Below are 53,234 nucleotides of genomic sequence, written 5' to 3' on the forward strand. Positions count from 1 at the left end.
CAACTTAGCCCGAGCACGGTTCACTTCATGTGCATCCACACCTCCAACGTGCCCCCAAACAGGACCGACAGACAGACGTAACGGAGCCCTACTAGCAGCTGTCGCAACACCCCGGTTCAAGGGGTGCGATGTTCGAGATCCGCAAGACCCGGACGGTGGCTCAGGGCCGCAGGAAGCTGACCCGTGAGCGGGAGGAATACTTCCGGCTCGTGCAGCAGCGCAGGACGGTGGAGTCGCGGGGCAGGGGATGGGAGAGAACTTGGCATCCCATCAGCGACGAGAAGCTCGTCGCTGACATGCTCGTCGGCGACCGTCAACGGGTGATGGAGTGCCCGAAGCTCGGCTTCGCGGTCGAACGGAGCGCACCGGGTGACGTGTATGACGCCTGTGAACGTCTTGTACACGACGGGTTCGACAGCCGCCTCAGCGCTCCTTGACGACCAGAGGCGTGAGGCAAGGTAGCCGGACCCGCGACCGTCGTGCCCAGCGTCTGTGCAGACTGCACGAGTGCTTGATGCATTTGGTGCCGGCCGGCAGGATCAGGTGGCGGCGATTATCCCGAACCTTTCGCAGTTGGGGCGTATGGGCGCCAAACTCCGTAGCTCGCAGGAGCCTTGGCGCAGGCCGGGGAGCCGACTCACGTTCGAAGGTCCTTGAGCATGACCGCGTACAAAGGGGAGTCGGCGAACGGCTGCTGCTCGCCGGCCTTGGTGTATCCCCACGACTCGTACAGGGCTTGGAACTTGGGGTGGGTCACGTCGACCAGGAGCACGGCGAGGTCCTCCGTGCGTTCCTTCAGCAGCGCCTCGTGGAGTCGTTCGGAGATGCCTTGCTTGCGCCAGCCAGGGCGCACCATGACCTCCGAGACGGCGTAGGTGGAGCTGTAGCCGTCGCTCGGCTCGTAGTCGGTGGAACGCCACCATTCGCGGCCGGGGGCGAGCGGGGCGCCGTAGGCGAAGCCGACCGCCTCGTCCGCCACGACGCAGGAGAAGCCGTCCATGCCGGTCCAGTGGTCGACGAACCAGGCGAAGCGTTGGTGGAAGGGGTCGTCCATCTGGTCGGCGTAGGCGTCGGCGTGTACGTCGATGAGCATCTGCCGGAAGCCCTCCGGGAGGCTTCCGTACTGGAAGTGACGCAGGTCGATCACGCTCGACTCCATTCGGTTCGCATGCGGTCTGCCCAGTCTCGTGCGTAGGAGGCGGATGGGGCCAGGACGAACAGGCCCCGGTGGAAGTCGCCGATGAGGGTGCGCATGCGGCCGGGGAGCGTGCCGCCGTCCATGATCGTGAAAACGTCGGCAGCGGTGGCCGTTGCCTGCTCCGGTTCTCCCTGGTGGAGCTGGGCGAGGGCGAGTTGCGCGGTTGCGAGCGCCCTGTTGCGACGGAAGGCGGTCGGGATCCGGGCCAGGGCGCGGTGGGCCATGGCTTCGGCGAGGGTGTGGCTTCCGCTGTTGTAGTGGACGACGGCGGCGAGGTGATCGAGTTCGGACTGGCCGTAGAAGGCCGTCCAGCGAGGGCGCTCCCGCTCCGGTGCCTTGACGAAGGTGTCCTGGGCCCCTCCGAGGGACCGCACGGCAATGCGGCCGTCGCCGAGGGCAGCGTAGGCGAGGGCCGCGCGGGCCCGGCCCAGCGAGTCGAAGAAGGGGTCTCGACGGGCCGCCGAGGAGGCTTGTGCGGCCTGGGCCGCTGCGAGGGCTTCGGGCTAGTTCCGGCGTTGGTAGGCGAGCATCGAGAGGTTGACCCACACGCGCATTTCGGTGGGGCCGTCCTGGGAGAGGCCGGCGTAGGTGGAGGATGCGTTCAGGTACTTCTGCGCCTGGTCGAGGTTGCGGGCGTCGATGCAGGACCAGGCCGCGATGGTCGTGTACTCGGCAGCCAGTGCGTACAGGGCGCGGCGGACGCGTTCGCCGGCGTTGCGCTGCTGCAGCTCCAGCACGCCGGTGCGGCCCTTGAGAGCGGCCTTCTCCAGCTCCGCGTGTCCGCCCTGGCGGTCGTCGGCCTCGACGAGGGCATTCATCCCGGCGGCGGCCCGAGCGACATCCGACATACCGACTGCGCGGCGCTGATTCACCAACGGAACGGCGGCGGCTGCGGTCCCTGTGGCCGAGGCGATGAACGTACGACGCCGCACGGGGTCCTCCTGCGGGTGTTGCATGGTGCGTGGTGCGCTGAACCCTAAGTCCTCGACAGGGCAGCCGAACACCCGCTCCAGAGCCGCGCACGTACGCCCGATGCGGGAGGTCCCGTTCAGCAGGTTGCGGACCGTGCGGGCGGAGACATCGCCGGGCCGACCGGTGATCCCTGCGAGCGCGGTGTTCATCCGACCAGCCAATTCCTCCTGGGTGAGCCCGAGTTCCTTCATCTGGCTCTTGAGGACGGCGTTCGCTCCCATGGCACTGACGGTAGACCTGCGGTCACCGACCGAACCAGGCCCGAGGTCACGGGAACGCAAAGTCTTCCGGTTCGGGACGGCCGGCGGAAGCGCGACCCTTCCTGTTCCTCCCGGGGCTCAAGTCGTTGACTCGGTACCACCCCGTCGAGAGCACTCTGGTTCCCCCTTCCTCTCGGCGGCATGAGGAGAGCCCGCCCCGTCGTCACCCGTCGCGCGGGGCGGGCGTCCCACCCCCGGAGGGATGTTCTCGTGACCATGACCGAAGCCAGACCTACCGCGACCGGCGCCCCCGGCTACACCGAGACGATGCCGTGCGAGCCGGAATCCGCTCGCCGAGCGCGCCTGCTCGTCTCCGCCGCTCTGAGCGCCTGGGGCATAGGCGAGTTGGCCGGGGTCGGGGTGCAGATCGTCGCCGAGCTCGTCAACAACGCCATCGACCACACCCGGTGCCGTGTGGTCCGTGTCCTGGTCACGCGGCCGGCTGCGGGCGTGGTGGAGGCACTCCTCTTCACTGCCCCGCAGGGCGGACCGCTAAGGGCCCGCAACTTCCGTCAGCGGTTCTTCGCGCCGGCGGTCGTGAAGGCCGAACTGGGACACCTCAAGGTCACCCCGCACAAGCTGCGTCACACGGCCGCCTCGCTCGCCATCGCCAGCGGCGCGGACGTCAACGTCGTACAGACGATGCTGGGCCACAAGTCCGCGACGCTGACTCTGGACACGTACGGGCACCTCTTCCCGGACCGCCTCGACGAGGTCTCGAAGAAGATGCACAAGCGGCGCGCCAAGCAGCTGGCCAAAGCGAAGGCCAAGCTGGAGAAGGCTGAGCGCATGGCCCGCGAGGCCGCCGAGGCAGTGGCCGCCCTGGAGGAGGGTGTCGCGTGATGTGTGCCTAATCCGTGCCGGGAAGCCGTGCGCGAAGGGGCCGCCCCACCGCACTGTTGCGGTGGGGCGGCCCATTGCGTCTCCCTCGGATCAGGTCAGCCGCGCGGCCGGCCTTCCTCCCGAGCTCGGTCAATCGCAGCAGCGGCCACATCCCCGGCCAGCTGCTCGATCTCCTCGGGTGCCTCCCGCTCGTCGAGCACGAAAAGCCGGACACCGACGAGACGGGTGGTTGTCTTCCAGCCGAGACGGCGACCCGCCTCCCGAGCGGCACGCCGGACGTCCTTGAGTTCGCCCATGTTCGCAAGGTCATCGCTGCTCAGGACCAGTTGCCCGTAGTAGCCCTGATACTCGGGCCTCAGGACGGTCCGCATCAGCGACTCAAGCTGGTCGACCAGCTTCTCGTACCGGCGTCGGGCCAGCTCATCCTTGACGGGCATTCTGCACAGCTCCCCACCATCCGCGCGCACGGCATGTGTGCCATATGTGTGCTGCGAGGACGAAGGCCCTCCCGCCCGCCGGACGGAAGGGCCTCTGACCAGGTGTTTCTCTGTGCCCCCGGCAGGATTCGAACCTGCGACACCCGCTTTAGGAGTTCGATCTACCCCCAGAAAGCTTGCGGTCTGCGTCGCATGCTGGCGCCGTACGTGGGTGCCGATAGCCGCCGTAGTCCGCCCTCGTTGATGTCGACGTTGGATGTCAGCGGAACAGCTTCGGCACCGGGCAGACTTGCAACGGCTCGCCCGGCTGGTCGGCCCACCGCCACCGGACATGCCGACCAGCACACACCACAGCGATCGACAGGTCGGCGAAAGTACGCTTGCGGCAGTCTGCTTGGATGCCGGAGATGACGACGAGTTCTCCTGTTCCCCGTGCAGACGACGCCGATTCCGACCGCCTGAGGACCCTACTGGAACGTGCCGCCACGGGCCGGGACAGTCAGGCCTGGAGCGACCTCTGGACGGAGCTGCATCACAACGGCTCTCTGGATGTCGCCCATCCGATGGTGCTGCGCACGCTGGCCGACATCGCAGAGGTCGGCAAAGCCGACACGGCGCCCTCGGCCCTCCACCTGGCCGGCGCCCTTCTCGTCCAGGCCGACCAGCGGTACGAGACCCGGAACCTGCGGCACGATTACGTGCCGGAAGTCGCACGCCTGTTGGGCGCCGCGAATCGGTGGCGGCAGGTCACCGCCGACCGGAACGACTACTGCTATCTGGTTGAGGCCGTCCTGAACCTGGAGGGCGACATCCACTGGGCGGAGGACTTGATCTGGGGCGTCGTCAGCGAGGAATACGAGCTCGAGTGCCCCGATCCCGACGGGTGCGCGTCGCTGTGGGTGATTTTCGGAGAGCGGGGCTTCTTCAGTACGGCGGAGGACTACGCCCTCTCCGACGACGTCGAGACCTTCCCTCTCCATCCGGCCGATCCCCGAGCCCTGAAAGGTCTCGGCCGGCGCCTCTACGACCTTGCCTTGGCCGACGGTCATGAGGAAGTCGCGCGCGTCCTGACTTATGCCTTCGGTGAGGCAACCTGCCCGGAGTGTGAGCAGCGCTTCTCCGTCGTCGGTCAGGTCGTCGCCTGTTCGAGCTGAGAGCCGCGTCAGGGTGGTGGGGTGTGAACCCACGACCTCTTCGTCCCGAAGCAACTGCGGCGAGTGCCTGACCTCCAGCCGATGTACCTCTCACCTGCTGCGATGGTCCGCAGACGTCCGCGGTTGTCCGCCGCTGTTCGTCGGCGTTGTCACGCAGTTAGACACTCACCGCTGATGCGTCCTGTGGGGCTTGCGGAGGAGCAGCATCTGATCCGTAGCTCTAGCCCGATCGGTCAGCGGGGGTCATACCGGCCGCTGGGCGGGCCCGGAGGGACACTACCTGCGGGGGCGGTTACTAGGGTTGCGGTACCTGGCTGCTGTACCGCACGATCCAAACGGGGTGACCATGGAACGGCATGTGCTGGAATCGCTGTTGACCGGTGATGACGAGGCGTCCGTGATAGCTCTGGCCGCCCTCCGCAGCGGCGCCCCCTACTCGGTGGAGGAGCGGGTACAACCCACTGGTGCGCATGCCGGAGTCTTCAGTCGCCGACTTCAGCGCATGCGGATGCGCGGATTCGAACCTCCTGGCCTGGAGCGAGCAGTGCAGCTCATCAGGGAATATGGCCGGCCTGTGCGCACAGCGCTGATCGATCCTGACAATCGGACACGGTTCACCCTGCTCTTCCTCACCGAGGACGGCAGCGCACTCGTGGCCTGCGCTAGTTGGCCACTGCCGCTGGTTGCCAGGAAGCCACCGCTTTAGGAGCGAGGTTGGGCGATTGCAGGCGTGACCTGCGGATTCCCTTGCCTTGGGAACAGGCCGGCGGTACGCCCTGGCGAACCCCAATTCCCCGTGGGTCCCCGTGCGTTCTGGCACGAGAGTGGCACGGCCCGAGGACCGTGCCACGACCCCTCGATGCGAACTACGGGTGGGAAGGTTTCTGAGGTCTCCCGGCCTGGTCACGGGGATGCTAGCGGCCCGTGACGACTTCCTGTGGTTGCCACGGTTGCGGTACTTCGCTCCTGTACTGCACTCCGGCTGCGTCCAGTGACGCTTCACGAACCAGTCCGAAACAGAGCGATCATCACTCCCACGAACAGCACAGCCGACACCACCGCAAGAACGAGATACACGAGCCTGGACCACTGCTCAGCGCGCAACGAACTCCCCCTCCTTGGCAAGCCACCTGCCTGGTGACGTGAGCCGCAGCATCTCATCCTGATCCCGGTGACAGGAGCGCCAGTTTGGAAGATCGCGTATGCGGGTCCGGGCTGAGCTGGCGAGACGGCGACCTGGGCGTTCCCGGGGTGCTCGCCGATGTTCCCGTTATTCCCCTCCGGTCGCTGCCCGATCGGGCACGTAGCGGGCACGGACGACCCTCTCCCGCTCGTCCAGGCCCGTCGGCACCCATATGGCCTTGTGGGGCCTGGTCGGCGCTCATGCGGCCTACCAGACTCTCGCCCTCCCTGTTTGGGCTCGAACGTATGTGGCAGGCTGTGCGATCAACTGCCTGGGGGCACCCGTGAACGAGGATGACATTGCGAGAGCGGTCGCTCAAGGACTGCGTCAGTACGACGCGGAGCGACGGGCAGCGGAGCGGCGTCGGGCACGACAAATGGTCCTTGTGCTGCTCGCGACTGCGTTCGTCTTCGGCCTGCAGGTGCTGGCTTCCTTCCTGAAGCTCTGAGGCGTGCGCCTGCCCACGAGGTCGGCGTAGCGACTTTGGCCGGGAGCTGCTTTGGGGCGAGTGATCATGGCCCCGTAAGCTTCCGGCGCGTCGGGCAGTCTGTGGACCTGCCCGTTAAGGCACGACGTTGGGGCCATGATCTTCGAGGCTCGCCCCAAAGTGGCTGGCTAAAGTCGCGGAGCCGACCGCCCCAGCCACAGACGGTTTTCCTACCTTCGCCCGCATGCACGCAGCGCGCCGCCGGGCGCGGCCAGCCGGGGCGCAGACAGGAGGCAGGCCGCGCCGCAGAGGCGGCGCGCGCCCGCGCCGTGCGCGGGCCTTGATGAAGTAGGGAAAGTTCTATCCCGCTGGGATGAGGCGCTTGCCGTCGTGGCTCCGCACGTGAGGGCCGTTGCCGTCCAAGGCATCCAAGAGCCTGATCGCGAAGACCTCGGCCATGCGCTCCGCGACCTCCTCGGGCGTGAGCCAGGAGACTGCCGTCGACTCATTCGACGTGCGCTCGGTGCCGCCGGAAGGCTTGCAGCGGAAGACCAGGGCCACGATGCCGCGGGTCGTGTTCTTGTAGACGCCGGTGAGTTCGTCCACCTCGACGTGGATGCCCGTCTCCTCCAGGACTTCGCGGGCTACGCCCGTCTCGGGGGCCTCGTCGAGTTCGAGTACGCCGCCGGGGAGCTCCCAAGTGCCGTTGTCCGCCCGGCGGATCGCCAGGAGGCGGCCGTCTTCGCGCACCACTACTCCGGCCACAGATACGGAGTGCAGCGGCGGCGACGTTGCTTCCTGTGATTGACTCATGTACAGGAGCATAGGAGGAAGAGAAGGACTATGGGAACTGCGGTAGGAGGAGAGAGGTCCGTACCCCGGTACGTACAGATCGCCGACGAGATCGTTCAACAGATCCGGGTGGGGATCCTCAAGCCTGGTGACATGGTGCCGAGCGAGTCGGATCTCGTCGAGCGCTACGGCGTCTCGGGCGGCACGATCCGCAAGGCCATGGTGGAGGTGCGCGCGAGCGGGCTCGTCGAGACTCGTCACGGCAAGGGCTCGATCGTGAAGGATCGGCCGCCGGTACGGCACCGCTCCTCCGATCGCTTCCGGCGCTCGCTCCGGCAGGGCGGCAAGGCCGCATACCTCGCCGAATCAGAACAGTCCGGCGCCACGGCCAAGGTGAGCGTCCTCTACATCGGCCCGATGGAGGCCCCCGAGGATGCGGCCCAACGGTTGGGCGTCTCCGCCGGCACTCAGGTCCTCGCCCGGCGACGGCTCTACTTCCGCAACGGCACCCCGGTCGAGACGGCAACGTCGTACCTCCCGTGGGACGTCGTCAAGGAGATCCCCGAGTTGTTCGCCGAGAACCCCGGCGGCGGTGGCATCTACGCTCGACTCGAAGACCATGGGCACGAGTTCGCCGAGTTCGTCGAGACGCTGCAAGCGCGCCCTGCCTCCAAGGCGGAGGCGTCCGAGCTGGCGCTCAGCCCCGGTGCGCCGGTAGTTCATTTGATCCGTGAGGCCCGTACGACCGACGGTCTTGTAGTTGAGGTCTGCGACACGCTCATGGCCGCTGACCAGTTCGTTTTCGAGTACAGGATCCCCGCCGCCGACTGACGCGCACTCAACTCCCCGCAGCCCGTCGCGAGTTCTTCTCCGCGGCGGGTTGACTCATGTATAGGAGTCAGGCACTCTTCTTCATGTCACTCATATACATGAGTGACGGAGTCCCGCCCTCTATAGAGGAGTGATCTGCTGTGCGTCAGATTCCCGTCGACACCTCCAACGCGACCGTGATGGTTGCCAAGGCCCCGCAGCCCAAGGTCAAGGACCGCCGGACGGGCGAGATCGCCACCGACAAGGACGGCGTCACCCTGATGACCGTGGAGGTCATGTTCTCCACGCCCGACGAGGTGGAGATCCTCAAGCTCACCGTCCCGGAGCCCGGCGTCTCCGAGGACCTGACCATGGGGACCCCGGTCGCCCTGACCGGCCTGGTCGCCTCGGCGTGGGAGAACGAGTTCAACGGCCAGAAGCGGCACGGCATCGCCTTCCGCGCGGTCGCCGTCACTTCGCTCGCCGCCGCTGCCTCGAAGCCCAAGGCGGCCTGACCATGACCTGGTTCACGGTCGCTCTGGTGCTGGTCGTCGCTGCCGCAGTGATCCTGCGGTGGCGGCGCCCCGCCTGGTACTGGATGACCTTCGGCGTCACCTTCGCTGCTCTTCGGGTCCTGGTCCGATACGCCTCCGTCATGGACGCCTGCGGCCTGACCGTCCCGCCCTCCCGCTGGCGCCTCACTCTCGCCCGGATGGCCAACCGCCCGGTCCCTGAGTCCCGTCCGCCGCGCATCCTGCGTATCCGCCCGACCCGGACCGGCCTGGTCCTGCGGCTCAAGCTCCGCCCCGGACAGGACGCCTTCGACGTCTCGGCCGCCACCGACCGGCTGCGCCACTCCTTCGGGATGTACGGCGTGACCTCCCGCGAACTGCGGTCCGGTGTCGTCGAATTGCGGATGACCGGCTATGACGTGCTCAAGCGGGTGCAGATGCCCGCCAAGACCGACCGGGCACCGATGCGCATCCCGGTCGCGCTGCGGGAGGACGGCGCGATCCACTACCGCGACTACCGCACTGTCCCGCACGGGCTCACCCTCGGCGCCACCGAGTCGGGCAAGTCCGTCTACCAGCGCAACCTGGTCGCCGGGCTCGCGGCGCAGGATGTCGCCCTGGTCGGCATCGACTGCAAGCAGGGCGTTGAACTCTTCCCGCTGGCCCGTCGCTTCTCCGCGCTCGCCGACAACCCCGACACCGCTCTCGACCTGCTGGAAGCACTGGTGACGCACATGGAGGACGTCTACCAGCTCATCCGCGCCCAGCAGCGCATCAGCGTCAACGTCCCGGACACGGAGATCGCCGCCGACATCTGGGACCTGCCCGAGGACCTGCGCCCCGTCCCGGTCGTCGTCCTGGTCGACGAGGTCGCCGAACTCGCCCTGTTCGCCACCAAGGACGAGGAAAAGCGCCGGGACCGCATCATCACCGCCCTGGTCCGCCTGGCCCAGCTCGGCCGCGCCGCCGGGATCTACCTGGAAATCTGCGGGCAGCGCTTCGGCTCCGAACTCGGCAAGGGCATCACCATGCTCCGCGCCCAGCTCACCGGCCGCACCGCCCACCGCGTCAACGACGAATCCTCCGCCAACATGGCCTTCGGCGACATCGCCCCGGACGCCGTCCTCGCCGCCATCCAGATTCCCACCGATACCCCCGGCATCGCCGTCACCGGCGACTCGACCGGTGGCTGGGCCCGCATCCGCGCCCCGCACACCTCGCTGCGCGAGGCCGTGAACATCTGCAACCGGCACGCTGAGCGCACCCCGGATCTGCCCGCACTCGCCGCCTTCCGGCCCGCTCTCAGCCCGGCGTCGTCGGCCCGTGTGCCGCTGTCCAAGGCAGCCCCCGCCACCGCCTGACCTCTTTCCCGCTACCCGGTCGGCGCGACCGCCTCGCGCCAGGTCCCTACCCCGCCCATGCCTAACACCCGGGAGGACACCGATGCCCCGCAAACCCTGGTACGAGTTCGACCCGGCCGAACGGGACGACGCCAACAGGCTCGGCTTCCTGTACGAGAGTCTGCGCAATCACCTGCACTTCCACCCGGCGATGGACGACTTCCTTGTGGTCCTAAGCAGTGCTTTTGAGGCCGAGTTCGCCCACTGCGCGGACGGCGCCTACCCGCCGGTGGGCCACAGCTACCCACGGCAGGAGGACTGATCGCCGTGGACACGCGCAAGTCCGCGCCGCGCTCGATGCGACCGGACGCCGTACTCGTACAGGCCGTCATCGCCGGTGCCCTGTCCTTCGCCCACCTGCACGACCTCGCCGCCGCTGCCGGACAGGACGGCTGGAAGGCCTGGGCCTACCCGATCTCGGTCGACCTGCTCCTGGTCGCCTCCTGGCGGCGGTTGCGCTCAGACGGCCCGTCTCGACTGGCCTGGTCCTGGTTCCTCATCGCCCTGGTGGCCTCACTCGGCGCCAACGTCGCCACCGCCGGACTCCTCGACCTCCACCAGGTCCCGGCCTGGCTGCGCATCCTCGTCGCCGCCTGGCCCGCCCTGGCCTTAATGGGCGGCACCCTCCTCGCCCACTCGCCCACGGCCGAAAACCGGATGCCGGATCCGCCGGCACCCGCAGCCACCGAAACCGCACCGCAGATCCCGGAACCTGTCGCCTCCGGCCCTGCCCAGGAACCGGAGCTCGCCGAGGTCCCCGCGGCTGAAGAAACCCCGGCCCTCCCCGCCGCCGACCCAACTCCATCGGTCCCGGCCGCCCTGGTCGACCACGCCCGCAAAGTCGCCGACGACCACCAGGCCCGCACCGGATCGCCGATCGACACCGACACCCTGCGTGCCCGCCTCGGCGTCCCGGCTCAGCTCGCCGACGCCATCGCCGCCCAGCTCGCCTGACAGGAGGAACCCTCATGCGTCCGCAGATCCGCGCTGCCCTGGAACGGTCGGCCGAACTCACCCGGAACAACCGGCTCGTAGAAGCCATGCAGACAGGCGAGGCAGCCATCAACCAGGCCACCGACGACGAACAAGACGAGATCCGCCGGTGGCTCATCGACCACACCAACGACTTCACCGGAGAGGACCACTGACGACATGCCTGCCCGTGACCACTTCCACACCGTGATGCGGATCGGCCCGGTTCAGATCGGCACCCACCGCGACCGCCACGGCCAGACCAAGCACGCGGCCGTGTGCACCAACGACCGGTGCGGCTGGTCCGCCGACTACTCCAGCCAGAGCGCCGCACAGCTCGCCGCCCGCACCCACCGCTGCAAGGTCCGCTAGGAGGCCACCGCCATGGACGTTCCCCTCTGGTTCGCCCTCGCCGTCGTCGGCTACCTCGGCTGCAAGCTCATCCGCCCGCCGCTGTGGCTGGTCCTGGTGCTGCTCCTCGGCGGCTACCTCATCGCGGACAGTCTGCTCGCCCCGGTCATCGACACCGCCATCAAGTAACCACCTGCGAAGGGAGATCCGTCATGTTCCGCCCCAAGATCCCGGTCATGCCCCAGCCGACCGGCCACATCGCCCCGCCTGCCGTTGTCGAGCCGACCGCCGTCATCCAGCAGCAGCCGACCGCTGCCCCGGTGCCTGCGCCGGTCGCCTCAGCTCCGGTCTCCGCCCGGCCTGCCGTCCAGCTCACCCCCGGCGCTGTCGTCGCCCTCTTCGGTGGTGGAACGGCCGTGGTCCTGGTCGTCGGCGCCGTCCTGGTCTCGATGCTCCTGGCGGTCGCCATCACCGGCGTCTCTGTCGCCATCTGCGCCCTGGTCATTCGCTCGCTCATCACGAGCGAGGCAAAGCGGCGCTGACCGGCCCCCGGGCGGCCTCAACCGCCAAGTCTCCACCGCCCGGGAGCCCTGACCCTGCCGAATCCGAAGATCCGGAAGGAAGTCCCAGCATGACGCACCGCACCCCACCGCCGCCCCGCATCTGCCCCAACTGCGACGGCTTCGCCTCCGCCGCCATCACCCTCGGCGGCCGCGATCAGAACGGCCACCTGCGGACCATCACCGCCCACTGCCCGGTGTGCAACGGCACCGGCACCCGCCCCGCCCGCACCCGGGAGGGCGCCCGTGCCTGACCTGCTGCTCGACCCGGTCACCCTCGGCGATCTGCTGAGGGTGGCCTCGGCCGACGACTTCGACCGCTGGCAAGAGCAGATCCGCCGCACCGGCGGCTGCGCCGACCCCATCCACCTGACCGGCTGGACTCTCGCCAAAGACAGGACGACCGGCGAGACCCTGCACCACTACTCCACCGAGAACGAGCCCGGCGGACGCGTCCGCGTCGCCTGCGGCAACCGCCGCGCCTCCCGCTGCCCCTCCTGCGCCTGGACGTACGCGGGCGACACCTACCACCTCATCCGCGCGGGTCTGGCCGGAGACAACCGCCGCGACATCCCGTCCACGGTCCGCGATCACCCGCGCGTCTTCGTGACCCTCACCGCCCCGTCCTTCGGCCCGGTCCACAACCGGCCCGACCATGGCACCTGCCGCTGCGGCACCCGCCACACACCGGATGATCCAGCGCTCGGCACGGCGCTCAATCCGGCGACGTACGACTACGCCGCCGCCGTCCTCTTCAACAACCATGCGGGCAACCTGTGGCAGCGCTTCACGACTCGGCTTCGCCGCGAGATTGCCGCCCGCGCCGGACTCACCCGCCGCGAACTGGCCGATCATGCACGCATCTCGTACGGCAAGGTCGCCGAGTTCCAAAAGCGCGGTGCGCTGCACTTCCACGCCGTGATCCGGGTCGATGGCCCCGAGGGACCCGAGACGGCTCCTCCGTCATGGGCAACGGTCGACCTGCTCGCCGACTCGATCCGTGCCGCCGCCGCGCACTCGTACACCTCGGTCTCTGCGCCGGCCGTTTCAGACCAGCCCGCCCGCACCTTCCGCTGGGGCACCCAGCTCGACGTCCGCCCGGTCAAGGCCTTCGGCGACGGCTCCGACATCACCGAACAGGCCGTCGCCTCCTACGTCGCCAAGTACGCCACCAAGGCCGCCGAGAACACCGGCACCCTCGACCGCCGCATCGGCGAACTCTCCGAACTCGACCGCCACGGCGTGCCCGACCACACCCGCCGCCTGATCGAAGCGTGCAAGCGGCTCGACCCGCTCTACCCGGACCGCCGCATCTGGGCCTGGGCTCACATGCTCGGCTTCCGCGGCCACTTCTCCTCCAAGTCCCGCCGCTACTCCACGACGCTCGGCGAACTCCGCCAGGCTCGCGCCGACTTCCGCGCCGCCCAGGAACGCGAAGCCCTCGGCCTGGACGACGTCGAGCCGGACACCGTCCTCGTCCTCGCCGACTGGCAGTACGTCGGACACGGACACACCCCCGGCGAATCCGCCCTCGCTGCCACCATCGCCCGCGACCTCCAACACAACCGCGAAACCGCCCGCGAAGCCCTACGCGACCAGCTCGCCCAGGAAGGAGCCGCAGCATGACCACCGCCACCCCTGAACTGCTGACCGTGCCCGACGTCATGGCGCGGCTCAAGCTCGGACGCTCCAAGGTCTATGACCTGATCCGCTCGCACCGCCTCGTCTCGATCAAGATCGATGGTGCTCGACGCATCCCCGCCGACGCCGTCCGGGACTTCATCCTCGGCCAGATCGAAGAGGCTGCCTGATGGCCAGTCAGCGCAAGCGAAACCCCAACGGTGCAGGCACGATCACCAAGCGCAAGGACGGCCGTTATCAGTGCGCCGTCTACGTGCTCCAGCCGGACGGCACCCGCGCCCGCAAGTTCGCCTACGGGAAGACCTGGCAGGAGTGCGACACCAAGCGCCGGGAGCTGCTCGCCAAGGTCGACCAGGGCGTGCCCGTGCCGACTCGTTCGGCCAAGCTCTCCGAATGGCTGCCGTACTGGCTGGACAACGTGATCAAGCCTCGGCGGAAGCTCAGCACGTACGACAAGTACGAGGCACACGTCCGGCTCTACCTGGTGCCCCTGCTCGGTGCCAAGCGGCTCGAAACCCTCGGCGTCGCCGACGTGCGCCGCTTCCTCGTTCGCCTGGAGAAGGAGACCACCGCTGCAACGGCCAAGGAGTCACACCGCGTTCTGCGTTCCGCGTTGTCCTCCGCCTGCCGCGAGGAGCTGATCGCGCGCAACGTGGCCAAGCTCGTTGAGCCTCCCCGCACGGACAACCGGGAGCTGAGTCCCTGGAGCCTGGACGAGACGTTGGACTTCCTTGCGGCGTCCCGCAGGGATCCGCTCTACGCGGCCTTCGTGCTCGCCATTGCCATGGGCCTTCGTCGGGGCGAGATCATCGGCCTCCGGTGGTCGGATCTCGACCTCGAAAACCGCGTCCTCTACGTCCGCCAGCAGACCCAGCGGCGTCGTGGTGTCTTGTACGACGACGACCCCAAGAGCCGCCGCCGACGCGTCGTGCCGCTGCCCGCGCTCTGCATCGCCCCGCTGCGCTGGCACCGCATGCGGCAGTCCGCCGCACGCGCCAAGGCGGGGGAGCAGTGGCACGAGTCGGGGTACGTCTTCACCACCCGCACCGGTCGCCAGGTCGAGCCGCGGAACGTCTACCGGTCCTTCACCCGCGTCGCCGAGTCCGCCGGCCTTCGCGTCATCCGGCTCCACGACGCCCGGCACGGTACGGCGACTCTCCTCACGGCGGCCGGAGTCGCGCCCCGCGTCGTGATGGAGATCCTCGGGCACAGCCAGATCAGCATCACCATGGACGTGTACACGCACGTCGTGCAGGACACCCAGCGCGAAGCCATGAGCCACATGGACCGGCTCCTCAGGAAGAGGTGCCCCGGTCGTCAGTGACCGCACCCGTTGATGTCAGAAGTAGATGTCAAAGGCCCCGGACCATGATCGGTCCGGGGCCTTTTGCCTGGTGCCCCCGGCAGGATTCGAACCTGCGACACCCGCTTTAGGAGAGCGGTGCTCTATCCCCTGAGCTACGAAGGCGGGGGCTTGTAGAAAACCTTGCTGAAAATCCAGGGCGTGGATCTTCGGCGAGGAGCACAAGCCCGCTGGTCAGACGTGGTGCGACGCTCTCCGCAGAGTCACCTGAGCAGACAACGCGACGTACCAACGGCTGACCAGTCATAGCGTAGCGGATGCGCGTCGGCGAGAGTCCTCTGTATAGGGACAGGAGGGCAGGAAGGCGAGCTGGAGTGCCTCTGACCTGCCGTGCCTGTGGCTCGCAGCGCATGACTGGCGGGCGTTGAGGGAGCAGGGGCCGAGGGCGGTTGGACCGTTCTGCTCCCTGTGTCAGCTTGTGGGGCTGCTTGCTGCCGCCTCGGGTCGCCTGGCATGACAGGCCGCCCCTTGTGGGTGGAGGTAGCCGCCTCATGCGCTGCCCGCAGGCCGGGGCTCACATTTCGCTGGTGCGAACCAGGCTGTGTCGCCGTTCGCGTTAGACCTGGTCCGCGAGGCTCAGCAGGACCTTGCGCGTGGAGCCCCATGTCAGCGCGTCGAGCATCCGCCGAGATGCTCGATGTGGGCCAGCGCAGAAGGACGCGCCCGAACCCCGTCGGAGACTCTGCGACGCATTGACGTGACCCGCCAGCCCCGCGTACACGCTCAGCTCGGAAGTGCCTAAAAGCGCGTTGTCTGCTCAGGTGACTCTGCGGAGAGCGTCGCACCACGTCTGACCAGCGGGCTTGTGCTCCTCGCCCAGGAAGGAGCCGCAGCATGACCACCGCCACCCCTGACGACGGCGGAGGCAATCTCGGCCGGTCGGCCGACCCTGCCCATGGGGATCCTGTCACCGTTCTCACGCAAGCCTTCGGCTGCACTCTTGCCGCGGTCGGCGATGCCGGAAAGCAGCATCGGCGTCTCTACATCGCCGGGGGCGACGGCATTCACACGGATCCCCTGGCGCGCATGGTCTATGGCAAGCGCCCGGGTCATCTGCACCACGGCGCCTTTCGAGGTGCAATAGGCGAGCTCGCCGCGTCCGGCGACAAAGGCCCAGTCGGAGGCGATGTTGACGACGGCACCGCCGCGTCCATCGGCATCAAACTGCGCGATCATGTGACGCACGGCGGCGCGAGAGAAGCGGAACACCGCCTCTACATTCACCGCCATGATCTGGGCGAAGTCATCATCGGAAGTCTCGAGCACCGTGCCGCTGTGCACGATGCCGGCATTGTTGACGAGGATGTCGATCCGGCCGAACCGCGTTACGGTCTCCTGCACCAGCGCGTCGGCAATGCCGGGCGCGGTCACGTCGCCAGCTATGAAATCCGCGCCGAGCTTCGGCTCGCGCTTCTCCCGGATGGCGGTGAGTCCCTCCTCCACGTCGCCGGCGCGTCGCCGGAGAAGCTCGAACTGGCGCACCGGCTCGGCGCGACCCGTACGGTGCTTCACTGGGCGATCCTCGCCCGGGCGAGGTGCGGGTCCGGCTGCGGGCCAGCGGTGTCTGCCACTCCGACCTGCACTCCCGTGACGGTGCGCGACGGGCTGCTCGGCTGACCCCCGCGCCGGACACCCGGGACCGCCGGGTACGAGGTCCCGTACGACGCCGGCGCCTCTGTGTGAGCGCCACATCGAGGCCGTCGTCGCCGCACGTCGACAGAGGTTGCTTCCCTTGGGTGGGCGTCGTGGCCCCTCGGGCCGATGGGCACCCAGCCCATCACTCGAGGGGCCACCTGATCTCCGCCCGCACTGGTCGAAACGCAACCGGCCAGGGCGCTTGTCAGGCTAGTGCGGCCGCGTTCTTGCGGCTCTGCACGATTTCGTTCAGGCGCGCGGTCTGCTCGTCGACGGCATGTGGCCCGTTGCCGGTCAGGACGCCGTGGGTGTCGTCCCGGATGACCAGAACCTCGGCCATGTTCTCGGTCACGTCGACCTTGTAGCCGGCGTCCTTGAGCGCCACGTCGACGAAGAAGGCCAGACGGGTCTCCTCGCCGGGGATCTTCGGGTAGCCGCCGTCGAGGATCTGCAGCTCGCCGTGCTCGGGCACGGTGGTGATGTGGGCGCCCTTGAACGCGTGGTCCTCGTTGACGCTCACCTTGCCGTCGGCGTCGACACGGTACTTGGCAGACGTCATCGCGACGGGCGCGTGGCAGATCAGCGAGATCGGGACGTCGTTCTCCCGCAGCTGGTGGAGCAGCTCGCCGACCAACGGGTTGTCGTGGAAGTCGATCATCGGTGCGTGGCCGCCCGGCGCGTGCATGAAGTCGAAGCCAGCGAGCGAGAAGTCGTCCGCTGCGTCGCGGTGCCGGGCGAGCAGTTCCTCGATGGAGTACCACTTGTGCTCCGGCAGGGCCTCCAGGCTGGCGACGAGGTCCTCACGGATGGAGCCGCCCTCCTTGTCGGTGTTCGGCAGGTTCGGGGAGACCGGCATCCGGCCGAGGTGGCGGCGCAGGAGGGCGAGCTCGGCGTCACGGCGGGCGACCAGCTCGGGGTTCTTCTCGCGCACCTCTTCGACGCTGTACTGCTCGTTCTGCATGGCTACGCGCATGCTGTCCGGGCCGAGGCTGGCGCCGCCGTGCATGCCGAGCGCCATGCCGTTGATGTCGAGCGTGGGGACCTTGCCGTCCGGCGTCGCGAGAACGAAGTCGTGAGTGTCCTCGTACTGGGCGAGAACGGCGGCCAGCTCGACGAGGAACCAGCCGATGGTGATGCTGCCCCCTTCCGGCTTGGTCAGCGGCAGCTGTGATCCGGACGAGACGACGATGAGTGCCTTGGGGCGGGTGCTGTCGGTGGTCATGAGGGTTCTTCCTTGCATCCGCTGTGGTTGTGGTCGCGGCGCATCAAAAGCGCGCTTGTGGGGGGCGTCGAAGACCCGGTCGGGTCGACGGCCAGAGGCGTACCGCTGCTTACTTCAGGCCGGGTTGCCCTGGGACAGGGTGGAGACGTCGGCCCAGTCCTGCCAGGTCTTGAGGCGCTCGGCATACACGGGGGGAAGCAACTCCAGGCCCGCGGTGCCGAAGAAGACGCGCAGCGGCGGGGCGTCGGCGTCGACGACCTTCAAAAGCGCCGGCCCGGCCGCGGCGGGATCGCCGATCTTCATGTTCCGCCAGCCCTCGGCCACGGCCGTGCGCACGCCGTCGTAGACGGGCAGCTGCTCGGCGAAGCTGGCGGAGGCACCGGCCCAGTCGGTGGCGAAGCCGCCGGGCTCGACCAGGGTGACCTTGATCCCGAATGTGGCGACTTCCTGGGCGAGGGACTCGGTCAGTCCTTCCAGGGCCCACTTGGAGGCGTGGTAGCCACCGAGGTTGGGGAACGTGGTCACGCCGCCGATGGTGGAGATCTGCACGATGTGGCCGCTGCCCTGCTCGCGCAGCAGCGGCAGGGCGGCCTGGGTCACCCACAGGGCGCCGAAGAAGTTGGTCTCCATCTGGTCGCGGACCTGCTGCTCGGTCAGCTCCTCGACGGCGCCGAACAGGCCGTAGCCGGCGTTGTTGACGACGACGTCCAAGCCGCCGAAGTGCGTGTGCGCCCGCTGCACGGCCTCGGTGGCGGCGGCCTTGTCCGTCACGTCCAGGGTCAGCGGAAGGATCGCCTCGCCGTGCGCGGCGACCAGGTCCTTCAGGGACTCGGTGTTGCGGGCAGTCGCCGCCACCTTGTCGCCGCGCTGAAGGGCCGCCTCGGCGAACTGACGGCCGAAGCCACGCGAGGACCCCGTGACGAACCAGATCTTACTCATGGAAACACTCCTACTCGAAACGAGGGGTTATGAAGAGACCGTACACCTGCATGAGACTCAGTATCAAGTTGAGCTGTCGTGTATTCTTGAGGCATGACTGACTCCGCCGGGACTTCCACCCGCTCCGCCGCCAAGCCCGGGCTGCGTGAGCGCATGCGTGCGACCATCCGGGCGGAAGTCACAGAGGTGGCGCTCAGGCTCTTCATCGAGCAGGGCTTCGACCGGACGACCGTCGACCAGATCGCCGCCGAGGCCGGGCTGTCGCGCGCCAGCCTGTTCCGGCACTTCGGAACGAAGGAGGACATCGTTCTGGTCGACCTGGAGGAGATCGGCCGCCAGATCGCCGACACGCTCGCCGCCCGGCCCGACGAGGAGCGGCCGTGGGAGGCGCTGCGCCGGGCGTTCGACGTGATGACGCGCATGAACGAGGCGGCGCCCGAGCACACGCTCAGCTATCTGCGGATGCTTCAGGAGACACCGTCCTTGCGCGCCCGGCACTACGAGAAGCAGCTGGGCTGGCAGGAAATGATGGTCCCGGAGATCGCACGCCGACTGGGGACCGGCCCCGATCATCCCGAGGATCCCCGGCCGACTGCTCTGGTCGCGGCCGCCCTCGCCTGCGCGGACGCGGCATCGGCGGGCTGGGTGACCTGTGAGGGCACTGTGCCACTGGCCGTGCTGCTCGACCGCGCGATGGGCGCCCTCACGGAGTAGCCCCCGCACATACCGCAACGCGCTCTCACAAACCTCGTCGGTGCGGCCCGTTCCGCGCCCTTGGAGCGCCAGTGTCAGCGAGGCGGTTCAGGAACAGGCACACAAGCCTGGGTCCACTCGGGGTCGTACTTTTTGAGGTGCTGCACCGAGGTGGGGACCGGTTGGTGCCGTCCCCACCATGAAGCCGATGTATGGGCCAGAGACGCGGGCAGCTCATCGGGGGCGGCCCTGATCATGCCTCCCCAGTCGCCGAGGGGCCACTGTGACGTGGCCACTGGCCGGTGGAAGCCTCGCATCATGTGAGAGACACGACTTCGCCGAAGACGCCTCCCAGCTGCGGACTGGCAACGCACCACGGGCGATGGCCAGCTTCCGCCAGCGGGCCGCCGGCGCCCTCTGTCTGACCGGCGTCTTGAACATCGCCGCCCCCCTGCGACGCGACGCGCGTCGCGCCGAACGGCCCCTCACCTACCTCAACCTCACATGATCACGAAACAGGCGGCTGAAGACTTTGCCGAGGCCTGGGCTCTGCCCCGGTCGGTCGCGGCGCCCGAAGTCGGCATGCGCCGCGACGTCGAGGGAGTGCTTGCTGATCAGGGCTCAGGGCTCGGGAACTGCTGCCGGTTTGCTGAGCATGAGTGCCTTCTGGTGAGCGTGAGTGAGTGCCGGGGCTGGAAGCGGCTGTTCCGCTGTGCGTCAGGGGGCTCCTCCGGCCTGGGTGTGCTGTGGTCCTCCGTGATCGAGAGGGGAACGTGAGTTCCTGGGTCGAATGGGTGACCTTTGCGGAGGCTGCTCGTTGACTGCGGTGAGGGGGATCTTCGGCCGGGCGGGGGTGGAGGGGTGGGCGGGCTGCGGGAGGTGGCGGCGTCGTTCGTGGTGCCCGGCCCGGCGGGAGTGGCGGTCCGGGACCGGCTGCGGGTGTCGGATGCGGACGCGGCGGTACTCGCCGAGGTCGGCGTGTACTTGGGGTCGCTGGCCGCCGGGGATCTCGCCGAGCGCTCCCGGCAGGGACTGGCGCACGATGCCGCCTCATGGGCGGTGCGCAAGCGGGCGCTGACCGGGCAGTCGTCGGCGCGGTGGGCGGGCAGCATCACCAAGGCCACCCACGACCAGTGGGCGCTGGCGAGGCGCGGTCAGGCCGCCCATCTGGCCTGGCTGCGCGGGCGGATCGCCTCGATCGAGGCGCGGCTGGCCCGGCCGCTGGGCGCCAAGGCCGACAAACGCGAGGGGCTGGTGCGCGGCTATGCCTCGCGGGGCGAGTGGCATGCCAAGTCCCGCCGCCTGCACACCCTCAAGGACCGTCTCGTGGTCGTGGAGGCGGACTGGAAGGCGGGCCGGGTGCGGGTGGTGCGCGGCGGCAAACGCCTCGCCAACACCCGCCACTACCTTCAGGCGGCCGAGCTCAGCGAACACGTCTGGCGGGAGCGGTGGCGGGCGGAGCGGATGTTCCTGACCGCCGACGGGGAGACGGGCAAGCGGTTCGGCAACGAGACGATCCGTGTCACCGACACCGGACAGGTCTCGGTCAAGCTCCCGGCCCCGCTGGCCCATCTGGCCAACGCACCCCACGGCCGCTACGTCCTGGACGCGACGGTGGCGTTCCGGCACCGGGGGCAGGAGTGGCGGGACCGGGTCACCGCGAACCGGGCGGTGGCCTACCGCATCCACCACGACACAGTGCGCGGCCGCTGGTACGTCACCGCGTCCTGGCAGCGCGCCGCCGCCCCGGTCCTGCCCCTGGAGGCGGCCCTGGCCCGGGGTGTGGTGGGGGTGGACATGAACGACGACCACCTCGCCGCCTGGCACCTGGACGTGCACGGCAACCCGGTCGGCGAACCACAACGCTACTTCTACGACCTCACCGGCACCGCGGAGCACCGGGACGCGCAGATCCGGCATGCCCTGACCCGGCTGCTTCACCACACCCGGCGGTGCGGGGCCGCCGCGATCGCCATCGAGGACCTCGACTTCACCGAGGGCACCAGCCGGGAGAAGCACGGCCGCAACAAACGCTTCCGCCGGCTGCTGTCCCGCTTCCCCACCGCCAGACTCAAGGCCCGGCTGGTGTCTATGGCTGCCCAACAGGGAGTGGCGATCGTTGCGGTCGATCCGGCCTACACCTCTCGCTGGGGTGCCCAGCACTGGCAGAAACCGCTGACCACCCCGCGACGCAAGATGTCCCGGCACGATGCGGCGAGCATCGCGGTCGGGCGACGCGCCCTCGGACATCCGATCCGGCGACGGACGGCACCGCCCCACCCCAACCAGAGTGATCGTGGTGGGCATCGGACCGCCCAGGCCCGACCGGAGATCCGACGGCGTGAGGAAACCCGCCCCCACCTTCCCGGACCTCGCACCAGATGCGCGCCGCCCGGCCGTGGAGCGAAAGCGGGGAACCAGGGTGCCCAACACCGTTCGGGACACCCGGCTGAGCAAGAGTCCTGGCAACAAGACTCACTCCCACTCAGTCTTTAGGAACGGTAGGCGTTGTCCGTGACGATCTCGATCTTCACTTCGACTGCTGCGCGCCGGCGCTGATCTGCTGGGTGAGCTTGAGGAGTTCTTCGACGTGGTAGATCTCGGTGATCTTGCCGTCGATGATGTGCATGATGTCCTGGCCGTTGATGTCGACCGGGTTGCCGCTGGCGGGGAGCCCGAAGGCGTCTGCGGTGTGGGTGGCGGTCATCCGCCAGTGGAGGACCACCCAGCCGCCGGGAAGCTCCTGCTGGAAGAGGATCCGGTGCTGTGTGCCGGTGAACCCGTCGCGGACCGCGGCGATCGACGCTCGCATGCCGTCGATGCCCGAGGCGGCCTCAGTAGCCGGGTTGTGATCGATCACATCCGGGGCGAACACCTCGTCCGCGCCGGCGACATCGCCGGTGTCGTAGAGCTCCAGCTCGCGCGCGGCGACCCGCAACGCGGTGCTCGTGGCCGAGCGCACCATCTCGCTTGCGGTGTTGTTCGTGCTGATCGCGGTCATGAGGTCCTCCAAGGGGTGCGGTGTGGGCTGACCCGGCTATAGTTCCCCAAGGGAATCAGTTCCCTCAAATGAACTAATGGGGAAAGTGTGAGTGATCTGGAGCACCCTCTGCCGGAATGTCCGATTGCCCGGTTCTTGACCGTGTTGGACGGGCCATGGGCGACGCTGATCGTGAGGGAGCTGCTGACCGGCCCGAAGCGCTTCACCGAGTTGCGCGCCGCGCTACCGGGGATCAGCCCCAAGACCCTGTCCTCACGGCTACAGCGATTCGTCCTCATCGGGCTGGTCACCCGCACCGCCTACCCGGAGGTCCCTCCCCGGGTGGAGTACCAGCTCACCGAAGCAGGCACACGACTTCAGGCCGTCTTCGACGCCATGGCCGACTGGGCCGAACAGGACCTTCCCCGCACCGGCTCGCTCCGAGGCGCAGACCAGTGACCCGAAGTACCAGCTCGCCCGCTACGTGCGCGCACTGCTCGCCCCGGGGGCCCGCGCCCCAAGGGGGTCTGACAAACCAGCGGCTCTGGCCCGCAGTGCCTGCGTCACCGCGCCGGAGCGGATCGAACGCGCGGTCACGCTCGCATTCCCCCACCCGCTCACGTTCCTGAGCGACGCGTCCCTCGCTGCTGGCCGGGAAGGTCCTCAAGCCGCAGTTCCAGCAGAACGTGCTGAGCTGGCCGGAGCCGGTGAAGGCGCTGCTCCCGACCGCGCCGAGGAAGGTGTACAGGAGGTACACGGCCAGCGCCCACAGCGTTGTGATGGCGACGAGTGCCGGATCGCCCCGTAGTCTCCCGGTCCCGTGCCGTTGGTCGGTGGCCGCCACCGTACTGCCGTGCGGGGCGGGAACCTCCTGCCACCCGCCATTTGGCCAAGGCGAGCAGGGCCGTGGCGAGGGCGAGGACGGCGAACACGTACTGCCACCCCAGGTGGTGGCCGAGGACGTCGCCCAGCGGGGCGCCGGCCCATAGCGCGGAGAGCAGTCCGGATCCCACGAGCGCGAGGTGGGTGGCCCGTCGGTTTGCGGGAGCTGTGGCGCTGGAGAGTGCGTAGATCGTCGGTCCCGTGCCGGCTGCGGCCGCTCCGGCGACGACTCTGGCCACCACAAGCAGCGGGTAGTTCGGCGCCAGGGCCGTGGCGAAGTTGGCGAGGGTGAACAGCAGGAGCGAGACAACGAGCACTCGCCTGCGACCGAGGCGGTCGGCCAGCCTGCCGAGCAGTGGCGCGGTGACGAGGTAGGTCCCGGGGCGGTTTGACGTGCAAGATCCACCTCGCCGGTGAAGGCGGGTGCCGCCCCATGGCCTCCGTACGAAGTGGCGCACGTTCACTTGTACGCCGACATCCCTGCACACGCCGACCACGAGCGGCACAAGGCCTGCAACTCGCAGACGCTGGTCATTTGTCAGACGCGAACTGCCCGACGGTCTTCAAATGCTCCAGGAGACGGTGCCGTCGGCGGTGACCAGGATCGCCAGGACGGCTAGGTCGGTGATGCCCAGTGCCATACCGAACCAGGCCCGCCCTTGTCGCTTCGTCCCGTTCCACAGGGCGATGGTGGCCAGCACGATGGCGGTGGGGCCGAGGAAGATGTTCCCCACCAAAAGACCCGGTAGGCCGAGGATGAAGGAGGCTACAGCCATGCTGTCGGCGTCCCGGCGACGGTCCGTCCTTTTGGTTGCAGTGAGCGGAGTTGTCTTTTCCGGTGCGGTCAGCTGCATGTCAGGCGTCTCCTTCGCTGCGTCCGGATCGGCGTTCGCGCACCATGAAGATGGTCAGCCAGATGGCGATCAGGGCCCCGGCGATCAAGCTGACGGGTATGGGGATGTGGGCGACGGAGCCCAGGAAGAGCCCCAGGAGCAGGAGCGCGAAGACGATGAACACCATGGCTTGCCTCTCAGCGCGTGATGGTTTCTCGTTCGGGGTGGGTCGGCCGCTCGGGAAGCCGAGGATGTGGAGTCATCGAGGCGGGCGAGGAAGTCGAGGAGTGTGGCGTTGACCTCGGCGCGACGCTCCTGCTGCTTGTTTGCTGGGCATGACTGAAAGCCGTCTGGAATCTGATTGGTTTCCTCACCGATGGAGGTGAGGCGGGTGGGTGACGGGCTGAGATCTCAGGGCTTCGAGATCATCGTGTGGCCGCTTTGGGGCTTGCCTCGGCGATCTTCTGGAGGGCCGCGTCGGTGTCCGCGGTGGCCAGCATCCTGTTGATGTCGGCGCCGGCCAGTGCGCCGGCCGCTGCGGAGGCCCCGACCTGGGCGACCAGATCGGTGGCGTTGCCGGCCACCCACACACCCGGCACCTCGGTGGTGCCGGCCGTGCCGGAGGCGAAGCCGCGGCCCGTCGGCAGGTCCTGCACCGGCAGGCCCAGGCCTTCCAGGCCCTGGGTGCGGGCCTGCATCGGCGAGGCGACCGCGAGGACGCGGCGGGCCACGACCTGGCCGTCGGCCAGGCGCACCCCGGCGAGGGCACCGTCCTCGTCGTTGACGACCTCGGTGACCGGGGTGTCGATGACGCGGATGCCGCGGGCGGCGAAGCGGGCGCGGCTGTCCTCGTCCAGGTCGGTGCCGCGGGTGAAGTAGGTCAGGTCCTCGGTCAGCTGACGGAACAAGAACGCGTGGCCGATGGAGGCCGGGCCGGTGGCGAGGATGCCGATGGGCTCGTCGCGCACCTCCCAGCCGTGGCAGTACGGGCAGTGCACCACACTGTGTCCCCAGTGCTCGGCGAGTCCGGGCACCTGTGGCAGCACATCCGTGAGGCCGGTGGCCACCAGGATGCGGCGGGCGGTGATGCTGCGGCCGTCGGCCAGGGTGACGGTGAACCGCAGGTCCCCGTCCGCCGACGGGGCGGCGGACTCGGCCGAGACCACCTCGCCGTTAACGACGCGTCCGCCGTACTGGCGCACCTGCTCCCGGCCCCGTCGAAGGATCTCGGACGGCGGGGTGCCGTCCAGGGCGAGGAGGCCGTGTACGGCCTTGGCGGGCGCGTTGCGCGGGGAGCCGCTGTCGATCACGACGACCGAGCGGCGGGAGCGGGCGAGGATCAGTGCGCCGTTCAGCCCCGCGGCGCCCCCGCCGATCACCACCGCGTCGACGGTCCCCTCGGCCAGTGCGTCGCTCGCGTACGCAGGAGTCGCCACAGCCATGGCCTCCTGCCTTTCCTTGTCAGTCATGGTTCGGTCAGCCCTTCGAGTTCTGGGTGGTCGGAGGGGGGTCAGCCGTTCAGGAAGCCCACGATGTGGTCGGCGACCGTCTTGGGCTGCTCGAGGTGCAGGAAGTGCCCCGCGCCGGGTACGACGATGCGTTCGAGGCCGTTCGTGAACAGGTCGTCCATGCCGTCGCTCAACGCCACGGACATGCAGTTGTCGTCGGCCCCGTGGAGGTAGAGCGACGGGACGGTGAGGGCACCGAAGACCCGGGCTTGCAGGGCTTGGGCCGCCTCGTCCGCGGGCGGCGATCCGGCGGACGCGGTGCCCGGCGATCCCGCGGATGCGTCCCCGGCGATCCAGTGGACGCTCCGCCGGCGATCTAGCGGGTGGACCCGGTGTGCTCCCGCACAGTGGCCGCCTCGCTCGCCGTCGTCCCGGCTCCTGCCTCGGCGCTCTGCTTCGCGAAGCCGCGCCGTCCCGGCAGGATGGCGAGGACGATCAGTGTTCCGGCGGCCATGATGATCCCGCCGATGAGGCTGGTCTGGGCGACTCCGTGGGCGAAGGCCTGGTGGACGGCGTCCACGGCGGCCTGGGCCTGCTGGGGCCCGGCGGAGGGATCCTGCCCGACCCGCTCCGCGACAGCCAGGCCGGCGCCGACCGAGTCCTTGGCGGTCTCCATCGCCTCCGCCGGGAGCCGGTTGCCCACCAGGTCGGTCAGCTCGTCGCGGTAGGCCGTGCCCAGCAGCGAGCCCAGCACCGCGATGCCCAGCGCCCCGCCCAGCTCGAGCGCGGTGTCGTTGACACCGCCGCCGACGCCCAGCTCGGACTCGGGGAAGGAGCCCATGATCGTGTCGGTCGCCGGGGAGATGGCCAGTCCGAGCGCGAGGCCCAGCATCAACAGCGGTGCCAGGAAGTCCCCGTACGTCGACCCCTTGTCGATCTGGGTGAGCAGGAACATGCCCGCCGTGCCGATGGCCATGCCGGTCACGACCATCACCTTCACCCCCAGCTTCGGGGTGAACAACCCGGTCAGCGCGGACCCGAGGAACACCGCACCGCCCAGCGGCAGCAGCCGTAGGCCCGTGTCCAGGGCGCCGTAGCCGAGGACGAACTGCAGGAACTGCGTCGAGTAGTAGAGCACGGCGAACATACCGAAGAAGAAGAACATCACCGCGAGCATCGAGCCGCTGAAGGGCCGCAGCGCGAACTTTCGGACGTCCAGCATCGGGTGCGGGTGCCGCAGCTCCCAGGCGACGAAGGCGGCCAGACCGGCACCGGCGACCACGGCGGCGGTGACGGGGCCGGCGCCCCAGCCGAAGTGCGGGCCCTCGATGGCGGCGTAGATCAGGGAGCCGACGGTGACGATCGACAGCAGACCACCGACGTAGTCGATCCGGCCCATGCCCTCCGCCTTGGACGGCGGTACCAGAGCGAGCGCGCCGAACACGGCGACGAGGGCGATCGGCACGTTGATCAGGAAGGTCGAGCCCCAGGCGTGGTCCTCAAGCAGCCAGCCGGAGACCAGCGGGCCGACGGCTACCGCCACCCCGGAGGTCGCGGCCCAGGCGGTGATGGCCTTGGCCCGCTCGCTCCGGGGGAAGGTCGCGACCACCAGGGACAGCGTGGCCGGCATCACAACCGCGGCACCCACACCCATGATCGCGCGGGCCACGATGACCAGCGAGGTCTCGTCGACCATGCTCCCCATCACCGAACCGCCGGCGAAGATCAGCAGACCCAGCACCAGCGCGCCGCGCCGACTGTACTTGTCGCCGATCGCGCCCAGCACCAGCATCAGCGCCGCGTACGGAACGGTGTAGGAGTCGACGACCCACTGCAGATCACTGCTGCTCAGGCCCAGCTCGGTGGTCATGTCGGGGGCGGCGACGATCAGCGACGTGTTCGCCATCACCGTGATCAGCAGGCTCAGGCACAGCACGAGCAGCGCCCACCAGCGCCGCGCGTAAGGCCCGGTCATCTTCTCCACGGGGGTATTTGCAAGGAAGGACATCAGTAGCTCCTGAGAGGGACGGGGCGGACGAGCGAAAGCACTTAATTGCCCATCGATGTGCACACTAGTTTATTGCCCCTCGCTGTGCAACTATCGCGATGACTCTCTCCTCCCACCTGCCCTCGAGGTACCGACGTGACCAGCCGACCAGCACGAACACCGACGACGAGGCCGGGACGGTCTCCGGCCCGGCCCCACGAGACGCCGCCCCCTCCTGCTCCGACTTCGACTTCGTCCCCCGCGCCGACTTCGACCGCGACTTCGGCGCAGCGGCGGGACGCGCGGGCCACCCGTGCCCGGATCCTCGACGCGGCTCGGCGGGAACTGACCCGCGACCCCGACAGCAGCCTGGAGGACATCGCCGGTGCCGCCGGTGTGGCCCGGCGCACCGTGTACGTCCACTTCGCCGGCCGGGCCGCGCTCGTCGAGGGCCTGGCCGCCGAGGCCGCGGAGGCGATCCGGCGCGCCGTCGCGGGTGCCCCGGCCCCGACCCCCGACGCCGTCGCGGACCTGGCGCGATTCGTCCTCATGGTGTGGCCCGTCGGCGACCGCTACCGCACCTTGATCCGGCTGGCCCGCGGCCAGGACCTCGCACGCGCACGCGTCGACGAACTGCTGACCCCCGCCCGCGACATGGCCGCGAGGGTCTTCGCCCACGGCCGCCGACAGGGCGTCTTCCAGACCACCGTCCCGCCCGACCCGCTCGGCCGAGCCATCGAGGCCCAACTGCTGGCCCTGCTCGACTGCATCGACCGCGGCCTGTGCTCCGACGACGGCACCGGCGCCGCCACCGCCGCCCTCATCGCCGCCGGAGTCGCCCCGGACACCGCCATCGCGAAGGTCGATCAGGTACGGAAGTCCGGGTCGCCCCCGAGTCCCGTCTGAAACCCCGTGCCCGTACACCACTCGCACTCACACACATGTCCGCCCCCAACTCCCTGTCCCCTGAAGCCCCTTGGAGGAGGGCCGAGGTACCGCCCCGCCCCGAGCACGACCGTGACCAGGAGTGCGAGTTCTCGTACTCGCACGAACCCGCCGACGGCTCCGACCGCCCGCCGCCGGTGACCGAACTCGCCCGGAGGATGGACGGGTTGACGAAGTCGGACGACGACAGCGAGGCCCGGGCCCGCTCGGCGGAGGCGACCGCCTTCCTGTCGTACGCGGACCTGTCCGACGCCCTGGGCCTGGAACTGACCCGGGGCTACGGTTCCGACCGGATCCGCGCCCGCGTCCTGACCACCCTCGGCTTCGAGGTCACCGCGACGACGACCGTCTCGGCGGCCTCCGGCAACCGCGTCACCTGCAAGGACTTCAAGGTCGCGGGCCGCGTCGCCCTGCCCGAGGCCGGTGAGAAGTCGCTCGGCCAGGTCTTCGCCGAGCCGATCGCGCCGCGGAAAATCCCCGACGGCCTCCGACTGCGCTCGGTCACCACCACGGAGCAGGGCCTCACCGCCCACTTCTCCGGCAAGTCGGTCACCTTCCGCCGCGACGACGCCCGGGACACCTCGTCGAACGGGTCGGCCGGAGAGAAATCAGGTGCCGTGGGCCGGAAGAGCCGTAGCCATCGCCGACGCAACCTCCTCGACCACCGCGCTCGCCCGATCCTCCGGCACGCCGGCCGCGATGAGGGTGGCCGTGGCGATCCGGTGCCCGTCGTCCTCCAGCGCGCCGGTGTTGACGGACTCCACCAGAGCTACGATCAACGCCATCAGGCCTGCGCTCTGCACGGCCGGCGGCAGATGGGAGTGGAAGACGCCGTCCCGCTGCCCGCGCTCCAGGATCCCGATGGCGGCCTCCCGGGCCGGCGCGAGCACCTCGGCGAAGCGCTCGGCGCCGAGGTCCCGCCGGGTGAGCGCCACCAGCATGCGGTAGCGGTCGCCCACGGGCCACATCCGGAGTACGAACCACGCCAACGCCCGCTCGGCCGACTCCCCCTGCTCCGGCCCGGCCTCCACCGCGTTCCGCAACGTCTCGGCGGCTTCCTCGGCGAGCGCCTCCAGCAGCGCCGCCCGCCCTGGGAAGTGCCCGAAGAGGGTGCGCCGGACGACCCCGGCGGCCCGCGCCACCTCCTCCAGCGTGACATCGGGGTTCCGCCCCAGCTCCTCACGGGCCGTGGCCAGGATGCGCGCCCGGTTGGACCGCGAATTACGGCGCAGCGGCTCGCGGGCCACGTGCTTGCTCACGGAGAACCTCGCAGCATCAAAGGACGGACGAACGGCCCCCATTTTGTCACGCCGAGCCGAAGCCCCCGTATCACGCCCCAGCGGCCGCTGCCTCACGCGGGACCCGCCCCACCTCATGGCCCCGAAGCTCGGCCGACGCGGAACCGAGCGCGCCCGGTGCGGCCCTCGCGCTTGTTCCTCGACGAGAGCCCCGGCGCGCCAGGCGCCGCCGCCGACCTCGTCCGTCGCGGTCATCCCACCGGCCACCTCCCTTCGGATCAGACCGCGAACTCCCGGATCACCATGTTCCGGAACACCGCCTGCCCGTCGATGGTGAGCAGGGCCAGCCCGGTGTCGGACGGGTCGGGGAAGACCACGGTCGAGTGCGCGTACCGGCCGTCGTCGACGAACATCTCGACGGACGTGCGGTCGACGAGGACGCGCAGGCGGACCGTGCGGGCGGACAGGTCGAAGGGCGTCCGGCTCTCCTGCCAGCGGTCCGAGGCATCGGGGCCGGCGGTGTAACCGCGGTTGACGAAGGCGTAGTCGCCGTAGACCCCCACGTCGACGTGCCGCCCGCCGTCCGCCGAGCGCCGCAACTGCAGCCCGGCACCCGTCAGTTGGTCCCAGGTGATGTCGCAGGTCAGTCCTCCTGGTCCCTGTCGGGAACGCCTTGCCGACGTGAAAACATGATCGCGGCGCCCGTCCGCCGACTCCGGTACGTCGTCGGCGATCGGCGCGGACGCCAGGTCGCGCCACTGCTCGTGCGGATCGGGATCGTCGCCGTCGTACTCGACGACCAGGCGGAGGCCCGCCGTGAACTCGCCGAGCTGACCGGCCGTTCGACCGGGCCGGTGACAACCTGACCGTCAAGCCGGTCAGCCGCCCCAGGACGCCTCTGGCTTCGTCGTGCTGCCCCGCCGCCGGGTCGTCGAGGTCGCCCGCGTGGATGATGCACGCACGCCGCCATGCCCGGGACTACGAACGGCTCATCCAGTACTGAGACCCTGATCGTCTGGGCCGTCATCACCCTCATGACCAGGCGTCTCGCACGGAAGGGGGCCACCCCCAGCTGGCCAAGGAAACCCACATCGGCCACGAGCGCCTGGCAGGCGTGGTCACCGTTCCCCGGTCAAGCGGATCCCCGCAGCCCGTGCTCCATCTGCTCTCTAGGCGGAGGCGGCAGCCACGAAGAACGGAATGGCGATGAGGAAGCGGTCGGCCTCGGCGCGTCGCTGCTGTTCGGCGAGCCACTCATCGGCCTGGTCACGGCCGACGGCACCGCTCATGCAGGCCGACTCGGCGAGCCCGGTGAGCAGCGACAGCATCGCGGGATCGGTGAACACGCTGGTGTGCACCTCGACGGTGACGTCGTTGAAGCCGCCGTCCAGGAGCAGGTTGCGGTACTGGCGGGCGGCGCGGGGCGTGCCCAGGAGGTCGGCGCGGGCGTGCATGATCGTGCGGGTGAGCGCCGCATCATCAGAGTCGACCATGATGGCGTCCCAGTCCTGCCCGACCAGGACGATCCTGCCGCCCGAGCAGAGGACGCGCCGCGCTTCCGCCACCGCGCGCCATGGCTCCTGAAGTGCGTGGAAGACCTTGTCGGCACGGTAGCCGCGCACACTTCCGTCGGCGAACGGCAGATCCTCCGCCCCCGCCTCCCGGAACTCGGCCGCCGGCCACCGTTTCCGGGCCGCGGCCAGCATCCGCGGATCGGGATCCACGCCCACCGCGTGAACGCCACGCTCGGCCAGCTCGGCGACGGCCCGCCCGGCACCGCAGCCGACGTCCACGACAGACGAGCCCGGGACAAGAGACAGCAGCTCGTAGGAGCGGGCCCGCAGCAGGCTGGCGCTCGGCATCTGGTCCATCGCGTCGAGGAGGGCCAGCATAGCCTCGGTGCCGCGGTGCTTTTCCACGAAAGGAGTCGTCACAGCCATGGCCTCCTGCCTTTCCTTGTCAGTCATGGTTCGGTCAACCCTTCGAGTTCTGGGTGGTTGGCGGGGGGTCAGTCGTTCAGGAAGCCCAGGATGTGGTTGGCGACCGGTGCCCTGTGCCGGGTATGACGATGCGTTCGAAGCCGTTCGTGAACAGGTCGTCCATGCCGTCGCTCACCTCCACGGAAAAGCAGTTGTCGTCGGCCCCGTGGAGGTAGAGCGACGGGACGGTGATGGCGCCAGGCGTGCACGCAGCCTGTCCGGTGAGCTCAGGACGGTTGTGTACTGAACAGTCAGAAACCTAGGTGGTTCTGTACTGAGTTGTCAAGTACGTCGGACGGTGGTGCCGGCGACCACGGCGACCACGGCGGGCGCGTTCACGGGCCGGGGTCGGCCTTGACCGTGTCCTGCGCCGAGACCCCTCGCGAAAGGCAGGGAAGCCCATTGCCGTCAGCTCGGACGGACCATGTGGTCCTGCGCGGTCGTGCAGCCCGTCGTCTTGGTCTCGACGTCGGACACGGGTGTGATGTCCAGCAGCAGGTCGGGGGTGAACCTCGCAGACCTGTGGCTGGCGCGGCTCGAACTGGAACCCCTGGGCGGTGACGAGCGGCCGGGTGCGCGGTGGTGGCCGTGGGTCGGGGTGATCCTGCGCGTCAGCGGGGTGGTCGCCTGTGCCTGGTTGTGGTCCCGGGTACGGGGGCGTTCGCCACGTGGGGAGCAGGACCTCGGGCTGACGCTCGCGCAGGATGGCGACGATCGGACCGGTCGCCGACTCGTCGACGCCCAGCGGGAGTCCGTACTGCTGCCCGCATCCGCGGGGACGCCACCCAGCTCTACGAGGGCACCGAGGCGGAGCACTGGCACGCATTCCTGCACGCGCGGTCCGAGTTGGCGGAGCGGCGGCCGAAGTACCACTGTCTGCTGGCGGCGAGGCGTTCGGCGACTGACCGTGCAGTTCAGGCTCGGCGACACCGCGCATGCGGTGGAGCAACTCGACTGGATGCGGGCGCAGTTCTTCGGCCAGCCGCCCGGACGACCGCCCGGCGGCGCGTAAGCCTGCGGGCCGTGTCTCCGTGGCGATCGGAGTGGGCCGACCGCGTCAGATGCCGGTGCAATGAGCCCGGCCGTGGCCTTGTCAGGGGTGGCGTGGGCGGGGCAGCAAGGCGAACGCGCTCTCCGCGATCGAGGTCAGGCGGGCGGGGCTGTGGCCGTAGGCGCCTACGACATCGCTCCCGCGGATGACGGTCAGCAGGAGGTAGGCGAGGTCGTCGGGGTCCGCGTCGGGGTCGATGTCGCCGTTGCGCTGGGCCGCTCGCACGCACTCGGCCACCGCCGTCCGGACTACGGAGAAGCAGTCGTTGGCCAGGCGTTTCACCTCGGGGTCGGAGGTGCCGATCTCCAGGGCCATTTTGGCGGCGAAGCAGGCCGCCGCCGTCCGGTCGGGGGCGGGGGGTACGTCGGGGGCGAGTGGCACCCCGTGGACGGCGCGGAGCAAGTAGGCGTGCAGTCGTTCCAGGGCGCCCTCGTCGGGTCCGGCGAGGATCTTCGGCGGACCCTGCCCCAGCCGGGCGAAGTAGCCGGTCATCGCGTGCAGCAGCACGCCGTGTTTGCCGTCGAAGGCGGCGTAGAGGCTGCCGCGGCCCAGGCCGGTGGCGGCGCTGATGTCGTCGACGCTCGTGCCGTTGTAGCCCGTGGTGCGGAACTGCCGCTCGGCGGCATGCAGGACGTGGTCGGGGTCGAAGTTTCGTGGTCTGGCCATACACCGAAGGTAAAGCCGACCCACCCTTCTTGACAAGTCAGTACAGAACCATCTAGGTTCCTGACTGTTCAGTACACAACCACCCCGGGCTCGTGTCGGTCATGCCCACAACCGAAGGAACCACCATGCAGACAGCAGCTTCCCCCGTGGCCCTCGTGACGGGCGCCTCCTCCGGGATCGGGCGGGCGGCAGCGCTCGCCCTCGTGGACGCCGGCTTCGCGGTGGTCGGCACGAGCCGCAACGCGGCGAAGGCCGAGCCGCTCGCCGGAGTGACGTTCCTCGACCTCGACGTGGCCGGCGACGACTCGGTCCGCTCCCTGGTCGGGGAAGTGATCGAGCGGTTCGGCCGGATCGACGTCCTGGTCAACAACGCAGGCGTGGGCGCGGTCGGCGCCGGCGAGGAGAGCTCGATCAACCAGGCCAAGGAGGTCTTCGACATCAACGTCTTCGGCCTGATGCGGATGACCAACGCAGTGCTGCCCCAGATGCGCGCCCAGGGCAGTGGCCGCGTGGTCAACGTCTCCTCGATGCTCGGTCGGATCCCAGCGCCCTTCATGGCCGTCTACGCCGCCACCAAGCATGCGGTCGAGGGCTACGCCGAGTCCGTCGATCACGAGCTTCGCGAGCACGGCGTCCGGATGCTGCTGGTCGAGCCGACCTACACACGCACGAGTTTCGAGGCGAGCAGCATGGCACCCGACTCGCCCCTGCCGATCTACGCCGCACAGCGGGAGGTCTCCCGAGACGTGCTGGCCACGGCCTTGCGCAACGCCGACCACCCGGACGTTGTCGCTAAGGTGATCGTCGCGGCCGCCACCGATTCCCAGCCCAAGCTCCGGTACACAGCCGGCTCGATGGCCGCACGCGTCAGCCTCCTGCGCCGGATCGTGCCCTCGCGCGCCTTCGACAGACAAGTCCGCAAGCTCAACCGACTGGCCGGCTGACCCCGCAGTACACCCGGCGCCTGAGCAGACGCACATGTCCAAAACCAGAGACACCGAAGCCCCTCACGGCGAGACCACCGGGATGGGCGGCGCGGGGCCGACCGGCAGGCCGAGGTCGACCGGCTGCCGGCCCTCGGGCGCGGCACGCGGACATCGGCCAAGGAGAGCAATCCTGGACCACACTGGTGGACCCGGAGGGCAACGAGTTCTGCGTGCTTGGCTCTCGGCGGAGCTAACCGGAGCGGGGCGATCGGACATACGATGGCTGAAAGGCGACGCCGGCCTCGAGCCGGCGCCGACCGGTGATCCGATCACTCGGGGTGGGAGACCTATGGCACAGGCCGCGGACGCTGCGCGGACCGTCATCATGACCGTGGACGACGATCCCGGGGTGTCCCGGGCCGTCGCCCGTGACCTGCGCCGGCGCTACGGCAAGTCGTACCGGATCGTGCGCGCGGAGTCCGGCGAGTCCGCGCTGGAGGCGCTGCGGGAGCTGAAGCTGCGCGGTGATCTGGTGGCGGTGCTCCTGGCCGACTACCGGATGCCGCAGATGAACGGCATCGAGTTCCTCGAACAGGCCATGGACGTCTATCCCGGCGCCCGCCGCGTACTGCTCACCGCCTACGCGGACACCGACGCGGCGATCGACGCGATCAACGTCGTCGACCTCGACCACTATCTGCTCAAGCCCTGGGACCCGCCGGAGGAGAAGCTCTACCCGGTGCTCGACGACCTCCTGGAGGCGTGGCGGTGCAGTGACTTCCGGCCGGTGCCGAGCACCAAGGTGGTCGGGCATCGCTGGTCGGCGCGCTCGTCGGACGTACGGGAGTTCCTGGCCCGCAACCAGGTGCCGTACCGCTGGTACTCCACCGAGGAGCCCGAGGGGCAGCGGTTGCTGGCCGCGGCGGGCGAGGACGGGCAGCGGCTGCCGGTGGTGATCACGGCGGACGGTACGGCGCTCGTCGAGCCGGAGGTGCCCGAACTGGCCGCGCACGTGGGACTGGCGACGACACCCACGGCCGACTTCTACGACCTGGTCGTCATCGGCGGCGGGCCGGCCGGGCTGGGCGCTGCCGTGTACGGGGCCTCGGAGGGGCTGCGGACGGTGCTCGTGGAGCGGTCGGCGACCGGCGGGCAGGCCGGGCAGAGTTCGCGGATCGAGAACTACCTGGGCTTCCCGGACGGGGTGTCCGGCGGCCAGCTCACCGACCGGGCGCGACGCCAGGCCACGAAGTTCGGCGCCGAGATCCTCACCGCCCGTGAGGTGACCGGTCTGGAGAGCAGCGGGGCTGCGCGGCTCGTACGGTTCGCGGACGGGTCGGCGATCGCGGCGCACAGCGTGATCCTGGCGACCGGTGTGTCCTACCGGCAGCTGGAGGCGCCGGGGGCCGACGAGCTGTCGGGCCGCGGGGTGTTCTACGGGTCCGCGCTCACCGAGGCCGCCGCCTGCCAGGGCCACGACGTGTACATCGTCGGTGGCGCCAACTCGGCCGGGCAGGCGGCGATGTACCTGTCCCGGGGCGCCAAGTCGGTCACGCTGCTGGTGCGCGGGGCGGACCTGACCGCGTCGATGTCGCACTATCTGATCCAGCAGATCGCCGAGTCGCCGAACATCTTTGTGCGGGCCCACACGGTCGTCGAGGCCGCGCACGGCGACAATCAATTGGAACAGCTGACGTTGCGCGACACGACGAGCGGGCAGACCGAACGGGTCGACGCGCAGTGGCTGTTCGTGTTCATCGGCGCGGCCCCGCTGACCGACTGGCTGGAGGGGACGGTGTTGCGGGACGAGCGCGGGTTCATCCTCGCCGGGCCCGATCTGACCGCGGACGGGCGGCCACCGGCCAACTGGGAGCTGGACCGGCCGCCGTACCACCTGGAGACCAACATCCCCGGCGTGTTCGTCGCCGGGGACGCGCGCGCGGAGTCCGCGAAGCGGGTCGCGTCCGCCGTCGGAGAGGGAGCCATGGCCGTGATGCTCGTACACCGGTATCTGGAGCAGTCGTGAGCGGGCGGCTGATGCCGTGCAGCGCGGCGGAGATCAGCTCGCTGTTCCTCTTCGAGAAGCTGAACGCCGAGCAGCTCGGCAGACTGTGCAGCGAGGGGCGGGTCGAACTGTTCGACCCCGGGCCGGTGTTCACCGAAGGTGACCCGGCGACCGACTTCTACGTGATGATCGAGGGCACGCTCGTCATGTCCCGCCGGGTCGGCGCCGACGACATCGAGGTGAGCCGCACGTCCCAGCCAGGGGTGTACGCGGGGGCCGTGATGGCATACCTCTGGGACGGAAAACCGCAGCGGTACATGAACTCGTTGCGGGTGTCGGAGCCGACGCGGTTCTTCGTCCTGCCCGCCGGATCGTTCGCGAACTTCGTCCACGAGTGGTTTCCGATGGCGGTCCATCTCCTGGAGGGGATCACCCTCGGTTCGCAGACCTTTCAGCGGGCCGTCGGGCAGCGCGAACGGCTGCTGGCGCTGGGCTCGTTGTCCGCGGGTCTCACCCATGAGCTCAACAACCCGGCCGCGGCGGCCGTACGGGCCACCTCGTCGCTCAGGGACCGGGTCGCGCACATGCGCAACACGCTCGGCGTCATCGCCTCGGGCCCCCACCACGGCGACGCCCTGAAGGCCCTGGTCGACCTCCAGGAGCGTACGGCCGAGCGGGTCTCCAAGGCGCCGGCACTGAGCCCGCTCGAAGCGTCCGACCGGGAGGACGAACTCGCCGACTGGCTCGACGACCACGGTGTCCAGAACGGCTGGCAGATCGCGCCGACCTTCGTGCAGGGCGGTCTCGACGTCGACTGGCTGGAGCAGATCGCGGCGGCCGTCGACGAGCCGGGAATCCTGCAGAGTGCCATCGAGTGCCTCAACTACACGGTCGAGGCCGAGCTGTTGATGTCCGAGATCGAGGACTCCACCACCCGTATCTCGCACCTCGTCGATGCCGCCAAGCAGTACTCGCAGCTGGACCGCGCCCCCTACCAGGTCGCCGATGTGCACGAACTCCTCGACAGCACGCTGCTGATGCTGTCGGGCAAGATCGGTCCCCAGGTCAAGGTCGTGAAGGAGTACGACCGTTCGGTGCCGAGGATTCCGGCCTACCCGGCCGAACTGAACCAGGTGTGGACCAACCTGATCGACAACGCGGTCTCCGCCATCAAGGGCGCGGGCGGCGAAGGGACGTTGACCGTACGCACCGCTCTGGTGCACGACCGGCTGCTGGTGGAGTTCCGCGACACGGGCCCGGGAGTGCCGGCCGAGATCCGCGGCCGGATCTTCGACCCGTTCTTCACCACCAAGCCGGTGGGCGAGGGCACCGGGCTGGGGCTCGACATCTCCTGGCGGATCGTCGTCAACAAGCACCACGGTGACCTGAAAGTCGAGTCCGTGCCCGGCGACACCCGCTTCCAGGTGCTGCTCCCCCTCACCGCCACCGACCCCGACACCGAGCCCGATACCGTCCCCGACCCGGCCCAGGAGCCCTCATGACCAAGGACACCGGCATCGACCCGGGCGTCCCGCCCAGCGGTGCCGGATGCGTCGAGTGCGACGCCGACGGCGGCTGGTGGTTCCATCTGCGGCGCTGCGCCCAGTGCGGTCACATCGGCTGCTGCGACGACTCACCCGCCAAGCACGCCACCGGCCACTTCCGGGCCACCGGCCATCCGATGATCCGCAGTTACGAGCCCGGCGAGGCCTGGTTCTGGAACTTCGAGACGTCCGAGCTCTACGAGTCCGGTCCGGCCCTGGCTCCCCCGGCCGCCCACCCTGCCGACCAGCCCACGCCGGGACCGGCGGGGCGCGTGCCGGCGAACTGGGCGGACACGCTGCGCTGAGCCTGGCCGACCAGGGCTGTCAGTGGTGGATGTCAGGATTCATCTGTGCCGCAGAACCTGTTCGGCACTCCACTCATCGGACGATCGCGATGCCCCTCCTGCAGCTCCACGGTGCCGACGACGGCTGCATCCTCCCCGCGCAGGTCGACGACCGACATCGGTTCGCCGCCCCGCACGCGCTGGAGGTCGTCCCCGACGTCAGTCACTTCCTGCACATCGAGGCCCCCGAGGCGATCGCGGCACGGATCGCGGCATGGGCCCAGTAGCGGATCACTCGACCCTCGCGGCGAGACCACCGGGATGGGCGGCGCGGGACGGACTCTGACATGGCGTTGTTGCGGACGGCGGGATGGGGCGGATCTCCGCCCGGCGACCAGCCATGCAACCGTCAACCCGGTCGGTCAGAACCGTCAGGTGAACGCTGCTCGCCGATGAAGGCGATCACCAGCCGTTGCGGGGGTCGGGCTCCCCGGCGAAGAAAGTTGTGGCCGCCTTCAGGATCGCCACGTCCTCACGCAGCCGGCGGATCTCCTCGTTCTCCTCGGTCGTGACCCTGGGCGCCTCGCCGCCGTCAATCTCGGCCTCGGCGCCCCAGCGCCACAACGACTTCTGCCTACCCCGACCTGCTTGGACACCGTCAGCACCGCCGCGGTATCTGGTCGGGTACTGGGCACGGTGCTACAGCATCAGCCGGACGGCTCGGGCCCTCAGCTCGGGATCCACCTTCTTCGGCATGACATGCATCCTTCCAACTCAAGAAGATGCGGCATCAAACCGGCCCCTACCTGGTCCACGCTGAGTCTCGATCACAGCGTGGCAGCGCGGTCTTCTGCTGTTCGCCTCGGCGAGGACTTCGCCGGCATCTACGGGCCCGAAACCATCGAGCGGTTCGGGCTGCTGCTCGGCGGCATGCTCATCGAATGGGCGTCGTGGCGGTGGGTGATGTAGGTGAACGTGGCCTTCGCGGCCCCTGCCCTGATCGGTGCCTTGCTGCTGCTGGCCAAGCCTGTGATCGCCTAGAAGCCCGAACTCGACATTCCAGGCATCGTCGTGGTGCGCGAGGGTCGACCTGCCGCACTTGACAACTCAGTACAGAACCGCCTAGGTTTCTGACTGTTCAGTACACAACGTCCTGAGCTCACCAAACAGGCTGCGTGCACGTCTGGCGCGATCGAGGGCAACCCATGCCTTTGAACTCCTCCGCGCCGCCCGGCGTTGCGACGCTTTCCAGGCCGGCAAGGCCCGGTCTGGTCCTCGCGATCCTCGCGACGGCGAGTTTCATCGCCGTACTGGATCTGTACATCACGAACGTCGGGCTGTCCTACATCGGCCGCGGTATCCACGAGTCCTCGCTGTCGAACCTGAGCGTGGTGCTCAGCGCGTACGCGATCACCTACGCCGCTTACTTGCTACCTGGTCCGGGCTTGCCGGACCGCGACGCCGCGAAGGCGGCTTGGAGGTTGAACTCATGACACAGATGACCCAGCGACCGCCCTTTGGCGAGGACTCCCCGGCCAGGGGGTCCCAGGCGACCGACCGCGTCCGTCATCGGACGGTTCAGGCAGGCGGACTGGAGGTCCCGATCCTTGAGGCCGGCAGCGGGCCGCTCGTCGTGTGCCTCCACGGGTTTCCCGACCATGCCGCCAGCTGGACAGGGACCCTCGACCGCCTCGCGCAGGAAGGGTACTGGGCGGTCGCGCCCGCACAGCGCGGATACTGGCCCGGCGGCGCGGCCCCCGACGGCTCCTACCGCATTGCCACGACCGGCCAGGACGTCCTCGCCCTCATCGAAGCCCTCGGGCGCGAGCAGGCGGATCTCATCGGCCACGACTTCGGCGCCGCGGCGGCGTACGCGGCTACGAGCCTCGACCCGAGACGTGTCCGCAAGCTTGTCACCATGGCGGGTCCCCCTGGCCGTCAACTGCTGAACGCATTGGTCACCGACGGTGACCAGCAGCGACTCAGCTGGTACATGTTCTTCTTCCAGACAGCCATGGCCGAGGCGGCCATCGAACTCGACGACTTCGCCTTCATCGACCGGCTCTGGCGGGAATGGTCGCCCGGCTACGAACTGCCGGACGCGGAGCGGGCCGCGCTCAAGGAAACCCTGGGTGCTCCCGGAGTCCTGACCGAGATCCTGGGCTACTACCGCCAGTTGTTCACGCCCCCCGCGGACGAGGCGGCCCAAGCCCTGCAAGCCCGGGTCTTCGGCGCCCTCACCGTCCCGTCGCTCTACCTCCACGGGGCCGACGACAACTGCATGTCCGTGGAGTTGAGCGACGGCATGGACGACCTGTACACGAACGGCCTCGAACGCATCGTCGTACCCGGCGCAGGGCACTTCCTGCACCTCGAGCAGCCCAAGACGGTCGCCGACCACATCCTCGGCTTCCTGAACGGCTGACCCCCCTCCGACCACCCAGAACTCGAAGGGCTGACCGAACCATGACTGACAAGGAAAGGCAGGAGGCCATGGCTGTGGCGACTCCTTTGTACGCGAGCGACGCACTGGCCGAGGGGACCGTCGACGCGGTGGTGATCGGCGGGGGCGCCGCGGGGCTGAACGGCGCACTGATCCTCGCCCGCTCCCGCCGCTCGGTCGTCGTGATCGACAGCGGCTCCCCGCGCAACGCGCCCGCGGAGGCCGTGCACGGCCTCCTCGCCCTGGACGGCACCCCGCCGTCCGAGATCCTTCGACGGGGCCGGGAGCAGGTGCGCCAGTACGGCGGACGCGTCGTTAACGGCGAGGTGGTCTCGGCCGAGTCCGCCGCCCCGTCGGCGGACGGGGACCTGCGGTTCACCGTCACCCTGGCCGACGGCCGCAGCATCACCGCCCGCCGCATCCTGGTGGCCACCGGCCTCACGGATGTGCTGCCACAGGTGCCCGGACTCGCCGAGCACTGGGGACACAGTGTGGTGCACTGCCCGTACTGCCACGGCTGGGAGGTGCGCGACGAGCCCATCGGCATCCTCGCCACCGGCCCGGCCTCCATCGGCCACGCGTTTTTGTTCCGTCAGCTGACCGAGGACCTGACCTACTTCACCCGCGGCACCGACCTGGACGAGGACAGCCGCGCCCGCTTCGCCGCCCGCGGCATCCGCGTCATCGACACCCCGGTCACCGAGGTCGTCAACGACGAGGACGGTGCCCTCGCCGGGGTGCGCCTGGCCGACGGCCAGGTCGTGGCCCGCCGCGTCCTCGCGGTCGCCTCGCCGATGCAGGCCCGCACCCAGGGCCTGGAAGGTCTGGGCCTGCCGGTGCAGGACCTGCCGACGGGCCGCGGCTTCGCCTCCGGCATGGCCGGCACCACCGAGGTGCCGGGTGTGTGGGTGGCCGGCAACGCCACCGATCTGGTCGCCCAGGTCGGGGCCTCCGCAGCGGCCGGCGCACTGGCCGGCGCCGACATCAACAGGATGCTGGCCACCGCGGACACCGACGCGGCCCTCCAGAAGATCGCCGAGGCAAGCCCCAAAGCGGCCACACGATGATCTCGAAGCCCTGAGATCTCAGCCCGTCACCCACTCACCTCACCTTCATCGGTGAGGAAACCAATCAGATTCCAGACGGCTTTCAGCCATGCCCAGCAAGCGAGGGAAAAAATGAGTACCAGCATCGACCGCGGGGCGCCCGCCTCCGGAAAGAAAGAGTCGGGCCTTCGCGGCTCACATGCCGTGCGCTGGTGGGTGCTGGCCGTCATAGGCATGGCACAGCTCATGGTCATGCTCGATGCGACCGTCGTGAACATCGCACTGCCCGAGGCGCAGCAAGACCTCGGCTTCAGCGACGGCAGCCGGCAGTGGGTCATCACGGGTTACGCCCTGGCGTTCGGCAGCCTGCTGCTGCTCGGCGGCCGACTCGGTGACCTGTTGGGCCGACGTACCCTCTTCGTGATCGGCTTGGCAGGTTTCGGGGCCGCGTCCGTCGTCGGCGGCTCGGCCGGCAGCTTCGAGATCTTCGTCGCGGCACGTGTGGCCCAAGGCCTCTTCGCCGCAGTGCTCGCGCCCGCGGCACTCTCACTGCTCAGCGTGACCTTCACCGAACCGTCTGAAAGGGCGAAGGCCTTCGGTATCTTCAGTGCGTTGGGCGGTGCGGGCGGCGCGATCGGGCTGCTGCTCGGCGGCATGCTCACCGAATGGGCGTCGTGGCGCTGGGTGATGTACGTGAACGTCGCCTTCGCGGCCCCCGCCCTGATCGGTGCCTTGCTGCTGCTGGCCAAGCCCGTGATCACCAAGAAGCCTAAACTCGACATTCCGGGCATCGTCGTGGTGAGCGCCGCGCTGTTCGCCGTCGTCTACGGGTTCGCGCACGTCGAGTCCACCAGCTGGACCAACCCGGTCGCCCTCGGCTCCATGATCGTCGGCGTGGTGCTGCTCGCGGTGTTCGTCTGGCTGCAGTCCAGGGTCGCGCATCCGCTGCTGCCGCTGCGCGTCGTGCTGGACCGGACCCGCGGTGGTTCGTTCCTGGCGGTGTTCGTCCTGGGCATGGGGATGTTCTCGATCTTCCTGTTCCTGACCTACTACTTCGCGGCCAGCCTCGGCTACTCGCCGATCAAGACCGGTCTGGCGTTCCTGCCGATGGTCGCGGCCGTCGTCGCTTCGTCGACCACGATGCCTTCGCTGGTGCTGCCCAGGGTCGGCCCGAAGATCGTCGTCAGCGCCGGCTTCCTGGTCGCCGCAGCCGGTATGGCCCTGCTGACCCGGCTCGAACTGGACAGCACCTACGCCGCCCACATCATGCCCGGCCTGATCCTGCTGGGCCTCGGCATCGGCGCGGTGATGACCACCGCGTTCCAGGGGGCGACCTCAGGCCTGCACCACGAGGACACGGGCGTCGCCTCGGCACTGATCAACACCGGTCAGCAGGTGGGCGGCTCGATCAGCACGGCGCTGCTGACCACCGTCGCCTCGTCGGCCGCGACCGACTACCTGACTTCGCACAAGCCCGGCGCGCTGGCCGCGGCGCAGGCCGGGGTCGAGGGCTACACGGCCACCCTGGCGTGGGGCTCCGGGTTCTTCGTGGTCGGTGCGGTGATCGCGGCGTTCCTGCTGCCGAATCGGGCTCTGGAGCCGTCCGAGGGCGAGCCCGTGATGGCCCACTGAGCCTGGATCCACCCTGGAGATGCCCTGCTACCTGCGATGACTGTTGTTCTCAGGACACGAATCAGCGCAGGAAAGCAGGGCATCCCCAGGGTTCCACCGCGACCGTCTCGCCCTGCGCATCCACGACAGGGCGTTCTCAACGATGGACCTCACCGCCCGCCACCCGCGCACCAGAGAACTGCTGTCCACGGCGAAGTTCATGGTGCGCCAGACCCAACAGGAGACGCTCCCATGAAACGACGTACATTCCTCGGCGCGACCACCGCATCGCTGGCCGCCGCCCAACTCGCCGGACCCGCCCACGCCACCAGTCCAACCGCTGGCCCAACCGCCGGTCAGTACACGGTCGTCGCCCGCTTCTGGGGCTCGATGCCGACGGGTGTCACCGTCTCACGCCACGGCCGTATCTTCGTCAACTTCCCCCGCTGGGGCGACGACGTCCCGTTCACCGTCGCCGAACTGCGGCACGGGAAGCCCGTGGCCTACCCCAACGCCGAGGTGAACCGCGAGGACGCCTCCGACCTGGCCGGGCACTTCCAGTCGGTGCAGAGCATCGTCGTCGACCCGGCCGACCGGCTGTGGATCCTCGACACCGGAAACCCGCTGTACCGTCGCCTCGGACCGGCACCTGTACGCCACCGCCAACCAGCTCAACCGGATGTCGCTCTTCCACGAGGGCGAGGATCTGCGCCGCAAGCCTTATCTCCTGGTCCGCCTGCCGATCGACGCCGGGCCGGTCAGGCTCGTGTGACCTCTCCGGCCCGCGTCACGTAACTGCCTGGTCGCTGTCCTTGTCCGGACCGGCCGCGCACACCCCGCTCGTCTACGCCTTCGGGGGCTTCCACCCGCGCTACTACACGATGCGGTACGACACCCCTGACGCGACCGCGCTCGCCCGCCGAGTCGCCGGAACCATGCCGGACGGCGAACCGGTCCACCAGCACGCCGGCCGAGGGCTCGACCACGGGGGGGGGCCTGGGTGCCGCTGATGGCCATGTACCCGCTGGCCGAGGAGGGTGTGGTGGTGATCGGCTCCGGCTTTATGATGCACGGGCTGCCGTTCATCACCCGTGCGATGCTCGAAGGCCAAGTCCCGGTCTGGTCCGCCGACTTCGACGCCTGGGCCGCCGACGCCCTCGCGCGCGGCGTGGTGGACGAACTCGCCGCGTTCCGGACGAGGGCGCCCGGTATGCCGTACGCCCATCCGACCGTCGACCACTACATCCCGCTGTTCATCACCCTGGGCGCCGCCGCGCACCCCGACCGGCCGGTGCGGACCACCGTCGAGGGGTACACGATCGGCTTCTCCAAGCGCTCGTTCCAGACCGCCGTGTGACACCGACAGCCGTGTGACGACAACACCGAATCAGATCGCCTTCATTGGGGAAAAGAACATGACCGAAGCCACAGACCGGATCATCGGCGCCCTGCGCAGCGGGCACAACCACCTCGCCGCTGTGGTGCACAGACTCACCGCCGCCGATCTCACCCGCCCGTCCGGCGCGTCGGAGTGGGACGTCTCCCAGGTGCTCAGCCATCTGGGCAGCGGCGCCGAAATTGGCCTGGCCGCACTGGAGGGCGCGACGGGCGGTACGGGTGCCCCCGACGGCGACTTCAACAAGTCGGTGTGGGCCCGCTGGGACGCGATGACCCCGGCCGAGCGCGCCGAAGGCTTCGTCACCGCCAACCAGGCGCTGGTCGAACGTTACGAGGGCCTCGACGCGGGGGCCCGCAGCGACCTCCGGATCGACCTCGGCTTCCTGCCCGCGCCGGTGGACGTCGCGACCGCGGCGGGGCTCCGGCTCAGTGAGTTCGCCCACCACTCGTGGGACGTCGAGGTGGCCTTCGACCCGTCGACGACCCTGGCGTCCGCCGCGACCGGGCCGCTCCTCGACCAGGCCGGCATGATGCTGGGCTTCCTCGGCAAGGCGGACGCCCTGGAGAACCGCCCCGTCGCCGTCGCGGTGCACACCACCGCACCCGAGCGCGCCTTCGGTCTCTCGGTGGGCGAGACGGTCGCGCTCACCGGCGAACCCGAGAACGCCGACGCCGTGCTGACGGCTCCCGCCGAGTGGTGGCTGCGACTCGTCGCCGGTCGGCACGCCCCCGCCCACACCCCGTCCTCCGTGACCCTCACCGGCGACACCCTCACCCTCGACGACCTGCGCAGGATTTTCCCCGGGTTCTGAGCCCGGCAGCGAGGCAACGGGCACGGAAACACGCCCTGGCCCGCGCGTTTCACTCGGGGTCGTGTCCGGAGCATGAGCGGCACAGCGAAAGTGCCTTCTGAACTGGGACGACAGGGCTTGTCCAAGGCTTCTGTCGTCTCGCGGGGGAAGGCACTTTCCGCGTGCACACCACCGGGTCACGTCCCCGACTTGTGGTCTCGGCCGACGGTCGCGGGGTGGTCAGCCATGCCGGATCCCGTCTGCCGGCCGATCTGGCCGAAGTCACCGGCCCGACCAGCGCATTCACCCGCCTCGCAGCCCTGCCCCAGCCATGCCGTGGCGGATGGTTGCGTCGGCTGCGGCCGCGCGGCACGGGGCACGCCCCCGGCCGGGTGGCGGTCGACCTGGCCGTGATGCTCGCCGACGGCGGCGAGACCATCACTGACCTCGCTGTCCTGCGTGACCAGCGCGAGGTGTTCGGCCCGGTCGCCGCCACACCCACCGCACGCGAAATCGCCTGGCTGCAAGCCGCCGACACCCGCGACGGCATACCAGCGTCCCGCGCGGGCGGGCGCGACCTGCCCTGCCTGGTCCTGGACCTCGACGCCACCCTGGTCACCTGCCACTCCGAGAAGGAGCAGGCAGCCGCCGCCTACAAGCGCGGCTTCGGCTACCACCCGCTGCTGTGCTTCCTGCACCACATCCGGGCCCTGCCCGACCGGCACCCGGCCCTGGAACAGGACGGATCCCTGCGCGACGGAGCAGAGGCCGCCGAGCTGACCGGCATGATCGACCTCACCGGCTACCCCGACGGCACCCGCGTCATCGTGCGGCGTGAGCGTCCGCATCCCGGTGCCCGGCTGTCCCCATCGGTTGATCCGTCATGGAAGCAGGCAGAGAGCCGCCGACTGATCTTCTCGGCAGTACTACGCCGGCTTCCGCCCTGTTCCCACCGCCTGTAGTGCCCCTGATCGCTCCAGCGAGACGCGTCGGCTGGTGGCGTTCTGGGCGAGGGCGAAGCCGAGCAGGAAGACCTTCTGGCGTTCGAGACCGTAGGAGATCATGCGGTTGTTCCACATGCTCTGGTCCAACTGGTTGTGTACGGACTCGGAGTCGCTGCGGTAGGGGTAGAGCTGCTGGTGGGTGAGGGTGGACTCCGGGATCTGTTGCGGGAGCGCATGGTGCGGTTCAGATCGCTGGTGAGGAGCAGCCCGCAGTGGGCGCTCAGTGGAGCGTCGTGGGTCAGGATGACCTCCGGCCAGTCTCCGTCCGCTACGTAGTACAAAGGGTGCTTATCGTTGTTACGTCACGGGCGACGCGGTGCGACAGCTCACTGGAGGCATGAAATCCGCTCAGTCGCAACCCACCGGAAGTGAATTCCTTCGAATCGCAAATCCGCCAGAGGCACAAAAGCGCTCGGTCCGCAAATTCGCCAGAGGCACGAAATTGCTCAGTCTGCAAATCTGGCAGAGGCATATAGTTCGTTCGGTCGCAATAGTTTTGGCGAGAAACTCCAAGCTTGACAGCGTTGTGGGGCTTGCTTATATTCCACTCGGTCAAGGTCCCGCCCATCGATATCCGAAGGTGTTCATGACCGCGCCTCCAACGCTGCCGAAGTCCAGGCAGCAGTTGATTCTTGCCATTCTTATGCTGTGTTCACTGCTGATTTGGATAGAAAATACCGTCCTCAGTACCACGCTGGAGACCCTCGCGGACCCGGTCCGTGGACTGGGGGCCGATCCCGGTCAGCTGCAATGGGCGACCGGTGCGTACACCCTGGCCTTCGCCACATTGATGTTCACTGCAGGAGCATTGGGCGATCGGTTCGGTCACCGGACTGTGTTCTCCAGTGGGTTGGTGATCTTCTCCGGGTCCTCGCTGTGGGCGGCGTACGCAAGCGACGCGGGCCAGCTGATTGCAGCTCGAGCTGCGATGGGGGTGGGCAGCGCGCTGATCACGCCCGCCATGATGGCCATCCTCATGTGGACCTTCACCGGCCCCGCGCGGGCTGCAGCGATCGGCATTTTCTCGACGTCGGCCGGTGTCGGAATGGCTGCCGGCCCGGTGTTGGCGGGGTTCCTGCTCGATCATTTCTGGTGGGGCTCGGTCTTTCTGATCAATGTTCCGGTCGCGGCATTGGCGTTGATCGGGCTCGCCGTGCTGGTTCCGAATTTCCGCAGCCCCACTCGGCGACCACTGGACCCCGCTGGAATGTTGCTGTCGATCAGTGGGCTCGTGGCGTTGGCCTACGGGCTGATCCGGGCGGGGCAGGTGGCGGAGTGGAGTCGTACCGACGTTTGGGCGCCGATCGTCGTTGGTCTGGTTCTGCTGGCCGTTTTCGTACTCGTCGAACTGCGCCTCAAGGCGCCCAGCTTTGATCCGCGACTGTTCGCGCAACGCATATTCGGTGGCGGCAACGTGGCGCTCGGACTGCTGCTCTTCGGCGTGGCCGCCATCACCTTCTATAACGCGTTCTACTTGCAAGGTGCGCTCGGCTTTTCGCCGATGAAGGCGGGTCTGGCCAATATCCCGACCGCGGTCGGCGCGCTCGCGGGGGCGCCTCTCGCCGCGCGCCTGGTTCGCCGTCTGCCGCTGCGCCTTGTCACCGTGCCGGCGCTGACCGTGGCTGCGCTGACCATGGGCGGGTACGGGGTCCTCGGACTCCACACTCCTCTCGTCCGGATCGAGATCCTGTTGTTGATACAGGGTTTCTCGGTCGGCATGGTGATCGGCCCCGTCACGGCCGCATTGATCAGCGACCTGCCGTTGGAACAGGCCGGTGCCGGATCGGCCGTCACCAACACCGTGCGACAAACCGGCAGTGTGATCGGAATCGCAGTAGGCGGCACGATCATGTCGATCGCGTACCGACGTGCGATCGAACCTTCGCTGGAGGGTGCATCCGGTGCGGTGCAGGATCAGGCGCGAGTTTCCGCCGAACAGGCCCGCCACGTCGCCACCACTATCCACCGGCCCTCTCTTGCGCAGGCTGCCGATAACGCGTTTATCCATGCCATGCACGTCGGCGCGGGCTGGATCGCGGCCATCGCACTCCTCGGAGCAGCTGTGCTGCTGATCACCTTGCCTGCTGCCGGAAAGAAGAGCCCGACACCGGAGCCGGACTACGAAGAGGCCCGCGCCGGTCGCCTCGCTTGATCTTCCCCAGATCACGCCGCAGGTCTTCGCCGAGCTGCATGCCCGGACATCGCGCGACACCATCAGAACGCCGTGACAAGGACACCGGCCCTCGTCACGACAGCGGCACCCTGGTGAAGCGTCCCGCCACGCCCAGGTCCTCCTCGATCCGGTCCGACGTCGACCTCAGTTCCGGCAGGATCTCGCTCACGAGCTCCTCCACCGTGCGCCGTGCCGCGTGCAGCGCCACGTTCGTCGCCGCGACCGTCGTGCCCGTGCGGTCGTGGACCGGGACGGCGATGGAGCGCAGGCCTTTTTCCAGTTCCTCGTCCACCAGGGCATACCCCGATTCCCGTATGTCCCCCAGCAACACCCGGCCCAGTGCCGTCGCCGCCGCCGGCAGCCGCGCGCCGATCGTGATGTCGGCGCTCAGTACGCGGCTCGCGTTCGCCCGCGCCGTGTACTGGATCTCCTGGCCCGACGACGTCAGGACCGCCAGTGAGGCGGACTCGTGGATCCTGGCCGAGAGATCCGCCAGGTGGGGGGTCGCGATGCGGGAGAGGGACGTACGGGACAGGGGTGGGAAGCCCAGGGACAGTACGCGGGGCGTCAGCGCGAACGTGCGCTGCGTGCTGCCCGGGGTCACCAGGCCCAGGTGCTCGTACGTGATCAGCGCCCGGCGTGCCGTCGCCCGGGCCAGTCCCGTCGCCTGCGCCACGTCGGTGAGCGTCAGTTCGGCCCGGCCCTCGCCGAAGGCGGTCAGCACGGTCAGGCCACGGGCGAGGGACTCGACGAAGTCCCTGCCCAGCTCGTGCTTCGAGGCACCGGTCCAGGCCGCCAGGCCGGACGGCGAGGACGCCCCTGCGTCCGGCACCGCCTCGCGCAGCTCCCTCTCCATGTCCGTCACCGCGGCCCGCAACCGTGGCAGCAGCGTCTCGCGCAGGTCCGCCGCCGAGTGCCGGCTCGTGTGGCTCACCACGTTCGCCACGCAGGCGATGCGACCGGTACGGGGATGACGTACAGGTACGGAGACCGCCACCAGCCCCGGTTCGATCAACTGGTCGTCCAGCGCCCAGTCGTTCTCCCGGGCGCGGGCCACCGCCGATACGAACTCCTCGTCCTTTCCCGCCTGTTCACGCGGTGGTACGGCCGGGAAGCCCCGGTCCTCCGGGTCCGCCGCCCGGCGTGCGCGCCAGGTCTGCCAGTCCTGGTCCGTCCACTCCGTCGCGAACAGCGGGCCCGGCGCGGTGCGTTCGGCCGGCAGCAGGTCGCCGATGCGGAAGCTGAGGGACATGGTGCGGCGGCGGGTGGCCTGGTGGATGAAGCGGATGCCGTCGCTGTCGCCGACCGCCAGCGACACCGACTCGTCCAGTTCGTCGGCGAGGGCGTCCGCGCGGGCGTCGAGCAGCGCCGGCAGACGCAGGGCGGACAGGTAGGCGTTGCCCAGTTCCATCAGGCGAGGGGTCAGAGTCACGTCCCGGCCGTCGAGACGGACGTACCCCATGCGCGCGAGGGTGGAGGTGATCCGGTCGACCGTGGAGCGGGCGAGGCCGGTGGCCCGTTCCAGTCCGCTCGCGCTCATCGTCCCGCCGGCCTCGGTCAGCCGCCGCAGCACGCCGATTCCACGGATCAGCGGGGCGACCGCCTCGGCGGGTGCGGCGGCGGGTGCGGCGGGGGAGTCGGCCGCCTGCGCGGTGGCGTTCCAGGTCGTCTCGGCGGGCATCGGTTCTCCGGTACGGCGGTCAGGGCAGGCCTACCGTAATCCGCACCGGCGGCCGGCGCCCCCCACCGGCGGCGGATGCCGTCCGCACCGGCCGTCGCCGTCCTCCCCACCCGCAGCTGATGCCGTCCCCGACGACACGGCCCCCGCCCGGGCATCGCCTACTCCCGACTGACCCGCACCCGATACCTCCCCGAAGCCTCCGCCCCCGCCACCTCGATCCGCACCCCCCGCCTCAGGTCCTGGAACTCCTCCCCGGGAATGAACGGCGCGTCGGACAGCTCCGCGTGAACGTTGGGGCTGCGGGTGCAGCCGCCGCTGTCGGGGTGGGAGTCGTGGACGGTGACCGGGCCCCGGCCGGTGTCGACACCGGCGTCGACCTTGTAGATGAGGATGCCGGGACGGCAGACCGTCTCGTCGTTGCCCTCGCGGGTGCGCAGTTCGACGGCGTATCCGGTGCGGCGGTCCAGGGGGACGAAGACGAGTTTGGTGCCTCCCGTGCCTCCCGTGCCCCCCGCCCGGGCCAGCGGTGTCAGCGTGTACTCCGTCGTCCCCGGCGCCGAGGCGCAGCTCAGCTGGGTCACGTCCAGCCAGCCGAGCTTCCACTTGTGCCAGCCGAGGAGGTCGTTGTCGGCGCCCCAGTCCTCGCTCATGATGTCCCAGTGGCCGACCGCGCCCCCGCCCTCCTGGGTGTAGAGGTCGGGCAGGCCGAAGACGTGGCCGTTCTCGTGGGGGAGGACGCGGTAGCCGGTCAGGCCGTAGGTGCCGGAGCCGTCGTCCTGGCGGGAGTAGACGAAGGACGCGTTGGCGACGGGGACGCCGTCCGCCACCGGCGCCTCGTGGTTGCCGGCGAAGGTCACGGACAGGACCGTGTCGAGGGCGGAGGGGCCGGCGTTCGGGGTGACCAGCACGTTCAGGAAGTCGTACGAGCGGAAGTCCACCTCGGGATCGGCCGCGGCCACGATGTCCTGGACCAACTGCCGGTAGCCGGGATCGAAGGGGGCGCCGCGCCCTATGTCGTACGCCCGGAAGGACTTGGGCAGGCGCAGCCAGCGCGGGATCGGGGTCTCGGTGCGGTAGTCGAGGCGGCCGTAGGAGCTGGTGCGGAACCATTCCTGGGTCTGCGGGAAGAACTCGTGGAAGCGGTCGAGGGCGTTGCCCGCACCGGGTGCGTCGGAGAAGTCGATCATCAGGGTGAGGGCGCGGACGGTGCCGGTGGAGCGGGAGTAGCCGCCGGGGGTGGGGATGCCCTCGGACATCTGGACCGTGGGGTCGCCGCTGATCATGCAGGGGCCGTACGTGGAGGTGCGGGCCAGGGCGCTCGGCCCGGCGCCGGCCGTCGTGGTGCCCGGCGTGAGGTGTCCGGTGCCGGCCGACGTGCTGAGCGCGAAGGTCAGCGCGGTCACGGACGCGAGGGCGGCCACGCGGCGCGGGCGTATTCGACTGCTCGGCTGCATGCATGGCCCCTTCGGTCCGCGGCAGCCGGTGATCTGGAGTCGGAAGGCTGCGCCCTTTCGATCACCCTCTGGCGAGGGGTGCGCGGGCGCGCGCTGGAGGAGCCCGAACGTGGGTTTCCCGCCTCAGGGAGATGTGACCCAGGTCACGGAAAATGTTCCGGTGAGCGGGAAATAACCGGGGACCACTTCCCCGTTTAGTCATGTGTCCGAGCGAAACGGGGACGGTTTCCCCGGATCGCCAGCCCGACAGACTCAGGAGTACACCGTGCAGACCGCGACCCCCGTACAGCGCAAGGTGGCCCGGCCGCGTGCCGACGCCCTGCGCAACAGGGAGCGGATCGTCACCGCCGCCCGGGAGATGTTCACCGAGTTCGGCCCCGACGCGCCGCTCGACGAGATCGCCCGCCGGGCCGGCGTCGGCAACGCCACGGTGTACCGCAACTTCCCGGACCGTGAGGCCCTGGTCCGCGAGGTCGTCTGCTCGGTCATGGACCGTACGGCGGAGGCGGCCGAGCGGGCGCTCGCCGAGACCGGCGACGCCTTCGGGGCGCTGGAGCGCTTCGTGCACGTCGCCGCCGACGAGCGGGTCAGCGCGCTGTGCCCGATGGTCGCCAGCACCTTCGACCGGTACCACCCCGACCTGGAGGCGGCGCGTGAGCGGCTCGAGAGCATCATCGACGCGCTCATGGACCGCGCCAAGGCGGCCGGACAGCTTCGTACCGACGTGGGCGTCGGCGACGTGATGGTCGTCGTGGCCCAGCTCAGCCGGCCCCCGGCCGGCACCGGATGCGACAGCGCCGACCGCTTCGTACACCGACACCTTCAGCTGTTCCTGGACGGACTGCGGGCCCCGGCCCGCTCCTCCCTGCCGGGCACGCCCATCACCATGGAGGACCTGCGGAAGTCCTGACCGATCAGTTCAGCGCTCCCCACAAGTCATCACACGGACGGCCATCGCACCGGCAGCCGTCACACGGACTCGGTCGCCCCACCGGCTCGGTCCTCACGCCGACTTCGGCCGTCACCGTCGATGAGCCGTGCTCCTTAGACGCACCTTTTCCACCACTACGTCCCGAATTTCCGTCACGAAGTCCCGGAGTGGGTACTCCCATGTCTGAAACAGCACATGCCAACCGCTGGAAAGCGCTGTCGTTCATCGCGCTCGCCCAGCTGATGGTCGTCCTCGACGCCACCATCGTGAACATCGCCCTGCCGTCCGCACAGCAGGACCTGGGCATATCCGACGGCAACCGGCAGTGGGTCATCACGGCCTACGCTCTCGCCTTCGGCGGTCTGCTGCTCTTCGGCGGTCGTATCGCCGACCTGTGGGGCCGCAAGCGCACCTTCGTCGCCGGTCTGATCGGCTTCGCCGGCGCCTCCGCCCTCGGCGGCGCGGCCACCAACGAGGCGATGATGCTCGGCGCCCGCGCCCTGCAGGGTGCGTTCGGCGCACTGCTCGCGCCCGCCGCGCTCTCCCTGCTCGCCGTGATGTTCACGGAGC

Annotated in this window: 62 protein-coding genes, 1 tRNA gene and 5 pseudogenes (1 of these 68 running past the window's edge); 44 read left to right on the forward strand and 24 right to left on the reverse strand. The window is 69.2% G+C overall.

Annotated features, from left to right (window positions below):
• Positions 1-269 precede the first annotated feature (269 nt).
• A pseudogene (locus ACFYO2_RS43205) lies at positions 270-437 on the forward strand (YdcF family protein); the annotation flags it as partial.
• 200 nt (positions 438-637) lie between these two features.
• Here the strand turns inward: ACFYO2_RS43205 and ACFYO2_RS43210 are convergent.
• The 3 genes from ACFYO2_RS43210 to ACFYO2_RS43220 all read right to left on the reverse strand — a co-directional run bounded on the left by ACFYO2_RS43210 (position 638) and on the right by ACFYO2_RS43220 (position 2,391).
• Entirely contained in the window at positions 638-1,159 is a 522-nt protein-coding gene (locus tag ACFYO2_RS43210; protein WP_388361217.1) for a GNAT family N-acetyltransferase, read from the reverse strand.
• The gene (locus tag ACFYO2_RS43215; protein ID WP_388361220.1) at positions 1,144-1,572 is read right to left on the reverse strand and encodes a hypothetical protein; all 429 of its coding nucleotides are present in this window, start codon (positions 1,570-1,572) and stop codon (positions 1,144-1,146) included. The genes ACFYO2_RS43210 and ACFYO2_RS43215 overlap by 16 nt, the downstream gene beginning before the upstream one ends.
• A 129-nt stretch (positions 1,573-1,701) precedes the next feature.
• On the reverse strand, positions 1,702-2,391 hold the full coding sequence (locus ACFYO2_RS43220) for a helix-turn-helix domain-containing protein (RefSeq protein ID WP_388361223.1): 690 nt from the start codon (positions 2,389-2,391) through the stop codon (positions 1,702-1,704).
• A 255-nt stretch (positions 2,392-2,646) separates the two neighbouring features.
• Between ACFYO2_RS43220 and ACFYO2_RS43225 the strand changes: the two genes are divergently transcribed.
• Complete coding sequence (locus ACFYO2_RS43225; protein WP_388361354.1) at positions 2,647-3,273, forward strand: tyrosine-type recombinase/integrase; 627 nt, start codon at positions 2,647-2,649, stop codon at positions 3,271-3,273.
• Positions 3,274-3,368: 95 nt separating this feature from the next.
• Here ACFYO2_RS43225 and ACFYO2_RS43230 read toward each other — a convergent pair whose 3' ends face one another.
• On the reverse strand, positions 3,369-3,710 hold the full coding sequence (locus ACFYO2_RS43230) for a hypothetical protein (protein ID WP_388361226.1): 342 nt from the start codon (positions 3,708-3,710) through the stop codon (positions 3,369-3,371).
• A gap of 398 nt (positions 3,711-4,108) precedes the next feature.
• Between ACFYO2_RS43230 and ACFYO2_RS43235 the strand changes: the two genes are divergently transcribed.
• Both ACFYO2_RS43235 and ACFYO2_RS43240 read left to right on the forward strand, forming a co-directional pair.
• Positions 4,109-4,864, forward strand: a complete 756-nt coding sequence (locus tag ACFYO2_RS43235; RefSeq protein WP_388361229.1) for a hypothetical protein — start codon at positions 4,109-4,111, stop codon at positions 4,862-4,864.
• Between the two features lie 1,466 nt (positions 4,865-6,330).
• Positions 6,331-6,495: a hypothetical protein gene (locus tag ACFYO2_RS43240; RefSeq protein WP_388361232.1), complete on the forward strand. Its 165-nt coding sequence runs from the start codon at positions 6,331-6,333 to the stop codon at positions 6,493-6,495.
• 339 nt (positions 6,496-6,834) lie between these two features.
• Here ACFYO2_RS43240 and ACFYO2_RS43245 read toward each other — a convergent pair whose 3' ends face one another.
• A complete protein-coding gene (locus tag ACFYO2_RS43245) occupies positions 6,835-7,299 on the reverse strand; it encodes an NUDIX hydrolase (RefSeq protein WP_388361235.1) in 465 nt (154 codons plus the stop codon).
• Between the two features lie 18 nt (positions 7,300-7,317).
• Between ACFYO2_RS43245 and ACFYO2_RS43250 the strand changes: the two genes are divergently transcribed.
• The 13 genes from ACFYO2_RS43250 (at position 7,318) to ACFYO2_RS43310 (ending at position 14,836) form a co-directional block, all read left to right on the forward strand.
• Positions 7,318-8,097, forward strand: a complete 780-nt coding sequence (locus ACFYO2_RS43250; protein WP_388361238.1) for a GntR family transcriptional regulator — start codon at positions 7,318-7,320, stop codon at positions 8,095-8,097.
• Between the two features lie 140 nt (positions 8,098-8,237).
• Entirely contained in the window at positions 8,238-8,591 is a 354-nt protein-coding gene (locus ACFYO2_RS43255) for a hypothetical protein (RefSeq protein WP_388361241.1), read from the forward strand.
• Between the two features lie 2 nt (positions 8,592-8,593).
• Positions 8,594-9,949, forward strand: coding sequence for an FtsK/SpoIIIE domain-containing protein (locus ACFYO2_RS43260; RefSeq protein WP_388361243.1), 1,356 nt, complete (start codon positions 8,594-8,596; stop codon positions 9,947-9,949).
• A gap of 82 nt (positions 9,950-10,031) precedes the next feature.
• Complete coding sequence (locus ACFYO2_RS43265; protein WP_388361246.1) at positions 10,032-10,250, forward strand: hypothetical protein; 219 nt, start codon at positions 10,032-10,034, stop codon at positions 10,248-10,250.
• A gap of 35 nt (positions 10,251-10,285) precedes the next feature.
• Complete coding sequence (locus ACFYO2_RS43270) at positions 10,286-10,942, forward strand: DUF2637 domain-containing protein (protein ID WP_388361357.1); 657 nt, start codon at positions 10,286-10,288, stop codon at positions 10,940-10,942.
• Positions 10,943-10,956: 14 nt separating this feature from the next.
• Positions 10,957-11,136, forward strand: coding sequence for a hypothetical protein (locus ACFYO2_RS43275; protein ID WP_388361249.1), 180 nt, complete (start codon positions 10,957-10,959; stop codon positions 11,134-11,136).
• A 4-nt stretch (positions 11,137-11,140) separates the two neighbouring features.
• Complete coding sequence (locus ACFYO2_RS43280; protein ID WP_388361252.1) at positions 11,141-11,332, forward strand: mobile element transfer protein; 192 nt, start codon at positions 11,141-11,143, stop codon at positions 11,330-11,332.
• Positions 11,333-11,344: 12 nt separating this feature from the next.
• The gene (locus tag ACFYO2_RS43285; protein ID WP_106409895.1) at positions 11,345-11,500 is read left to right on the forward strand and encodes a hypothetical protein; all 156 of its coding nucleotides are present in this window, start codon (positions 11,345-11,347) and stop codon (positions 11,498-11,500) included.
• Positions 11,501-11,523: 23 nt separating this feature from the next.
• Entirely contained in the window at positions 11,524-11,853 is a 330-nt protein-coding gene (locus ACFYO2_RS43290) for a SpdD-like protein (RefSeq protein ID WP_388361255.1), read from the forward strand.
• A gap of 89 nt (positions 11,854-11,942) precedes the next feature.
• Entirely contained in the window at positions 11,943-12,125 is a 183-nt protein-coding gene (locus ACFYO2_RS43295) for a hypothetical protein (protein ID WP_388361257.1), read from the forward strand.
• Entirely contained in the window at positions 12,118-13,497 is a 1,380-nt protein-coding gene (repSA, locus tag ACFYO2_RS43300) for a replication initiator protein RepSA (protein WP_388361260.1), read from the forward strand. The genes ACFYO2_RS43295 and repSA overlap by 8 nt, the downstream gene beginning before the upstream one ends.
• Positions 13,494-13,682 (forward strand): helix-turn-helix domain-containing protein, encoded by a 189-nt coding sequence (locus tag ACFYO2_RS43305; RefSeq protein WP_388361263.1) that lies wholly within the window; start codon positions 13,494-13,496, stop codon positions 13,680-13,682. Before repSA ends, ACFYO2_RS43305 begins: the two co-directional genes overlap by 4 nt.
• Positions 13,682-14,836: a tyrosine-type recombinase/integrase gene (locus tag ACFYO2_RS43310; RefSeq protein ID WP_388361266.1), complete on the forward strand. Its 1,155-nt coding sequence runs from the start codon at positions 13,682-13,684 to the stop codon at positions 14,834-14,836. The genes ACFYO2_RS43305 and ACFYO2_RS43310 overlap by 1 nt, the downstream gene beginning before the upstream one ends.
• A gap of 68 nt (positions 14,837-14,904) precedes the next feature.
• On the opposite strand, the gene ACFYO2_RS43315 is transcribed toward ACFYO2_RS43310, so the two are convergent.
• The 4 genes from ACFYO2_RS43315 to ACFYO2_RS43330 all read right to left on the reverse strand — a co-directional run bounded on the left by ACFYO2_RS43315 (position 14,905) and on the right by ACFYO2_RS43330 (position 18,671).
• Positions 14,905-14,980: transfer RNA gene (locus ACFYO2_RS43315), tRNA-Arg, on the reverse strand.
• A gap of 633 nt (positions 14,981-15,613) precedes the next feature.
• Complete coding sequence (locus tag ACFYO2_RS43320) at positions 15,614-16,387, reverse strand: SDR family NAD(P)-dependent oxidoreductase (protein WP_388361268.1); 774 nt, start codon at positions 16,385-16,387, stop codon at positions 15,614-15,616.
• Between the two features lie 328 nt (positions 16,388-16,715).
• Positions 16,716-17,732, reverse strand: coding sequence for a hypothetical protein (locus ACFYO2_RS43325; RefSeq protein WP_388361271.1), 1,017 nt, complete (start codon positions 17,730-17,732; stop codon positions 16,716-16,718).
• A 114-nt stretch (positions 17,733-17,846) separates the two neighbouring features.
• On the reverse strand, positions 17,847-18,671 hold the full coding sequence (locus ACFYO2_RS43330; protein ID WP_388361273.1) for an SDR family oxidoreductase: 825 nt from the start codon (positions 18,669-18,671) through the stop codon (positions 17,847-17,849).
• A 93-nt stretch (positions 18,672-18,764) separates the two neighbouring features.
• On the opposite strand from ACFYO2_RS43330, the gene ACFYO2_RS43335 reads away from it, so the two are divergent.
• The 3 genes from ACFYO2_RS43335 to ACFYO2_RS43345 all read left to right on the forward strand — a co-directional run bounded on the left by ACFYO2_RS43335 (position 18,765) and on the right by ACFYO2_RS43345 (position 21,860).
• Entirely contained in the window at positions 18,765-19,385 is a 621-nt protein-coding gene (locus ACFYO2_RS43335) for a TetR/AcrR family transcriptional regulator (RefSeq protein WP_307076221.1), read from the forward strand.
• A gap of 361 nt (positions 19,386-19,746) precedes the next feature.
• A complete protein-coding gene (locus ACFYO2_RS43340) occupies positions 19,747-19,872 on the forward strand; it encodes a hypothetical protein (RefSeq protein ID WP_388361378.1) in 126 nt (41 codons plus the stop codon).
• Between the two features lie 353 nt (positions 19,873-20,225).
• Positions 20,226-21,860: an IS200/IS605 family accessory protein TnpB-related protein gene (locus ACFYO2_RS43345; protein ID WP_388361276.1), complete on the forward strand. Its 1,635-nt coding sequence runs from the start codon at positions 20,226-20,228 to the stop codon at positions 21,858-21,860.
• Between the two features lie 34 nt (positions 21,861-21,894).
• On the opposite strand, the gene ACFYO2_RS43350 is transcribed toward ACFYO2_RS43345, so the two are convergent.
• Complete coding sequence (locus tag ACFYO2_RS43350; RefSeq protein ID WP_388361279.1) at positions 21,895-22,365, reverse strand: ester cyclase; 471 nt, start codon at positions 22,363-22,365, stop codon at positions 21,895-21,897.
• Positions 22,366-22,506: 141 nt separating this feature from the next.
• On the opposite strand from ACFYO2_RS43350, the gene ACFYO2_RS43355 reads away from it, so the two are divergent.
• Positions 22,507-22,803, forward strand: a complete 297-nt coding sequence (locus ACFYO2_RS43355) for a winged helix-turn-helix transcriptional regulator (protein ID WP_388361360.1) — start codon at positions 22,507-22,509, stop codon at positions 22,801-22,803.
• Between the two features lie 158 nt (positions 22,804-22,961).
• On the opposite strand, the gene ACFYO2_RS43360 is transcribed toward ACFYO2_RS43355, so the two are convergent.
• The 6 genes from ACFYO2_RS43360 to ACFYO2_RS43385 all read right to left on the reverse strand — a co-directional run bounded on the left by ACFYO2_RS43360 (position 22,962) and on the right by ACFYO2_RS43385 (position 27,515).
• On the reverse strand, positions 22,962-23,582 hold the full coding sequence (locus ACFYO2_RS43360; protein ID WP_388361363.1) for an MFS transporter: 621 nt from the start codon (positions 23,580-23,582) through the stop codon (positions 22,962-22,964).
• A 207-nt stretch (positions 23,583-23,789) separates the two neighbouring features.
• Positions 23,790-24,080 carry a DUF4190 domain-containing protein gene (locus tag ACFYO2_RS43365; protein ID WP_388361281.1) on the reverse strand — a complete coding sequence of 97 codons (291 nt, stop codon included), beginning with the start codon at positions 24,078-24,080 and terminating at the stop codon, positions 23,790-23,792.
• A 1-nt stretch (position 24,081) separates the two neighbouring features.
• Complete coding sequence (locus ACFYO2_RS43370) at positions 24,082-24,246, reverse strand: hypothetical protein (RefSeq protein ID WP_388361283.1); 165 nt, start codon at positions 24,244-24,246, stop codon at positions 24,082-24,084.
• 238 nt (positions 24,247-24,484) lie between these two features.
• Positions 24,485-25,501 (reverse strand): NAD(P)/FAD-dependent oxidoreductase, encoded by a 1,017-nt coding sequence (locus ACFYO2_RS43375; protein ID WP_388361365.1) that lies wholly within the window; start codon positions 25,499-25,501, stop codon positions 24,485-24,487.
• 68 nt (positions 25,502-25,569) lie between these two features.
• Entirely contained in the window at positions 25,570-25,713 is a 144-nt protein-coding gene (locus ACFYO2_RS43380; RefSeq protein ID WP_388361284.1) for an alpha/beta fold hydrolase, read from the reverse strand.
• A gap of 170 nt (positions 25,714-25,883) precedes the next feature.
• Positions 25,884-27,515, reverse strand: a complete 1,632-nt coding sequence (locus ACFYO2_RS43385; RefSeq protein WP_388361287.1) for an MFS transporter — start codon at positions 27,513-27,515, stop codon at positions 25,884-25,886.
• Positions 27,516-27,650: 135 nt separating this feature from the next.
• Here ACFYO2_RS43385 and ACFYO2_RS43390 point away from each other — a divergent pair, with 135 nt between their 5' ends.
• The gene (locus ACFYO2_RS43390; RefSeq protein ID WP_388361291.1) at positions 27,651-28,400 is read left to right on the forward strand and encodes a TetR/AcrR family transcriptional regulator; all 750 of its coding nucleotides are present in this window, start codon (positions 27,651-27,653) and stop codon (positions 28,398-28,400) included.
• A 197-nt stretch (positions 28,401-28,597) separates the two neighbouring features.
• A pseudogene (locus tag ACFYO2_RS43395) lies at positions 28,598-28,912 on the forward strand (DUF2993 domain-containing protein); the annotation flags it as partial.
• Between the two features lie 135 nt (positions 28,913-29,047).
• Here the strand turns inward: ACFYO2_RS43395 and ACFYO2_RS43400 are convergent.
• Together ACFYO2_RS43400 and ACFYO2_RS43405 are read right to left on the reverse strand one after the other, a co-directional pair.
• Positions 29,048-29,698 carry a TetR/AcrR family transcriptional regulator gene (locus ACFYO2_RS43400; protein WP_388361294.1) on the reverse strand — a complete coding sequence of 217 codons (651 nt, stop codon included), beginning with the start codon at positions 29,696-29,698 and terminating at the stop codon, positions 29,048-29,050.
• A 257-nt stretch (positions 29,699-29,955) separates the two neighbouring features.
• Positions 29,956-30,324: pseudogene (locus ACFYO2_RS43405) on the reverse strand (GH32 C-terminal domain-containing protein); the annotation flags it as partial.
• A 42-nt stretch (positions 30,325-30,366) separates the two neighbouring features.
• Between ACFYO2_RS43405 and ACFYO2_RS43410 the strand changes: the two are divergent.
• Both ACFYO2_RS43410 and ACFYO2_RS43415 read left to right on the forward strand, forming a co-directional pair.
• Positions 30,367-30,543 carry a hypothetical protein gene (locus ACFYO2_RS43410; protein ID WP_307076202.1) on the forward strand — a complete coding sequence of 59 codons (177 nt, stop codon included), beginning with the start codon at positions 30,367-30,369 and terminating at the stop codon, positions 30,541-30,543.
• Positions 30,537-30,783, forward strand: a pseudogene (locus ACFYO2_RS43415) (IS5/IS1182 family transposase); the annotation flags it as partial. The gene ACFYO2_RS43410 and the pseudogene ACFYO2_RS43415, both read left to right, overlap by 7 nt.
• Positions 30,784-30,846: 63 nt before the next feature.
• On the opposite strand, the gene ACFYO2_RS43420 reads toward ACFYO2_RS43415, so the two are convergent.
• Entirely contained in the window at positions 30,847-31,569 is a 723-nt protein-coding gene (locus tag ACFYO2_RS43420) for a methyltransferase domain-containing protein (RefSeq protein WP_388361369.1), read from the reverse strand.
• 1,180 nt (positions 31,570-32,749) lie between these two features.
• Positions 32,750-33,373, reverse strand: coding sequence for a TetR/AcrR family transcriptional regulator (locus ACFYO2_RS43425; RefSeq protein WP_388361295.1), 624 nt, complete (start codon positions 33,371-33,373; stop codon positions 32,750-32,752).
• A gap of 125 nt (positions 33,374-33,498) precedes the next feature.
• Here ACFYO2_RS43425 and ACFYO2_RS43430 point away from each other — a divergent pair, with 125 nt between their 5' ends.
• The 6 genes and pseudogenes from ACFYO2_RS43430 (at position 33,499) to ACFYO2_RS43455 (ending at position 38,419) form a co-directional block, all read left to right on the forward strand.
• Entirely contained in the window at positions 33,499-34,317 is an 819-nt protein-coding gene (locus tag ACFYO2_RS43430; RefSeq protein ID WP_388361297.1) for an oxidoreductase, read from the forward strand.
• 90 nt (positions 34,318-34,407) lie between these two features.
• Positions 34,408-34,553, forward strand: a pseudogene (locus ACFYO2_RS43435) (VOC family protein); the annotation flags it as partial.
• A 95-nt stretch (positions 34,554-34,648) separates the two neighbouring features.
• Positions 34,649-36,325 (forward strand): FAD-dependent oxidoreductase, encoded by a 1,677-nt coding sequence (locus ACFYO2_RS43440; protein WP_388361300.1) that lies wholly within the window; start codon positions 34,649-34,651, stop codon positions 36,323-36,325.
• 11 nt (positions 36,326-36,336) lie between these two features.
• Positions 36,337-37,806: an ATP-binding protein gene (locus ACFYO2_RS43445; protein WP_388361372.1), complete on the forward strand. Its 1,470-nt coding sequence runs from the start codon at positions 36,337-36,339 to the stop codon at positions 37,804-37,806.
• Positions 37,803-38,153 carry a UBP-type zinc finger domain-containing protein gene (locus ACFYO2_RS43450; protein ID WP_388361302.1) on the forward strand — a complete coding sequence of 117 codons (351 nt, stop codon included), beginning with the start codon at positions 37,803-37,805 and terminating at the stop codon, positions 38,151-38,153. Before ACFYO2_RS43445 ends, ACFYO2_RS43450 begins: the two co-directional genes overlap by 4 nt.
• Before the next feature lie 89 nt (positions 38,154-38,242).
• Positions 38,243-38,419, forward strand: coding sequence for a hypothetical protein (locus ACFYO2_RS43455; RefSeq protein ID WP_388361305.1), 177 nt, complete (start codon positions 38,243-38,245; stop codon positions 38,417-38,419).
• A gap of 175 nt (positions 38,420-38,594) precedes the next feature.
• Here the strand turns inward: ACFYO2_RS43455 and ACFYO2_RS43460 are convergent, their stop codons facing one another.
• Complete coding sequence (locus tag ACFYO2_RS43460; RefSeq protein WP_307076186.1) at positions 38,595-38,756, reverse strand: hypothetical protein; 162 nt, start codon at positions 38,754-38,756, stop codon at positions 38,595-38,597.
• A gap of 24 nt (positions 38,757-38,780) precedes the next feature.
• On the opposite strand from ACFYO2_RS43460, the gene ACFYO2_RS43465 reads away from it, so the two are divergent.
• The 10 genes from ACFYO2_RS43465 (at position 38,781) to ACFYO2_RS43510 (ending at position 46,383) form a co-directional block, all read left to right on the forward strand.
• Positions 38,781-39,101, forward strand: coding sequence for a hypothetical protein (locus ACFYO2_RS43465; RefSeq protein ID WP_307076184.1), 321 nt, complete (start codon positions 38,781-38,783; stop codon positions 39,099-39,101).
• Positions 39,102-39,337: 236 nt separating this feature from the next.
• Positions 39,338-39,625, forward strand: a complete 288-nt coding sequence (locus tag ACFYO2_RS43470) for a hypothetical protein (RefSeq protein ID WP_388361309.1) — start codon at positions 39,338-39,340, stop codon at positions 39,623-39,625.
• Entirely contained in the window at positions 39,622-40,557 is a 936-nt protein-coding gene (locus ACFYO2_RS43475) for an alpha/beta fold hydrolase (RefSeq protein ID WP_388361312.1), read from the forward strand. Before ACFYO2_RS43470 ends, ACFYO2_RS43475 begins: the two co-directional genes overlap by 4 nt.
• A gap of 68 nt (positions 40,558-40,625) precedes the next feature.
• Entirely contained in the window at positions 40,626-41,642 is a 1,017-nt protein-coding gene (locus ACFYO2_RS43480; RefSeq protein ID WP_388361375.1) for an NAD(P)/FAD-dependent oxidoreductase, read from the forward strand.
• Positions 41,643-41,753: 111 nt separating this feature from the next.
• A complete protein-coding gene (locus tag ACFYO2_RS43485; protein WP_388361315.1) occupies positions 41,754-43,253 on the forward strand; it encodes an MFS transporter in 1,500 nt (499 codons plus the stop codon).
• 231 nt (positions 43,254-43,484) lie between these two features.
• Positions 43,485-44,027, forward strand: coding sequence for a hypothetical protein (locus tag ACFYO2_RS43490; RefSeq protein WP_388361317.1), 543 nt, complete (start codon positions 43,485-43,487; stop codon positions 44,025-44,027).
• 17 nt (positions 44,028-44,044) lie between these two features.
• Positions 44,045-44,242 carry a hypothetical protein gene (locus tag ACFYO2_RS43495; RefSeq protein WP_388361320.1) on the forward strand — a complete coding sequence of 66 codons (198 nt, stop codon included), beginning with the start codon at positions 44,045-44,047 and terminating at the stop codon, positions 44,240-44,242.
• The gene (locus ACFYO2_RS43500; RefSeq protein WP_388361323.1) at positions 44,242-44,589 is read left to right on the forward strand and encodes a hypothetical protein; all 348 of its coding nucleotides are present in this window, start codon (positions 44,242-44,244) and stop codon (positions 44,587-44,589) included. Before ACFYO2_RS43495 ends, ACFYO2_RS43500 begins: the two co-directional genes overlap by 1 nt.
• Positions 44,590-44,647: 58 nt before the next feature.
• On the forward strand, positions 44,648-45,442 hold the full coding sequence (locus ACFYO2_RS43505; protein ID WP_388361327.1) for a maleylpyruvate isomerase family mycothiol-dependent enzyme: 795 nt from the start codon (positions 44,648-44,650) through the stop codon (positions 45,440-45,442).
• Between the two features lie 215 nt (positions 45,443-45,657).
• Positions 45,658-46,383, forward strand: a complete 726-nt coding sequence (locus ACFYO2_RS43510) for a hypothetical protein (RefSeq protein ID WP_388361329.1) — start codon at positions 45,658-45,660, stop codon at positions 46,381-46,383.
• Here the strand turns inward: ACFYO2_RS43510 and ACFYO2_RS43515 are convergent.
• The gene (locus tag ACFYO2_RS43515) at positions 46,348-46,500 is read right to left on the reverse strand and encodes a hypothetical protein (protein ID WP_388361332.1); all 153 of its coding nucleotides are present in this window, start codon (positions 46,498-46,500) and stop codon (positions 46,348-46,350) included. The two genes, ACFYO2_RS43510 and ACFYO2_RS43515, sit on opposite strands and share 36 nt — an antisense overlap.
• A 511-nt stretch (positions 46,501-47,011) precedes the next feature.
• Between ACFYO2_RS43515 and ACFYO2_RS43520 the strand changes: the two genes are divergently transcribed.
• Entirely contained in the window at positions 47,012-48,577 is a 1,566-nt protein-coding gene (locus ACFYO2_RS43520; RefSeq protein ID WP_388361335.1) for an MFS transporter, read from the forward strand.
• Between the two features lie 94 nt (positions 48,578-48,671).
• On the opposite strand, the gene ACFYO2_RS43525 is transcribed toward ACFYO2_RS43520, so the two are convergent.
• Both ACFYO2_RS43525 and ACFYO2_RS43530 read right to left on the reverse strand, forming a co-directional pair.
• Complete coding sequence (locus tag ACFYO2_RS43525) at positions 48,672-50,279, reverse strand: IclR family transcriptional regulator C-terminal domain-containing protein (protein ID WP_388361338.1); 1,608 nt, start codon at positions 50,277-50,279, stop codon at positions 48,672-48,674.
• Between the two features lie 158 nt (positions 50,280-50,437).
• Positions 50,438-51,733 carry a M6 family metalloprotease domain-containing protein gene (locus tag ACFYO2_RS43530; protein WP_388361340.1) on the reverse strand — a complete coding sequence of 432 codons (1,296 nt, stop codon included), beginning with the start codon at positions 51,731-51,733 and terminating at the stop codon, positions 50,438-50,440.
• A 265-nt stretch (positions 51,734-51,998) separates the two neighbouring features.
• Between ACFYO2_RS43530 and ACFYO2_RS43535 the strand changes: the two genes are divergently transcribed.
• Together ACFYO2_RS43535 and ACFYO2_RS43540 are read left to right on the forward strand one after the other, a co-directional pair.
• A complete protein-coding gene (locus ACFYO2_RS43535) occupies positions 51,999-52,643 on the forward strand; it encodes a TetR/AcrR family transcriptional regulator (protein ID WP_388361342.1) in 645 nt (214 codons plus the stop codon).
• A 200-nt stretch (positions 52,644-52,843) separates the two neighbouring features.
• Positions 52,844-53,234, forward strand: the 5' end (the start) of a protein-coding gene (locus tag ACFYO2_RS43540; protein ID WP_388361344.1) for an MFS transporter. The gene runs 1,118 nt beyond the window's last position; only the first 391 of its 1,509 coding nucleotides appear in the window; the start codon lies at positions 52,844-52,846; the stop codon falls past the right edge of the window.

It is taken from the genome of Streptomyces sp. NPDC006602 (assembly GCF_042870385.1).
Taxonomy (GTDB): domain Bacteria; phylum Actinomycetota; class Actinomycetes; order Streptomycetales; family Streptomycetaceae; genus Streptomyces.

Bases quoted from the DNA above. Each gene is read 5' to 3' on its own strand.
- ACFYO2_RS43210 (WP_388361217.1), bottom strand. From the start codon at position 1,159: ATGGAGTCGAGCGTGATCGACCTGCGTCACTTCCAGTACGGAAGCCTC.
- ACFYO2_RS43220 (WP_388361223.1), bottom strand. From the start codon at position 2,391: ATGGGAGCGAACGCCGTCCTCAAGAGCCAGATGAAGGAACTCGGGCTC.
- ACFYO2_RS43225 (WP_388361354.1), top strand. From the start codon at position 2,647: ATGACCGAAGCCAGACCTACCGCGACCGGCGCCCCCGGCTACACCGAG.
- ACFYO2_RS43230 (WP_388361226.1), bottom strand. From the start codon at position 3,710: ATGCCCGTCAAGGATGAGCTGGCCCGACGCCGGTACGAGAAGCTGGTC.
- ACFYO2_RS43235 (WP_388361229.1), top strand. From the start codon at position 4,109: ATGCCGGAGATGACGACGAGTTCTCCTGTTCCCCGTGCAGACGACGCC.
- ACFYO2_RS43245 (WP_388361235.1), bottom strand. From the start codon at position 7,299: ATGCTCCTGTACATGAGTCAATCACAGGAAGCAACGTCGCCGCCGCTG.
- ACFYO2_RS43250 (WP_388361238.1), top strand. From the start codon at position 7,318: ATGGGAACTGCGGTAGGAGGAGAGAGGTCCGTACCCCGGTACGTACAG.
- ACFYO2_RS43260 (WP_388361243.1), top strand. From the start codon at position 8,594: ATGACCTGGTTCACGGTCGCTCTGGTGCTGGTCGTCGCTGCCGCAGTG.
- ACFYO2_RS43265 (WP_388361246.1), top strand. From the start codon at position 10,032: ATGCCCCGCAAACCCTGGTACGAGTTCGACCCGGCCGAACGGGACGAC.
- ACFYO2_RS43270 (WP_388361357.1), top strand. From the start codon at position 10,286: ATGCGACCGGACGCCGTACTCGTACAGGCCGTCATCGCCGGTGCCCTG.
- ACFYO2_RS43275 (WP_388361249.1), top strand. From the start codon at position 10,957: ATGCGTCCGCAGATCCGCGCTGCCCTGGAACGGTCGGCCGAACTCACC.
- ACFYO2_RS43280 (WP_388361252.1), top strand. From the start codon at position 11,141: ATGCCTGCCCGTGACCACTTCCACACCGTGATGCGGATCGGCCCGGTT.
- ACFYO2_RS43285 (WP_106409895.1), top strand. From the start codon at position 11,345: ATGGACGTTCCCCTCTGGTTCGCCCTCGCCGTCGTCGGCTACCTCGGC.
- ACFYO2_RS43290 (WP_388361255.1), top strand. From the start codon at position 11,524: ATGTTCCGCCCCAAGATCCCGGTCATGCCCCAGCCGACCGGCCACATC.
- ACFYO2_RS43295 (WP_388361257.1), top strand. From the start codon at position 11,943: ATGACGCACCGCACCCCACCGCCGCCCCGCATCTGCCCCAACTGCGAC.
- ACFYO2_RS43305 (WP_388361263.1), top strand. From the start codon at position 13,494: ATGACCACCGCCACCCCTGAACTGCTGACCGTGCCCGACGTCATGGCG.
- ACFYO2_RS43310 (WP_388361266.1), top strand. From the start codon at position 13,682: ATGGCCAGTCAGCGCAAGCGAAACCCCAACGGTGCAGGCACGATCACC.
- ACFYO2_RS43325 (WP_388361271.1), bottom strand. From the start codon at position 17,732: ATGACCACCGACAGCACCCGCCCCAAGGCACTCATCGTCGTCTCGTCC.
- ACFYO2_RS43330 (WP_388361273.1), bottom strand. From the start codon at position 18,671: ATGAGTAAGATCTGGTTCGTCACGGGGTCCTCGCGTGGCTTCGGCCGT.
- ACFYO2_RS43335 (WP_307076221.1), top strand. From the start codon at position 18,765: ATGACTGACTCCGCCGGGACTTCCACCCGCTCCGCCGCCAAGCCCGGG.
- ACFYO2_RS43340 (WP_388361378.1), top strand. From the start codon at position 19,747: ATGGCCAGCTTCCGCCAGCGGGCCGCCGGCGCCCTCTGTCTGACCGGC.
- ACFYO2_RS43350 (WP_388361279.1), bottom strand. From the start codon at position 22,365: ATGACCGCGATCAGCACGAACAACACCGCAAGCGAGATGGTGCGCTCG.
- ACFYO2_RS43365 (WP_388361281.1), bottom strand. From the start codon at position 24,080: ATGCAGCTGACCGCACCGGAAAAGACAACTCCGCTCACTGCAACCAAA.
- ACFYO2_RS43370 (WP_388361283.1), bottom strand. From the start codon at position 24,246: ATGGTGTTCATCGTCTTCGCGCTCCTGCTCCTGGGGCTCTTCCTGGGC.
- ACFYO2_RS43375 (WP_388361365.1), bottom strand. From the start codon at position 25,501: ATGGCTGTGGCGACTCCTGCGTACGCGAGCGACGCACTGGCCGAGGGG.
- ACFYO2_RS43380 (WP_388361284.1), bottom strand. From the start codon at position 25,713: ATGTCCGTGGCGTTGAGCGACGGCATGGACGACCTGTTCACGAACGGC.
- ACFYO2_RS43385 (WP_388361287.1), bottom strand. From the start codon at position 27,515: ATGTCCTTCCTTGCAAATACCCCCGTGGAGAAGATGACCGGGCCTTAC.
- ACFYO2_RS43410 (WP_307076202.1), top strand. From the start codon at position 30,367: ATGATCGCGGCGCCCGTCCGCCGACTCCGGTACGTCGTCGGCGATCGG.
- ACFYO2_RS43420 (WP_388361369.1), bottom strand. From the start codon at position 31,569: ATGCTGGCCCTCCTCGACGCGATGGACCAGATGCCGAGCGCCAGCCTG.
- ACFYO2_RS43425 (WP_388361295.1), bottom strand. From the start codon at position 33,373: ATGGCCAGACCACGAAACTTCGACCCCGACCACGTCCTGCATGCCGCC.
- ACFYO2_RS43430 (WP_388361297.1), top strand. From the start codon at position 33,499: ATGCAGACAGCAGCTTCCCCCGTGGCCCTCGTGACGGGCGCCTCCTCC.
- ACFYO2_RS43440 (WP_388361300.1), top strand. From the start codon at position 34,649: ATGGCACAGGCCGCGGACGCTGCGCGGACCGTCATCATGACCGTGGAC.
- ACFYO2_RS43445 (WP_388361372.1), top strand. From the start codon at position 36,337: ATGCCGTGCAGCGCGGCGGAGATCAGCTCGCTGTTCCTCTTCGAGAAG.
- ACFYO2_RS43450 (WP_388361302.1), top strand. From the start codon at position 37,803: ATGACCAAGGACACCGGCATCGACCCGGGCGTCCCGCCCAGCGGTGCC.
- ACFYO2_RS43455 (WP_388361305.1), top strand. From the start codon at position 38,243: ATGCCCCTCCTGCAGCTCCACGGTGCCGACGACGGCTGCATCCTCCCC.
- ACFYO2_RS43470 (WP_388361309.1), top strand. From the start codon at position 39,338: ATGCCTTTGAACTCCTCCGCGCCGCCCGGCGTTGCGACGCTTTCCAGG.
- ACFYO2_RS43475 (WP_388361312.1), top strand. From the start codon at position 39,622: ATGACACAGATGACCCAGCGACCGCCCTTTGGCGAGGACTCCCCGGCC.
- ACFYO2_RS43480 (WP_388361375.1), top strand. From the start codon at position 40,626: ATGGCTGTGGCGACTCCTTTGTACGCGAGCGACGCACTGGCCGAGGGG.
- ACFYO2_RS43485 (WP_388361315.1), top strand. From the start codon at position 41,754: ATGAGTACCAGCATCGACCGCGGGGCGCCCGCCTCCGGAAAGAAAGAG.
- ACFYO2_RS43490 (WP_388361317.1), top strand. From the start codon at position 43,485: ATGAAACGACGTACATTCCTCGGCGCGACCACCGCATCGCTGGCCGCC.
- ACFYO2_RS43500 (WP_388361323.1), top strand. From the start codon at position 44,242: ATGGCCATGTACCCGCTGGCCGAGGAGGGTGTGGTGGTGATCGGCTCC.
- ACFYO2_RS43505 (WP_388361327.1), top strand. From the start codon at position 44,648: ATGACCGAAGCCACAGACCGGATCATCGGCGCCCTGCGCAGCGGGCAC.
- ACFYO2_RS43515 (WP_388361332.1), bottom strand. From the start codon at position 46,500: ATGTGGAACAACCGCATGATCTCCTACGGTCTCGAACGCCAGAAGGTC.
- ACFYO2_RS43520 (WP_388361335.1), top strand. From the start codon at position 47,012: ATGACCGCGCCTCCAACGCTGCCGAAGTCCAGGCAGCAGTTGATTCTT.
- ACFYO2_RS43525 (WP_388361338.1), bottom strand. From the start codon at position 50,279: ATGCCCGCCGAGACGACCTGGAACGCCACCGCGCAGGCGGCCGACTCC.
- ACFYO2_RS43530 (WP_388361340.1), bottom strand. From the start codon at position 51,733: ATGCAGCCGAGCAGTCGAATACGCCCGCGCCGCGTGGCCGCCCTCGCG.